Source organism: Methylophilus sp. 3sh_L (assembly GCF_046766015.1).
In the GTDB taxonomy this organism is placed as follows: domain Bacteria; phylum Pseudomonadota; class Gammaproteobacteria; order Burkholderiales; family Methylophilaceae; genus Methylophilus.
In genome coordinates this window covers 1-57,671 of the sequence record NZ_JBKOUF010000002.1, presented here as the reverse complement: position 1 = coordinate 57,671, position 57,671 = coordinate 1, and the positions used below count along the sequence as shown (strand labels likewise).

The window sequence follows — 57,671 nt, the reverse complement described above, 5'->3', positions numbered from 1 at the left end:
CATGCCGCGTGGGCTAGCGCCCCCGGCCAGCAAGCGGCTCATATCCACCTCGGGCAGGCTGATGCCTGCTGCCAATGGGTCTTTTAGCACCCGCCAGAGTTCTACCGCATATTCCTGTAAGGCCAGCTCGGCACGCACAGTGTTTTGCACCTGTGCAGCCAACGCATTTAGCTGATCGTAGGGTGTGAGGCCGGAGGGCAACTGGCCGACCAGTGCATCGACATCATAAAAGCGGGTATCAAACATCAGTGCCCGTTGCAGCTCACGTGCATCCGGCGCCTTCACCGAAATTTCCATCAGGAAACGGTCACGGGCCGCTGCCGGGATCTCGAATGTCTCTTCACGCTCCAGCCGGTTACGGTCGGCAAATACGGTCAGGTGCGGAAAATGATATTCACGGTTAAACGCATTGACCGAGCGCTCAGCCATCAGGCGCAGAAACAAGGCATGGGCTTGTGGTCGCGCACGGTTGATTTCGTTGAAAAAAAACACCGAAAGCGCGTCTTCATGCTGCAACAGGGGGCCGGGTTTCACCGCTGCCTGCCCCTGCTCGTTGATATAGGCATGGTACAAAAAGTCACTCGGCATGAGGTCAATCGCACCCTCAATGCGCTGATAGCCACCGCCCAGCAATTGTGCTGCCGCGCGTAACAGCGTGGTTTTACCGACGCCAACGTCGCCTTCGAGCAGCACATGGCCACGTGAAAAAATGGCAATGGTGAGCGCCCTGACTTGCTCAGGCATGCCAACCACCACACTGTTTAATGCTTGTTCAAACGCCAGCGCACCGTCACGCCACGCGGCCAAATCCATTTGTTTTTCCATACACCATCCATGATTCAGAATGAAACAGGCCACTATCGACTGCACGCAATCGACACCGGGTTGCCACATACACAGGAGGTGAAAACTGACACCGGAAACGATGTCAGCTTCCTAGGGGGGAATTTAAGATTACTTCACGTCAAATACGAAGTTGCCGCTGGATTTGGCGTTTGCAATGCGTTTTGCATTACGTGCATCCATGGCCTTGATGGCTTCCTCTTGCTTGTTAAGCTCTACCGGATCATGTTTCGGGTCGTATTTGGAACCCGCAATTTTTTCCGGATAGCCGGGTTTGGCTTCCCAGCAGTTACCTGGCTCTTTACAATTTTGACCATCGTAAGCCAGAGCCTGATTGGACACTGCCAACACACCAGCCACGGCCAGTAATGTCATTACGTGTTTCATCACTTTTCTCCTTAATCACAAATTAGCTGGTGTCTATTTTTCAATTATCAGAGGGCCACCAGCCTCACCCTCTGCTAAGCCGGTTAACTGTGAGGCGTTGCCGCGCCACCGTTTTTAAGGTTTTCTTCCTCCTGGTGACGGATCCAGGCAATGATATGAATAATCTCATCCACTTGCAGGCGGCCCTGTTGCGGCCCCATCATGCCGTTCGCCCCGCCATAAATGGTTTCAAAGATGCCTTTGTCGGTTTGATTTTTAGGATAGGTCCAGTATTCATCTGCCAGCGCAGGCCCTAACTTGCCTTCAGCCAGGTGGCCATGACAACCAGAACAGGCGGTAGAGAAAATCGTATAGCCTTTTTTGATCGCTTCAGGATCAGACCGGTAAGGGTTTTCACCGGTGGCTAAAAAATGCTTGGCCTCAGGCGTAAAGGTCTCACCGTCCATCGGTGCGATCTCCAGCACATCTCCCGAAATCGTGCCACGGAACTCCAATGGCGGACCATCTTTCAACGCCACATGCACGGCAGTGGCTGGGGTGGCAGGCGCCTCAGCTTTCGCCTCAGCTTTCGCCGCAGAAGGACTCGCAGCAGACTCGTCTTTGGCACAGGCCACCGTCAGGAAAGCAGCCATGACCAAGCCTGTCAGACCCAAAGCCATGGTCAGTGGTTGACGCAGGCGGCGTAAATGCGGTTGTTGAGATTCTTTCAATTCAAACTCCAAAACTTAATTAACAAAACAGTGTGGCTTATTGCAGACTCAATAGAGGAATACCTTCATCCTTAAGGATGGCAGTTATCTCTGCGCCATGCGCATCAATCACACGATTCAAAGCATCCACCAGCTCGGGGTGCTGCTTGCTGACACCCATGACCACGTTGTAGTGCATGGGGATTTTTTCACCGTTGGTTTTTTTGGCGGTATCTTCGACAATCACCATATTCAACGGCACTTCGGAAGCACGCACATACCGCGCAGCTTCTGGCGCCCACAACATCGCCATATGCAGGTGCATATTGGCCACATCATTCACCAGCCGTGACGGCTCGACGTGAATGTAACGGTTGCGGGTGGACTGGAAATTCTGGATTTCAGTAAAGTAGTCAAACATGTCGTCAAAACGGTTGATTTGCAGCAACATGTTTTTGCCAGGGCTATCCGGCATGACACCGATACGGAAGTTTTTCTCTTTCAGGTAGGGATGATCCCAGGAGGTCACATCAATTTCACGGTCTTTACGTGTGATAAACACATAGGCCGACCGATAATAAGGTTTGGTCGTCAGTACACGCGGATCATTCGGATCGGTGCCTATCAACACATCACATTTACCTGCTTCCATGTCTTTTTGCAGGGTGAGTGGATTGGTCCACCAGAAATAGTTGATTGGCAGATTCATGGCCTTGCCAATCACAGTTGCAATCTTGTTTTCAAAGCCCTCTTGCTTGTCATTTGAAAAAGGCAGCTCGGACTTACCAGCACAGACATTGAGCGCATTTGCAGCCACGGCAGGCAACGCCAACAGACTGAATGCCAAGGTGAGACAGGCGCTAACCCAGCCAGCACGGACTCGTTTTACATCAGGAAACATATTTGCTCTCTTCACTCTAGGGGCTGAGAACAGGGTGACCGGCCCGCCTTGCAGCTGACGGCCACCCTGCACACTACATCAACAGGTTCAGGACTTGAATTACAGGCTGAACACCATCAGGCCACCGCCCATTTGTGTGTGGTTTTGCAGTTCTTTGAACGCACCAACCGCACCCAAACCAGCACTTGGGTCTGTCAGGTCAAACACCAGACCAACACCAGGCCAGCCGCCAACACCGTACATGCTGCCGACGTATTGTTTACCCTTGAAGGAGTAAGTCATAGGAGATCCGATACCACCAGATGGCATCTTGAAGTTCCACAGTTCTTTACCGTCTTTGTTATCCAAGGCTTTCAGGTAACCGTCCAGTGTTGCGTACCAAACCAGGCCACCTTTGGTGTACAAAGTACCGCCCCAAGCTGCGAATTTCTCCCACTTGGTCCATTTGGCTTTACCAGTGGTCAAGTCAAATGCACGGATCTGACCCATTTCTTTCTTGGTTGGGCCATTCGGGCCAGGGTACATCGCCAGAGTTGCACCGACGAAGAACTGACCGGCACGGTATGGCAGCATGAACGGCTCCCAGTCCATACAAATGTGGTTCAGGCCTGCGTACAAGGTACGGCTTTCTGGGTCGTAAGAGTCAACCCCCTGGTTGTGGAAGCCCATCGCAGATGGACAAATGTTGGTGCCTTTGTGGTCCATACGGGTGGCAAACTCTGGATCACGCACTGGTGTGCCTGATTTCAGGTCCACTTTCTTGAACACGTTCACGGCTGGGTCGACTTTTTCAGCCACGATCAGCTTGCCGTTTTCACGGTTCAGCGTGTACAAGATACCGTTACGGTCAATGTGGCTCAGCAGCGGTGTCATCTTGCCGTCAACCGGTTGGTCAGTCAGTACCATCTGGTTCACACCAGCAAAGTCCCACTCGTCATGCGGGGTCTTTTGGTAACCCCATTTCGCCATCCCGGTGTCGAGGTCACGACCCCAGATAGTCATGGTCCATTTGTTGTCGCCAGGACGCATGGTTTCGTTCCATGGTGCCGGGTTGCCGGAACCGTAGTAGAACAGGTTCAACTTAGGATCGTAAGCATACCAACCCCAGTTAGTACCGCCACCGATTTTCCAGGCATCGCCTTCCCAGGTTTTGAGGCCCAGGCCAAATTGACCGTAGTGTGGGTTTTCTTTGTTGAAGTCTTTTGCCAAACGGATGGACTCGTCAGAACCGGTTGCGAACGCACGCCATTTCAGTTCACCTGTTTTCAGGTCCAAAGCGTTCACCGCACCACGCACACCCAGCTCAGCACCAGAGCAACCGATCAATACGGTGTCTTTGGCGACAAACGGTGCCTGTGTCAATGTCTGGCCGACTTTCGGATCACACATTTCCACTTCCCAGTTCACCTTACCGGTTTTTGCATCCAACGCCAGTACATGACCATTGGCTTGTTTCTTCACGATTTGACCCGCGCCGTAAGCCAGACCACGGTCTACCACGTCACAGCACATCACTGCTTTGGTAGAAGCGTCTTGCTTAGGTTTGTGTTGCCAAACAATTTTGCCTGGATCGTTCAGGTTCAAAGCATAAGTATTGTTTGGGAAGGCAGAGTGGATGTACATCATGTCACCGATGACCAATGGCGCACCTTCGTGACCATTGAGCACACCGGTGGAGAATGACCACGCTGCCTTAACGTTTTTAACGTTGGATTTGTTGATTTGCGCCAACGGGCTGTTGTGCTGGCTATAGTAGCCACCGGTCGCGACCGGCCAAGCGCCTGGGGTGTTCAATGCCTTGTCCAGGTCCGCATCCGCAAATGCCAGACCAGAAACGCTGGCAAACAAGCCTCCAACCAAAGCGCCTACCAAGGCACGTGTTGAATTGTTTTTCATACGATCTCCTAATCTCTCAAGAATGAGTTTGATGTGTTGTTGCAGTCACCCCCCCCGAATGCTGCACTTCACGACCGAAATTGTTAATAATTTGTAACATCGGCAACAGATGAAACATTCCCTATCATCTATTCAAGAATTCATCCGCGCATCACAACTGACAACGGGAATCTTTCACTACAGCCCGTATGGCGATGTGGTCTATAGTTGCGGACGTTGTTAGCTCACATTGGCCGCGCGCAGTCGCTTCGCGCAGATTGACGGTCATCCGAGTGAATGACGGGTGTCGTTCACACGGGCTAACTGAATCCTTCAAGTCATGCATTCATATCATTGGTCTATGCCATTCATTTCGGTCTTTCATCGACTTGGCCATCTCAGTCGGGCCAGTCGCGACACGCTCATCGTGATCGCAGGCGTGGCGGTCACGTTTGTCCTGTCCTCCAGCTTCGACCTGGCCGAACGCATCAATGCCTGGCTACTCACTTATGAATATGCACAACTGGACGAAATCCCGCTGACGCTGTTTGTCATGGTGTTGCTGAGCGTGTGGTTTAGCCAGCGCCGCTGGCGTGAGATTCATGCGGAAATCCAGCGCCGCAAGCTGACTGAAGCCCAACTGAGCAGCAGCCAGCAGTTGTATAAAACCTTGTTTGATGGCGACCTGACCGGCAATGTGGTGCTGGACCTGGAAGGCAATATCGGCATGCACAACCGTGCGTTTGCACGGATTTGCCGCCCGCTCAGCCACAACCGCAATACGCGGGAGCTGTTCAGTTTTGACTGGCTGCCTTTTATCGTGCAATTGCAACAAGCACAGGAAATCAACTTCACCAAACTGCAAATCCGCCGCCCGGATGGCCTGCCTTGCTATGTGAGTGCCCGCTTTGTTTACCTGGCACCCAGCGATAACCAGGCCGCACAAATTCATGGGTATCTGGTAGATATGACCGAGCAATGCTTGGTCGAGCAAGACCTGGAACGCACCTTGAAAGAAAACCGGGTGCTGGCGCGCCATGCCATGCAGGTGCAAGAGCATGAGCGCAAATACATCGCCAGCGAAATCCATGATGAAACCGGGCAATACCTGACCGCCATCCGCATGGATGCGCTTACCTTGCAAAAAAGCACGCCTGAGCAGGCGCATGTGATTGCCGTCAGAATCGCCTCCAATACCCAACATGTGCAGCAATCCATCCGAGCGTTGATCAAGCATCTGCGGCCTCCCGCGCTAGATTTGCTGGGTTTGGTCGGCGCCATCGAGCGACTGGTGAATGACTGGAAAAAACTCAATCCGTCTGTGGATTGCCATTTGATGCTGGATACCGGCGAGTATGCCTTGAGCGAAGATATCAATATCGTCGCCTTCCGCGTGACGCAAGAGGCACTGACCAATGTCGCACGCCATGCCCAGGCCACCGAGGTGTGGATCGATTTGCAGGTGATGCAGCGTCAGGACAAAGCCTGGTTACAGATTGAAATACGGGACAATGGCAAAGGCATGGACACGACCCTGGCAAGCGAAGGCGTCGGCCTGGTCGGTATGCGCGAACGCATCGAATCGCTGCACGGCAGCTTCAAATTGATGAGCGGCTTGCAAGCCGGTACCTTGATTACGGGCATGTTGCCCTTACCCATCCCCAAGCAGGCGGCGCCTGCCTCTTCCTTACCTAACAACCCGGGAGTCAATGACTATGCAACCTCTTAAATGGCCAGGCCTGATCGTCCTGCTGTTCCCTTTTTCGCTCGCAGCCAAAGACCTGAATACGCAAGAACAACCTTTTTTGCACGCTTATAGTGGCAAATCGCGCCAGTATGTCGAAGAGGAACTGGGCAAACCGGTGAAAAAAGAAGTGGCCGTTAAACCCCATAACGCCGACCAGATCCTGCAGGAAAAAGGGCAAGCGACCGCAGGCGAAAGTGACAACGTTGAAATGTGGTACTACCAGGGCAAGATTCAATATGCGCCAAACAAATACTTCAATACCGCCGAGCTCACCTTTGCCAATGACAAATGTGTGAACATCACCTTTGCCAACAAGAAGTAAGGAGTCAGACACGCCATGGCTAAAGTAATGATCGCAGATGATCACGCCATGCTCAGGCAAGGCTTGCGGACCATGCTGGAGCAGGCCAATCACCAGGTCACGCAGGATGCCTTGAGCGGCGAAGAAGCCTGCTTGCTGGTGGAAAAGAATCACCCTGATTTGCTGATTCTGGACCTGGACATGCCAGGCATAGGCGGGCTAGAAACGCTCAAACGCATTTTGCACCGCAAGCCGCAAATGCGCGTGCTGATTTTCAGCATGCATGACGACTGCATTTATGCCACACGCGCGATCCAGGCTGGGGCCCGCGGCTATGTGACCAAAACTGAGCCGCCAGAAGTAGTGCTGGAAGCGGTGCAGAAAATCCTCAAGGGTGGCCGCTACATTAATAACGAACTGGCGCAGAGTTTGTCCATGTACCACCTGGAAAGCCAGGAAAACCCGATCCAGAAACTCTCGCCACGCGAGTTTGAGGTGTTCAGGCGCATTGCCCAGGGTGAGGCACTGGCAGCGATTGCCAAAGCCATGCACATTGGCTACAAAACGGTGGCGAATATCCAGACCAGTGTGCGGCAAAAGCTAGGCGTCGAAACCACTGGCCAGCTGGTGCATATTGCCGTGCGTTTCGGCATCATCAAGGGACTATAAGCGCAGGGGGATTGCCATGATTCTGGTCATTGCACGCAAAGAATTACGCAGCCTGTTTGCCACGCCCATGGGCTGGCTGGTGCTGGCGATTTTCCAGGCCATTGTCGGCACTTATTACAGCCTGAGTTTTAACCAGTATTTTGAGATCATGCAAAGCGCACACTGGCAGGTGCAACGCATCGGCCTCACCCAGTTTATGGCAGAAGGGGTGTTTGGCGTGGCAGCAGTGCTGATGCTGTTTGTGGTGCCGTTGGTGAGCATGAAGCTGATCAGTGAGGAGCGCAAAAACCAGACCATGGCCTTGCTCATGAGCGCGCCGCTCAGCATGAGTGAGCTGATTCTGGGCAAGCTGCTCGGCATCATCAGCTACCTGAGCCTGCTCATTGTCAGCATGGTACTGATGATTGCTCTGCTGCTGCCCTGGGCCGAGATTGACCTGCCCTATCTGCTCACGCATGCCTTTGGACTGTGGTTGCTGATGCTGGCCAGCAGTGCGCTGGGTTTGTATATCTCTTGCCTGACCGCCAACCCTATCCTGGCCGCATTTTGCAGCTTGACCGTACTCACTTTTTGGCTCTTGCTGGACAAGTTTTTCAGCGACGATGCCCAGGCCCTGTTTCATGATTTTTCACTGATGCAGCATTACCGCCAGTTTGCGCTGGGCATCCTCAATAGCTACGACATCCTGTTTTTTGTCTTGTTTGCCGGCTTTTTTGTGCTGCTGGCGATCCGGCGTTTGCATGCGGACCGACTGTATGGCTAATTCATCCAAAGACACATCCACCGTTCCTCGTTTGCGCCAGCGCCTTGCCCACTGGTGGCAGCATCAACTGGCCGTGCCTGCGCTGCTCATGCTGGCCCTGGGATTGGGCTGGCTGGCCTGGCAGTTTCATGCCACGGCAGATACCACACACAATCATCGCAATACGCTCTCGGCTGCCAGCCAGCAAGTGCTGCACGCGCTGCCTGGGCGCATAGAAATTATCGCCTTTTGCAGCAACAGCCCGTTCAAAGGCCGCTATTTCCGCAAGTCGATTGTGGCGCTGGTACAGCGCTACCAGCAGCAACACCGCGGCATCCACCTGCAATTTATTGACCCGGGCAGCGCACCAACGCTGGCTAGAGAGTGGCAGATTAAAAAAGAAGGCGAAATGCTGATCCGTTATGCAGGCCAGCAGCAACGCCTGTACTTGCCCTACACCGAAGAAGCGTTTACCAATGCCTTGCTCAGCCTGCAGCACGGTGAACGCGCCCCCCTGCAATTCCTCACTGCCCATGCCTTGCATGACACACATGGCACTGGCTTGAGCCAATTGGCACAAGCGCTGCAAAACGCAGGCGTCCCCGTCCTGACCGGAGACCTGCCAGCCACGGCAGCGAAAACCTTACCAAGCTTGGTCCTGGCAGGCAGCGACCAGCCCTACGCCCCCGCACAAGTCGCGGCCATCCGCCAACATGTGCAGCAAGGCGGCAACCTGGTTTGGCTCACGGCAGACCCCGAGACTCAGGGCTTGCAGGCGCTGGCCCAAGACCTGCGCCTGACCATTAGCCCAGGCATAGTCATTGATCCCGTCAACCGCCAGTTTGATATTCCGCTACATGATTTGAGCACCCAGCGCTATGGCGCCCGCGGACCGACCCAGGAATTTGCCTTGCGCACCTTCTTCAACCAGGCGCACGCGGTAGCGCACCAGCGCATCCCAAATGACCCGTGGCAAAGCCTGCCGCTAGTGGCAGCCGCAGAGCAAGGCTGGGTGAGCGAGAGCTATCAGCCCGCCCATCCGGCGTCCACCATGACCTTCAATCCCACCAAAGATACGCCGGGCCCGGCCACGCTGATGCTGGCATTGGAAAAACCCCTAGCCTCGGGCAACAAACAACGCATTCTGGTGATTGCGAGCCCAGACTTTTTTTCTAACCAGCAAATCCAGCGCGGCGGCAACCTGGCACTCAGTCTGCAAAGCCTGCAATGGGTGGTGAATAACCAGCCTACCGTCAGTCTGCCGGTGACGCCGCTGCGCGATACCGTGATTGCATTACCAACGCAACGTACCTGGCTTATGCTGCTGTTTAACGGGTTTCAGTTTGGGCTGCCATTGGCCTTGCTGCTCGCTGGCGGCTGGGCCTGGCGCAGAAAACAGCGCGCTTAAGGAAGGTAAGTGCATACAGAAGATTGAGGGGGCGTTTGATAACCGCAAGATCTTCACTTAGATGGATGATTGAATCTATTTCATGCGGCGGACTGTAAACAGTCCGTCCTACACGAGCTGCACGATGATCAGGTCTACCATACGCTTAGAAAGACCCTAAAGATAAAAGCCCACTTTGTCACCCATCGGCCTTTATACAAATTCAGTGCGGTGTGGTGGTTAAGTCGTCATACCAATTCTAATCGTGGTCACTTTCAATTTCATTTTTAATTGCTTCTCTTGCCTCCTCAACTTTTATAGAGAACTGCTCTAGTGTGACGTCGATTTTTTCTCCCGCTTTTTCGACTTTATTATCTATTTGCCTGCCTATAACCTCAGCATTCTCATGCTTTTTACAGCTGGAGATCATGATCAATGTGACGATTAATAACACGCTTGTCTTAAGTGAACACAATGTCATCATCTGCTTCCTAACAAATAAAAATGCTGCGATTGGATAGCTAAGCAACCTTGAGCCAATCTGATAATTCATCGGCATGCTCTTCTTCTTGAGCGAGGATCTTTTCTAACATGACACGCGTTGTCGGGTCGCTATCGCCGATATAACTAATCAATGCATGATATGTATCGATTGCGATGCGCTCAGCCACTAAATTCTCCTTAATCATTTCTTTCAATGCCTGGCATGGTACATAATCGGCATGACTGCGACGTGTTAAGGTTTCTGGTGAAAAATCTGGCTCTCCGCCAAGTTGAACGATACGCTCAGCAATCAGATCTGCATGGGATAGCTCTTCTTGTGCATGTAAATTAAATTCACTCGCAATAGAATTGGAGTGGATGCCAGTTGCGGTGAAATAATGGCGTTTGTAACGAAGTGCACACACAATTTCTGTTGCTAACGAAGCGTTAAGTAATGCGATCACCTCATCAACGTTTCCTTTGTATGAAGAGGTCTTTGCGCCGTCTTCTACATGTTTTCTTGCATTCTCTTTGATTTTCTTAATGTCCAAATTCAATGAAGCACTAGTTTTTCTTGTATCTTTTTTCATTCACTTACACCTCAAAAATTAGTGGAAAAAGAAATAAATAATCAGCAATAAAAGTCCTGGTACTCCCAAAAGCCAAGCCAACACGTATTTACCCATTGCATTCTCCTTAGTGATTTAAGACGACTAAAATGATTTAGTGAAAATTGAGCGTTATATGCATGATGCTTTTTTTTGTGGATGCTTGTTATCGGCAAAAAGGTCAAAGTGCTGTCAGAATCCACTGTCATTTACCACCTGGATAACGCTCATAGCGTCTGTGTCTATGTGATCAACAGTGAAAAAGGTCAATTGACCCTTGTAGGAATGGCTTTATTGACTATAAAGGATGCCACCAATTGAAACGAGTGCTTCAATCTTTCGTTTTTGTGCATGGCTCCATGCGTAATGATTTAGACTAATGGCCTTTGTCTTAAAGGCAAGGAATAGTAGTCTGCAAGTTTCTTCAATTTCTCATATTGTTTGATGATCAATCGTTGACCATCAAACTCAAACAACTCCATTTTCTTAAGTTTTGCCAACGATTTGTTCGTATGAACCAATGACAATCCCATCGCGTCAGCGATGTGTTGTTGCGTCAGTGGAAAATCAAATCCTTTGGATTCGACTAATCCAAGTTGAGCTGCCCGTTTGTATAAACTAATGAATAAGAGAGATATCCTCTCGGTCGCATTTCGTTGTCCAACAGAAACTAAGTTTTCATCCACAATTAATTCATTGTGGGCAGCTAGCCAGGTTAAATCGTGAGCAAGATAAGGGAAGTTTTTGTAGAGACGCATTAAATGCTGTTTAGGAAAAACACAAACCGTGCAATCTGTGAGGGCTTCAACGCCATATTGCATGGGCTTATCCAGCTCTGCCTGCAACCCTGTAAAATCCCCAGGAAGCAAGATATTTAGAATTTGTCTTCTACCGTCTGATAAGGTGCTGTAGCGGAATGCCCATCCGCTCTTTATCGTATAAAGCTCATTTGAGGTCTCACCCTCAAGCGTTAATAACGCATGGCTGCTTAATGAAATTTCTCTGGTTTTAAATTGATTGATAAAGTTTAATGTTTTGCTGCTGACTGTTGTAAAACAATCCAAATTTCTAAGCTGACAAGTTTTGCAATCGTTAGTCTTCATATTAATTAATACAATAAATTAAAGTTATTTTAAAATAATTCACACGACTATGTCTTTTCACGTAGCAAATCTTGAATAACAACGTAGTATCAAACGCATCATAACGGCAACCACGGAAAACGACAAAAATGAGCCAATTTTTTCACTTCGCATATCTCAGCAAACTCAGTCCAGAATATGATGCCATGGTGATTTCAGACATCATCAAGCAGTCAAGAAAAAACAATCTCCGTGACAAGTTAACTGGCGTATTAATTTACGATGGAGAGCGTTTTTTTCAATATATTGAGGGTCCAAGAGCGTCTGCACTTGCCCTATTAAATCGTCTAAGAAATGATGTGCGTCATGTTGATATGTTGGTTTTATTCGAAAGCGAACATTGCTCAAATCGCTTTTATGATGATTGGCATTTAGCTTATACCTACGACGACCAAAATAAATCGATTGATGCGCTTATTACGGATAATTATGACGAAGCACTCAGTAAGATTCAAAGTTTAAAAAAGGAAATGGATTTTGCGCCTGAATAAATGATTGAGCGCTTGGATAAGCGCCAGATCATCCTTTATCACGCTGCATGCTAATGATCATGCTCTCGGGATGGGCTTAGCGCAGGAAGCAGCGCTCTTCAGACCAGGTAGTGGCTTTCAGAGAGTTGAGGGAACGCTTTATAAGCGCAAAATCATCTCTTAACTTAAGCTGATGATTGAGTCTATTTCATACGGCGAGTCCTCCCTACACGGACTAAAGTTGCTATCTTATTTATCCTTTTTAACATTTAAAAAGCTATAAAACCGTGGGTAGCAAATTGCAAGCAACCCTAATATGAAAAAAACTATTGAAAGAGGATGAAAATTAATCAACCATAAATCTTGGTAATGTTTAAGGACTTCATTTTTTGAATAGCAGTCAACTGTCTGACCATTATGTTTAACTTCAACGACCATATAATCTTTGGCAAATATGCCACCAATATTCCTAGCAAATAAAACTTGTACAGGGACTTGCTCACTGATAAGCGCAAGAGTTTCACGCGTTTCACAAAAGGACGCGTTGTTGACACCAAATTGACCGTAGCTGTAAGAAAACCAGGGATATATGTACACATCATGATCAAAAACGGTTTTATTTTTATGAGGATTTGGAACTCTAATTACATATTTGCCACCTCTGACGTGTCTTTTTTCTATTACCCCTGAAATTGTGAAAGTGTCATCCATATCCAAGCTTATTTTTGGCATATACCAAAACGTTGCCCAAATAAGCGTTAGCACTAACTTTAGAAGAGTTTTTTTGTTCACATCAATAGCCTTCTAGTGTGGACTCGTCTACAGTCCGCCGTATGTTTTGACTTCGTCAACTGATCAATCTTCATAACGCAAACGCCCTTCCATGTCGATTAAACACCGGCATCTACATGCCTCGTATAGCGTATAAAAAAGCCCCGCAATTGCAGGGCTTTTGTTGATGCGACAGGTCTGCCGCCCGATTGGCGAGTCTATGCTTACAAACCAGACAGGCCTTTTTCAATCGCCTGATTGTGTGCAGGCTCTGTTGGCGAAGCGGGTGCAACGGCTGCCGGCTCTGGTTTGGCTGCTGGGACTGCAGGGGCAGGGGTGTCAGCGTTCAGAGTCATTTTGGAGAAATCGCCATAAAACTCGACTTTGGCTTCTTTGCGCAAACTGGCAACTTCGTTTTTAATCAGGGTTTGCTGACCGGAGTTGACCAGGAACTGTTGGATCACCGGTTTGGCATTGTCAAAATTGACTGGCTGGCGGTCAACTTTGGCCAGATACAGCAACACCAGCGCTTGTGGGCTTTTAACCACCAAGGTATCGCCGGCTTTCAATGCGTTAAGCTGCTTGAGCAACTCGAGTGGCAACTGTTCGGCGGCTTTGCGGCTGGCATTTACGTTAAAGACGTATTTATTGTCTTGCAGCCATTTAGCAATATCTTCCGGCGTTTTGGCGGCATTAATGCCTGCTTCAATTTCGCTAACGTGTTGCGTGCCATCTTTCACGGCAAATTCCTGGATCACATACACATTACGCTCACTGAATAATTCTGGATGCGTGTCATAAAACTTTTGAATCTCATCGGCAGAAGGCGTGGCCTGCTTGGATGCCACTTTTTGCATATAAGCTTGCGCTAACACTTGCTGCTTGGTGGCCTCAAGCACTTGTAACACGTTAGGATCACGGTCCAGTTTTTCATCTACAGACTTTTGCTTGAGCAATTCCATGTCTACCATTTGCTGCAACACTTTTTCAGACGCGGCTTTCACTTGCGACTGGTCCAGCTTGCCCAATTTGGACAAGGCAAAATTCAGCTGGTGAACGGTAATTTCACTACCATTCACCTTAGCAACCACCTGGGAGCCGCCTTTGCTGGCTTCATCATGTTTGCTGCAACCAGCCATTACCAGCATCAGTGCTGGTACGATCAATGCGATTTTCTTCATCATCACCCTTTAATATTCGCTATTTTTAACTTCTGTTGCGATCACTCGCAACCTGATAACGGTTTTTAATCCGCCGTCTTGAGCAAGACGCGCTGTTCAAGACAAACACTTACACACTCGGTTCACCAATATTGCCAATGGTCTCCAAACACTACCCACGCCCCTAAGAGCGCATTGGTGGTGACATGCGCAATGATAGCGACCCAGAGCACCTGGAAATGACGGTATAACCAGGAATATACCAATCCTGCCAACAACCCTGCAAACCAGAGCTGATGCTCCACAGCGAATAATACGCTACTTAGCAGGATTGCATAAGTCGTGACTGCGGCAGGTGACACAGTCATAAAATCGTTCGCATCCAGCCTGCGCATCAGATACGAACGCCAGAAAAGCTCTTCTATCACCGGCACAACAAATGCCGAGCCTGCCCAACGGCAACCCAACCAGAACCAGTCAGCGCTGGTCTGCATAGGCATCGCTGCAGCATTCTGGGTTTCGCTGCCACCCAGCCAGCCAGGATAAGGCGCAATCCACAGCACAAACACCAGCACGCCCGCCAGCAAAGCAACCCCGATCTGCGTGCCCGCAGGCTTGTCGCTCAACTCGCGATAATCGGTTTTAAAGTAGAACAGGAGCCACAAAGCTAGCAAGCAGCGACACAAATACGACGCTTGGGCCGCCACCCCCAGCGCGGTGAAGAGCTCCACCAACCATGGCTGCAAGGCCAATAGCAGAATAAAGCCGATAAACGGAAAGATACGTGCGCATTCTGCACGCGTGAACCAGTGATCAATTAAACGCATCATGCAGGCAAGCCTATCATCAAACCGTCTACCTGCCTATGCTGGAAGCCACTTAAGGCGTTGCAACTTTGTCGGCCTTGTTTTCAAGCAACTGACTGTGCTTTTCTTGCAGGATGTTTTCCAGCTCAACCCGCTTGAGTTGAAAAAACGGTTCTGAACGCATGACTTTTTGATAAAAACTGGCATTGTCATACAAATCCACCAACTCGTGCCCATAAGCATACAAGCGGCTGTTTTTTTCTTCACAGCTGGTCAGCTTCTGGTGGCTGTCACTCACTTTGGAGAGCAACTGTTTACGTTGCTGCTCATTGCTCTCTTGCGTCGCATGTGCAAGCTTGAGCTGTTGCTCGGCGGCTTCAAGTTGCTGCATTTTTTCGGCAAGTTGGGTTTGCAACTGTTTGAGTTGTGTGGATAACGCATCTTTCTCCTGCATCAGTTTCTGGTTGTCAGACTGCAGATGCTGATTGCGTTTGACCTCGCCTTGCAATTTGGCTGAATGTGAACGCTGAGCAGATTGTGCCTGGTCCAGCGCTTGCGCCAAGCCCTTTTTCTCTTGCTCAAACTGCGATTGCAAAGCAGATTTTTCCGCCTCCATATCCTGCTTCATTTTTTGCATCAGGATGGCGGCACGTTTGGCCGATTTATCCTGCTTTTCGGCGGCAGCGGTTGGTTCGGCATGGAATCCAAGCAAGCTCAGGCTAAGCAGGAGTGACAAGATGAGTTTCATACAATCCCTTTAGAACCGGCCATTAAAGTCGAGGAAGAAGGTATCCACTGAAAATGGCAAGCCTGAAATTTCATCAGCACTGACGTATCTTGAAGATAACCAGGCATTTTTACCCAAGCCGTATTGACCGCCCACAAAAAAGCCTTTGGCATCGGTGCCGCCAAGCCGGAAGTTAGAGTCTGTGAACCCATCAATCATGGCGTCTCGCTCCAGGCGACGGTAGCCACCAAATACTTGCCAGTCATGCAGCTTTTTAATCAGAGGATTACCCACCATAAGTGAGAGTTCATAGCCCTCATTTTCTTTTTTATACAGGTTGCCGGTACGGCGCAAAATCTCCTGTTGATCAAAGCCGATGTTTTGCACATAAGCCCCATGCAAGATGACATGGACCGGGTCAAATGTTGCCAGGTCAACCTCGCCAGTGAAGTTGATCAACTGAAACTTGGAAGCCAGTCCACAAGGCCCTGTGTCACCACAAAGGTTGCCATTCAGACCATCAATACTGAATGTGCTATTGCCTTTTTGGCGCCACAGCGGCGCGGTACCGGCATACTTGAGACTGTCATTGACCGGGTTACGCTCGCCTTCTATGTTTTTAAAATCATAGTAGGCCACACCTAATTTAACCTTGGTGTCATTGCTGGCAGTCCACTCGATGCCGCCCTGCGCAGCATAAAGCCATTTGTCTCTGGCTTTGTTCGTGTCCGAGGACTCGATCTCTTCGATTGGGAAAGCACCAACGGTAGAGAATACACGCCAGTGATTGTTGATCGCTGGGTTAGCTCGCGCTGTAAAACCATCAAAAGCGAGATCAGGATCCCAGAGCAAGTCAGTATTGAATGTCGGGTTACCGGTAAAGAATGGGTTGGCAAAACGCCCGCCAGTCAATGTTAGCCAGTCATAAGGTTTGCCTTCAAGAAAAGCGCGATCCAGGCCAAATACAAACTTGCCTTGCGAAAACCCTTCCGTCTGGTTAGGTGTGACTGGTGTTTGCAGCATGCCGGTGGTAAAGCGGATGCCGCCGTTCAACCACTCATTGATCTTTAAATTAGCGCCGAATAAAGCCCGGATACGCTGGCGATCACGGTCTTCAGTGGTATTGTTCACGCTGCTCATGTTTTGGACTTCACTCGTACGCAAAAACACAGGCGGCGTGTTGAACTCATTGAACATATCTTCCTGATAGCGCAAACGCAGAGCGCCGGTCCATTCGACGCGGTCAATCCACTCAGGAATCCCTAACCGCTCGCCGGCCTTGTAATTGAGCTTTTTCATCACCTCTTGCTCAATCTCAGCCCGCATTTCGTTTTTGACATGTTCAGGCACATATTGCACGCGGATCGCTTTCGACTGCGTCGCTACAGGGGGCGCCTCTGGTGCCGCAGCTTCGGCAACACTGGCCGCTTCTTCCTGCGCTTTTTGTTTGGCGGCTTGCGCTTGCTTGAGCAGAGCATCCGCTTTTTCTTTAGAAAGTACACCCTCTTGTACCAGCAACTCGATCAAATTCATGGTGGTGGCACGCACCTCTTCCAGTGATTCACGTTCACCGGCGAGTACACCCTGCGCTTGCGTGCCAAACAGGCCGGCCACCAGCCATGGAATCATCCAGTTCTTTGCTTTTATCTTCATATCTTTCCCTAGTTACTTTCGCTCTTTACCAAGAGGCTCTTTACTGCGAGGCTTGCGATCAATCTTGATTAACGCTGTTGTGTGTTCCGTACTTCATGACATGTTTTTTGAGGCCATTCTGACGATGACCTTTCTTGGCATATCCTCTGGCGCCGACTCTTTCAACGGCGGAATCCGGCTCAATACTTTGCGGATCAAGGCATCGGTTTCAGCATCGCCACTGGAGTCAATCAATTCCGCATGGTCAATGTCGCCCTGGGCGTTTAAAAACACCCTGACATCGACCTGATACTTCACTTTGCTCAGTCCACTTTCGGCATCCAGCGCTTTTTTGATTTGCGCATCCACCTTGTTGGTAAACCAGGCAAATGCGGCCATATTCTTTTTGCCGCCAATTTTGGGGCCAGTGGTGACGTCGCCCCCCTTGTACTCATTATTCACGGCACCGGACTGGAAAGGACTTGGGCCATCTCCAGCCGCGCCCTCCATCTTGAGGTTCTCTGCCGGTGGTGCTTCAACGGGCTTCGGTTCAGGTTCCTTGGGCGCTTCTTTTGGCTGCTCTTTCGGCGTTTCCTTGGGCGGCTCCTTAGGGGGTGGCGGCGGGGGCGGAGGCGGCGTATCCGGCAGCAACTTCACAGTAGTGATTTGTTTTTTCTGTGTCGGCCCACCCGAGAACAATTTCTTGATGCCATAGGCGATACCGGCCAACACCGCCAACACCAGCACCAAGATCAGGATGCGGGTTGCCCACAGGCGTGCAGGTTGCACCTGGGTGTCCGTGGAAAGGTTATCTTCCATCTCCATCCCCTAGGTCCCGATCTTGCCGGTGACCAGGCCGACGTTTTCAATTTGCAGGCGGTTGACCAGGTCAATCACGCCAATCACGCCGGCATAAGGCGCTTGCGGCTGGCCTTTGATCATGACGTTGAATTTCGGGTCCATGGCCTTGGCCTGATTCAGCTGGGTTTCCAGCTCGGCCATGGTCACGCCAACCCCATTGATGGTTAGCGTGCCGCCCTGCTGCACCTGCACGATTTTGATGTCGTGTTTTTCGGTGCTGGGCTTGTTAGACGGTTTGGGCAGATTCATGGTCAGGCCTTGCACGCCCGCCGTGGTCATCAGGATAAAAATCACCAGCAGCACATAGGCCAGGTCCAACATAGGCGTGATGTTGATGGTGTCGTATGGTTGAGCGTCGTTCTGGACTTGCATGGCTTACTCCACCACTTTCTTGGTCACCAGGCCGACTTCAGTAATGTCCAGCCGCTTGCAGATTTCCAGCACTTCAGAGACCTTTTCATAATGCGCGGCGGCATCGCCTTTGAGCACCACCGGCAACTCGGGATTGCTGCTTTTATATTGCGCCAGGCGTTGCTCGAGCTGCGCCATGTCGACCGGGAACGCATCGAGATAAACACTGCCGTCACTGGTGACCGTAATCGCGCGCATTTGCGGCTTGGCCAAGGCAGCAGAGTTCACGGTGTGTGGCATATCGACCTTGACGCCTTGCACAGAGGCGGTCGTCATGATGATAAAAATCACCAGCAGTACGTACGCCAGATCCAGCATGGGCGTAATGTTGATCTCGTCGTAGAGCTGGTTCTCTTCTTTGACGCCTTCTGACATCGCTTATGCCTTATTCCTTGCCGTAAAGCTCAGCAGTACGGGTAATGAATTCATCGACAAAAATCTGCATGGCGATGGTGATGTTTTTCACACGGCTAGCCAGATAGTTGTAACCAAACAAGGCCGGAATCGCCACGCCCAGACCAGCCACAGTCGCCAGCAATGCGGCCGCAATACCAGGCGCAATCGCGTTCACGTTGACGTCACCCGCAGCAGCAATGGCAGCAAAGGTGATCATCACACCCACCACCGTCCCCAACAGTCCCAGGAAGGGTCCGCCGGAAATTGCAATCGTCAACAACACCATCATGCTGTTCATGCGCTGGGTTTCACGCACCAGGTCAGCATCTACAGCCGCCTTGATCGCATCAATCGAAGCACCACCAAGCGCCACTTTGCCATCCACTTCACGTTTTTTGATTTCACGTAAGCCGGCTTTGTACAAGCCAAACAGGCTGGAATGGGTATAGCTGCCGGTTTTGTCCAGTGCCAGCAAGTCGGCTGCGTTAGATTGTTGAAAACGCTTCAGGAACAAGTCATTGTCTTTGTCCGTCCGGCTGACCAGGCGGGCCTTGCTAAACATCACCCAGGCACTGATGGCAAACATCACTGCCAGAATCGCGATCACCACTTTGGCGTCCACGGTCAGGCTGTTGATCAGAATGCCCATGTAGTTGGTTTCGCCGCCTTCGCCCTCTTCTTCCTCACCGGCAGCCGCTACTTTCACCATGCTGGCATCCGCGCCTTGTGATTGGGCAACCAAGGTCAACCAGGCGGCACTGCGAGCCGTATTGGCCAGCTGCAGCTCATCCACTTCAGCATTCAGGTTTTCGCCCATCGTGAATGTCGCGGCCGCTTGCGCATCGGTCACTGCGACTTGGCCAGCGACTTGGCCATTCAGGTAAATCAAAGCTTGGCCAGCCTGAAACACCAACGCCACATGCTGCCATTGACCGGCCTTTAACTCGCCCGCTTTGGTCGTTGCGCTTCCAGCCTGCAAGGACAAGGCGCTGCCCTCCAGCTGCAGGCTGACATTCCCGCTTTTGAACAGTACCGCGGTTTGCGGCAAGCTGGCAGGCTTGAGCCAGACCGACCAGGTGCTGCCATTCGCCAACACTGGCACAGCTGGCAAAGACAATGCCAATGGGCTGTTATTCAGTACGGCGCTTTCTGCAATCAACCCGGCTTTTTGTACAGTCGCGTTGCCGCTGGCCGTGAGTTGGCTCGGGCCGCTATCCTTGAGCAATGCAGTTTCAGAAAAGGCAAAACGGGCTAACAATGCAGGATCATTTAGCGCCTGCGCATCACTGGCTGCAGTGGCAGACTCATTACCTGCTGCCACGCTGATAAACAATTCTTTATTGGCAGAAGAAACTTGTGGCAACACCACCCAAGCCACGGCCAATTCGTTCACGGCATCATATTTTTCGAGTAAAAATTTAAGTTCAGTTTTGTCATCTGCGGCAATAAAACGCAAATCGGCACCATCAACATTGGCGCTGGTGAAATCAAAATTGCCAGAATGCAGACGCACCAGCACCGGCGCCTGATTGACTGCCTCTTTGATATTGGCGGTGTCTATGCTGATTTTTTGCTGAGTAGCCCAGTCTTTGTTCCATGCGGCCACGCCAGAAACAGAGAATGTGAGCCCTAAAATTGCAACCAATAAACCAAGTGTGTTCTTCATAGTTTTGCTGACAAGTGAATTTGAGCAGCAAGTCTAAAGAGGGAATGTTGCAGTCACATTAAGACAGGACTAGTCGGACTAGTTTTTTCTGACATATAGCCAGAATGCAAAAAAGCCCGGCGAACCGGGCTTGTTTGGTGTCAGAACAGCGTTATGACTGACGGCGGGTAGCGATCCAGCCAATCACGCCCAAACCCAGCAACATCAGGCCAGACTGAGTGGGCTCTGGCACCGCGGCGGCGTAAGTCAGGCTGCCGGTACCGGACAAGCCCAATTTGGTGTCATAAGCAAAGAAAGCATCGGAGGCATCGGCACTGCCCGCGATAAAGCTAAAGCCTATCGCCGGGCTGTTGGAATCCACAGACCACTCAATGCCAGTAAATACGCCATCTTGAAACACAGCCGTCGCACTGGATAATGCAGGCGTGCCCAAGTCAAACAGGCTGCTGCCAAATTTGAAGTTCAAGCTGCTCAGGTTAATTAACTCAGTGCCGCTGGACAGCAGACCAGCGTCATCAAAGCTAAATAAGCCTTGGTAGCTGGTGCCATTGTAATAACCGGAATCCACCAGGCCATTAAACTGCAGGGATTGAATGGCCGCTTGCGCAGGCATCACCACTCCCAGCAAGGCCACCAAGGTGAGTTTTTTGATCATATTCATTGCAATATTCCTCTAGAAAACTTTGAAATCGTAAAAGTATGCATTAGTAAAACTGTGAAAACTTGAGCATTAAAGTGTGAAATCACGCGCAGGGATCACTTGTTTTGCCGTCAGGCCTTTGAGCGTCACCAACGGTTTTGCGGCCGCAGGGCCTGCAGCACCGTCACTGTCTACCCAAAGCTGCACACCGCCGGTCACATCCACCAGGCGCAGATAGCCACCAGTCAATGCAGTATTGGCAGACACGCCCAGTGAAGCCAGCAAAGCGGTCAACTGCACTTTGTCTGCATAAGGGGTAAAGTCAGTGATGGTGTCGCCAGCTTCACGTAGGCTGCTGTAAACAAACACGTCGTTGCCGGCGCCACCTGTCAGCGTATCCACGCCCAGGCCACCATTCATGATGTCGTCACCCGCAGTGCCTACCAGCACATCACGGCCAGCTGTACCCATGCGGGTCACACCAGCAGTCGAGCTGGCAATCGCCAGGTCAATCAAACGACCGCCTTTGTCGTACTGGTTTTCCAAGCCATACAGGTTGGTGGTAATTTCATCGCCATCGGCATTGTTCAAGCGACCCAGGCCACCTTCAGACTTAGGCGTTTGGATGTAATTGGCTAATGCCTCTTGATAGGTGATCGTGAATGGGCTGTTTTCAAACACCACACCATTGGCTGCAAACGGGTAACCATCGCCACCAGCGGCAGTAAAGTCTATGGTGGTGAAGGAGAAGGTGCGGCTATTGTTGACGACCACACCGTTATCAATCAGCACGGTGCCGTCATCCAGCACCACACGTTGAATGCGGCTCCCCGTGCCTTGCGTGGTTCTGGCCGGATTGCGGCTGTCGTAGATCACTTGCATGCCAGAAATCTGGGCATAGCGGCCATTGGCACGACCGGTCGGGCTGGTGTCGCCATAACCGTGTTCCAGCAAGTCTTTCAGCTGGGTCGCGTTCATAGAAGGCGCACGTTTAACCAGGTTGGTAAATGGCAGGATATTAAAGGTGTCACCGACAGAGACATTGCCAGCCGCCGCGATATTGGTACGTATACCGCCACCGTTCTGAATCGCCACATCAGTTTTACCGGCAAAACGCATCGCGTCAGCCACCAAATCGCCCAAGCCGGTTTCAGCATTACGCACACCCGCAACAAACGTACACGGCAACGCAGAACAGGACGTATGTGTGGGGCCGTTTAATTTCACCGCGGTGGTGCCGATGATTTGTGCATTGAGCGCATTGATATAGTTTTGCACAGGCGTCACCACCTTGCTTTGCAACGTCGCATCGCCAGTCACGCGGTCAGCATCCGCGGCAGCACCAGACACACGCATCATCTTGCTCGACTCCACCCCGGTAAACGTGCCTTTGGCATCATCAATGCTAAAGTTTAGCTGGCCCACATAGCGGTTACCAAAATGGCTGGTCATCACTGGTACATTTCGTCCATTGGCATCAACCGCATAGACCGGATCAGAGTTATAGGTTGCTGCCACACCGCCGTTGATCAGCAGGTCATCTGGATCCACCATGAGTTCATGGCCGCCACCAGACAATACCAGGTCTACCCCTGTCAATGCCGGGATCACGATATCGATCTCATTCGCTGCATTTTGCAGATGGCTCATCATGATGACGGTCGTCACCCCTTGCTCGTTACGCAGCCGATTGACTTCAGCCTGAATTAGGGGAATCAAGGCTTGCAGGTTTTGTGCCTCGGTGTGGTTGGCATCGTAGCCAATCACGCTGACTGCACCCGGTGAAGAAATGGTAGGCAACAGAGGAGTAGTCGCCCCGACCAGGCCAATTTTATGCCCGGCTGCGGTGGTGATCACTTTAGAAGGTGCCACTTGACCACTGGCTTTTAAAGCACTGAATTCAGCGGTGGCGTTAAAGTCCAGGTTGCTAGAAAGATAGGTGCTGCCTGTCACTTTAGCAAAACGCGCCGCCATTTGTGGGCCCAGATCAAACTCGTGGTTGCCAAACACCATGGCATCAAAGCCAATCTGGCGCAAGGCAATCGCGTCATAAAAATCCTGGCCGCCATCACTGTAGCTGGTAGACAGGTTGTTCAGGCTGGCCGTGAAACGTGGACCAGGCAAAAAGGCATCGCCCGCATTGAGCTTAAGCACGGTGCGGCCTTGCGCAATCGCTGCCGTTTCGGCATTTTTGATCACGGTCGCCAGGCGGTCCACACCACCATAAAATGAAATTGCCTGGGCACTGGTGTCGCGCAGGTTGCCCTGGGCAGACAGCAACCAGCTCTCCTGATCCCCTACATGCAACAGGGTCACGCCCTCAGCCCACACGCTGCTGGCGCTCATGGCCAAAGCCACACACGCCGCTAATTGTTTCAGTTTAAACATGCTTTTCTCCAAAAAGTGCCATGCGTTTGCATGACACTTTTGATAAATAGTTGATAGACGTTTGAGCGATTAACGGGCTTGACGGCGGCGGACCAGTGCCAACACACCTAAACCGGCCAGCAACATACCTACGCTGTCAGCTTCGGGTACAGGGGTGACGGCTGCCACGGTAAAGGCCGTTGTATCAGGGACCACTGCTGCAGACGCACTATTGTTTACGCTGTCTACGTTCCAGTTGTTGACGTTAGCCACTTGCGCCTTGTAATCCGCAAAATTGCTCAGGCCGCTACGTACACCGTTGTATTCAGCGTAGTCTGGCTCGCTAGAAGCCCCTGCTTTGGCCGTCAATTCAATGGCGTTCACGCCTGCAGTCAAACCAGTGTTGTTCAACGGGCCATTAGCATCAAACGTCCCGTTAGTAATTGCGCTCAAGAATGTGGTTGGTGCAGTCGCAGCAGTCCCCAGATAGGCGTAGACAGTTTCGCCAGAATTGGAGATGCCCCAATTGCTGTTACCGCTGACAGTCACGCGGGACAACACGCCGGTAGACGCTGACAGGCTGGTTTTATCGTAGGCGGAGAAACGCACCACTGTGCCTGCAGCAACGACGTCGCTGGACACCCACTGGTTGTAGCTTTCGCCACTGTTGAAAGCACTGCCGGTCCATTCGTTATCACTGAAGTAAATAGTGGTGTTGGCTGCCAGATCGACAAAGGTCACAAATGACAAACCATCTTCATCGGCATTAAACGCAGTGAACATGATGTCACCGGCATTCAGTGCCGCATTGGCTTGGCTAGACAGCAATAAAGCTGCCATTAAACTGATTTTTTTCATCTTAAATATCCTCTCACTCGGTTTGTTAAAAACAACTTATTGATTTGTTATGGTTGATTACCAGCGCACATCGCGTTGTGCATCCAGTTGATTCATGGCTAATCCTTTCAGTGTGACCAGTGGTCTGGCGGTGGCCGTCCCTCCTGTGCCATCGGCATCGATTTGCAATTGCACGCCGCCTGATACGCTCACCCAGCGGGCGAAGCCATCGGCAAACGGCTGGCTGCCGCTATAACCCAGGCTTTGCAGCAATTCGCTGATCTGCAACTGGTCTTCACCTGGCGTAAAGTCGGTAATGGTGTCAGTAGCATCACGCATGCTCTGGTAAACAAAGGTATCGCGCCCGGCAAGACCAGTGAGGGTGTCTGCACCCAAGCCGCCGGTGAGCACGTCATCGCCTGCGGTGCCGGTCAGCGTATCGCGCTGATTCGTGCCATTGACTGTTTTCACCAATTGCACGCCGACAATCACCGGGTCATGGTCTGATGAGCGGTATGGACTATCGCTATACAGGTCTTGTGGTTTGAATTCGGTGTTGTAATCAATCACCATGGGCTCGTCGGCATTGATGTGCCAGTGGGTGGTACCAGTCACTTGTGCCGCCATGCTGTTGCTGGCCAAGGCGTGGTCGATATAGCCAGACTCGCCATCAAACACGTAGGAGTAATCACTGTCGCCACTAAAGCGGGCAATCTGGTCCTGCAAGCCGCCTGAGGTCAGGGTGAGGATAGGATCTTCTTTGCCATAGCTATTCAGGTCGCCAATCACTACCACATCCTGATCACCTGCTTGCGCTTGTACGGTATTGATAAATTGCAACAGACGATCGGCCTGGGCCACACGGCGCGTGTTGTAACAACCCTGGCCATCGCCCTGATCGGCGTTGCTACCGGAGGCATCCGAACAGCTCTTGGATTTAAAGTGGTTGACCAACACTGTGAATTTTTCGCCATTGGCCGCCTTGAAGGTTTGTGCCAAGGTTGGACGGTTGTTGATGCTGTCGTTATCAGACAAGGCCGCCGCAGCCGGGGTCAGCTTGGCAGGCTTGTAGATCATCGCCACTTTGATCGCGTCAGTCCCTGTGCCAGTGACTGGATCAGCAATCGCCGCATAAGTATTGGCGCCAACCGCGGCATTCAAGCCATCGACCAGATTTTGGACAGCGGTGCTGCCGTTATTCTGGATTTCCATCAGGCCCACCACGTCCGCATTCATTGCACTTAATGCGCGGATGATTTTGTTACGCTGGCGGTTAAACTCGGCCAGGTTGTTGGCACCGCGGCAGTTAGAGGCAGAAACACTGCCGCCCAGGCTGCAGCCCTGGCCAGTTTGGCCGCTCGCTGTGGCGCCATTGGCAAAGGTGGTGAAGTAATTCAGCACGTTAAAGCTGGCAATCTTGAGATTGCCCGGCACGCTGGCAGGCGTTGCCGTACGTGGGTTTTCACGCTGGAACTGCACAGGCTCGGTAGGATTCAACTTGTAATCGCGTGGACCGGTGCTGGAGGCCGTGATCAGGCCATAATCAATCACCCCTGTCAGGTTTTGTACTATATCGCCGGCGCGCAGCGTATTGTCTTCACCGATAAACGGAATCGGGTTAGGATTTTGCGCACTGCTGCCGTCATCCAGCACCAAACGGCGGCGGGCATTCTCATCAGCTAACTGGGCTGCTGCCGCAGAGTTGGCTGGGAAAAGATTGCTAGGCTTGAGCATGCGGCCATCCGCAGACAGCGTGACTTGACCATAACGGCCCAAAAAGTAATTCTGTGAGGCGGTCATTGGGGTGGTGATACGCACCAGCATGCCCTCGTAGGCTTCCAGATCGCCCTCGGTCACTTCAGGCAGGCTGATGTCGGTCGGCAAGATGACATTGTTGCTGCTTAATACTTGCAAACCACTCACATTCACCAGCTCAGTGATGGTATTGAACTCGGTCACATTGGCGGTCAGGCGGATTTTTTGGCCTTTGCTGACGGTGGGTGTCACGCCTGAACCCAGATATACAAAGACACCATCTGACGTTTGTGGATTACCATCGCCAGTCGCATCTTGCAGGTAAAACCCATTCAAGCCTGGGAACACAGCTGTGACCACACCTTCAGTGGTGACGGTTTGCCCATTTAGTGGACTGACGGAGGCGGTGCCCAATGCGCTGCCCTGAATCTGGTAAATACGCGTGATATTGCTGTTTTTGATCGTGATATTGACGGTACAAGTCGCGGTCTGCGCTTCGTTATTGGCAAACTGGATATCGGCCGTATATTGTCCGGCAGGCAGGCTACCATCCAACTGTAAAGAAGCGCTGGCAGACTGGCCATCATTGCTGGCTGCGGCAAAATTAACCAGGCTGACACCATTGGGCGCATTAGAAGCCAGGGTCGCGGCATTCACTACACTGTCAGCATCCGACGCCTGCACCTGACCTGCACCAGCCTCGCCCACTTGCAGCGTAATCGCCGGGCAGGAAGTCACAATCGGTTGATTACCTGTGCTGCCGCCACCACTATTGCCGCCACCGCACACATTCACGGCCGTGCTGCTATTGCGTGGCGCAGGCGTACCAGCGACAAAATCGCTGCTGTTCTGGTTGGTATCCTGACAACCGTCGCCTTTGCGCAACAAGGCCTTGCTGCTGCTAATCGCCGGCGCTGCTGAACCCTCAGCAAAATTGGCCGTGCCATAGCCCACCAGATCGGCAATCTGCGCCAGCTGGCTGCTGCTACATGGGTTAGAGCTACCATTACAAGTCAGGCCAGTACTGCTCTTAACCAGCACCACCTTGCCATTGGTGCCACTCATATCAGTGCCATTATTGCTGGCATCAGGCGTTGGCAAGGCTGAACCGTTAGCTGCGCTACGCAAACCCACTAGGTAATATTGACCAGCTTGCAACAAGCCAGAAAGAGCAGTCACCCCATTGGCAGAAAAATTCCCCGTCCCTGTCGCGCTGGCATACTGCACAGACCAGCCACTGATATCAACCGCAGCGCTACCGTTGTTGAATAACTCAACGTAGTCCTGGTTATAAACACTGCCTTGACCACCATAAATCTGGCTAATCACCACCTCGGCATGTAAAGGAAGACTTAAAGAAGACCAGCCCAGACAAGCCAGCAACCAATGCATTTTTTTTAGTTTCATTCAGAACTCCGTCGTTATCCGCTCACGTAAAATCCTGAATACTTTAGCAACTTAGATTGCTGCCAATATTAATTTTCGCGCCATAACACTAGGTAGCTCGGACTATGAGAACTGCTAAAAATAGGGCTCGATTTGTACTTTTTTAGTCTTGCTTGACTATGGGGCTGCTAGTCCGGTGGTGGTCAAAATAGACCATAGAAAAGACGATGTTTCATGACTGAACCGAGGTGGGAAGCACAAATAAAAACGCCCACCAAAAGGCGGGCATAAAAGTGTGAAACGTCACCGGCTAATCTTCGAGGCGGATGGTTTTAACCGTGACAATTGGTGGCAAGTCACGTGGAACAGTATTCTGGCTACTCATCTGACTAGCCAGGTTTTCTGTCAGCGCATTGCTGGCACCTGCTGATGTGTTGGTTGAGTTCGCCAATGACCCGGCCAAGCTACCTGTATCTGCTGCAGGAACACCAGCCGAACTACCGGACACTGAAATATTGGAGGCATTCAAAATGACGGGGGCCCCAATCAACAAGTTACCCGCCTCAATCCCCGCCTCACCTGCATCAAGTAATCCGCGCGGCGCGAATAATGCGACTGAGCCTTTATCAGGTGCAACAATGCTGCCGCTTGGGCCATCAGGATCATAACTCTGGGCACGAATACCCGAACCTGAAGCGACCCCTTTCACCTCAACAGTAATATCGCCATATGCATTGGGGGTAACCACTCGCTCAGGCACTGATATCGCGGTTTTTGAACCCCGACCAGCATCAATATCGCCATGATTAGACCAGATCAAAATGTCACTACCGTACTGTGTAATCACTTTAGACTGGTTCACCATAAAACTGCCATCAGAATAAGAATTAATGCTACCGCCTTTTTCAGTCACAATACCGATGCGATCACCCACAGAACTATTACCCGCGATACCCGCATTCACCAAACCGCCAGGCGCAAACAAGCTGATATTGCCATTTCTTGAGGTTTTGATCTGACTTTGATACATCAAGATGTCACCGCTGTAGTCTTTGGCCGGGAACAGTGAGGCAATCACATTATCACTTCTTACCGTGCTCTTATTCTTCACGTACTCTTTACCAGCAGCCAACAACTCTACCTGGAACTCACGCAAGGCAAACACCTTTTGCTGGGTTTTATCCAGACTTAAAAAGCCTGCCATTGCTTCTTGCTGCGTATAGGGTTGACCCGTCACCGGATTTTTACTACCAGTGATTTCGTTCATATACGCCTGCACCCGCGTTGCCGTGCCCTGACGATATTCCGCCAATGCCTCTGCATTGCCTTGTAGAGAGGCAGGGCCGGCGCCAGTTGGATTAATATAAGTCCCTACAAAACTATCTATATCTGCGCCAGATTGACCCATGCCAGCCAGCAAGGTGACATTCGCACTTTTATCGGAAAGATTGGGATTCACAGTATTTGCGAGCGAGAGAATGCCGCTGGTATTGCCCAGATCAATATTGCGACCAGCTTCAATCAGTACCTCACCAGGTCCATTAATATCGACACGCGAACCTAGTTCGCCGTTATCCATCACAAAGTCTTTACCCGCATGGATTTCAGACACATCACCAACATTATTGTGCTGAATAGAGGCATGTAAGGTCACGTTATTACCCGCGCTGATGTAAACCGGTTTTGATGATTTGATACCGTAAACATTGTCGACATCACTTGAAGGCGAACCGGTCAGTCTCACATCACCATCACGGGCGATGATTGTAGCTTGCGTTGAATCATTTTGATGCACAGGCACTGCAGAAACACCGGTTTTGATACTGGCCAGAATGCTGGTAATGGTACCATTGCTCGGGCTACCTATGGTCGGGTTAAACACATTCAACACTGTGCTTAAATCGGCATCCGAAATAAGAATGTTCGCTGTAGACTTTGTCCCTGCAATTAATCCAGCTCCAGCAAGGACGTTACCCGCGGCCATCAAATTCAAATTACCGAGCTTACTAGGTGCAAGAATCATTCTATAGGCTGTGATATCGCCATTGAAAGCTGTTGCATTTACTGTACCAGGATGAATAGCTGACATTTCAAGACCGGTTACAGTACCATACGCTTGCGAACTAAACCCTGTACTCGAAATAGATGTCCTGTTACTTTGGCCAACCTCGACATTGCCAGACAAAGAAGTCACGTTTAAAGCAGAGTCTTCAGCATAAGTATTGAAGAAAGTACTATTTGTAATTTGACTCGCCGCTGTTAAAACGCCTTGCATCCAAAGCGTTGGGTTAAAAGCCGTTTGTACTTTGATATTGTTTTTGGCTGTAACTGTTGCACTGGCATCCTGCAGAGCAATCACAACGCCATTGGCACCGGGTACCTGGGCTGCATCTGCTGGTCCTGGAATGCTATCCCCCGCTTGTAAATCAAGCTGCCCACGACCGGCATAGTAGACACCATTCACAAGATTGCCCCCAGCTGACACTGACACATCACCGCCACCGTTTACCAAGCTTGTACGGACTTCATTGCCTTGCGCATCAAGCGTTTTGACAAATTGAGCATTGGTTGCTGAGGAGGCGGAAACGTTAGTGATATTACCTCCAGCCTGAATGCTGACATTGCCGCCACCCAGTGCAGCAATCCCCTGCTGGAACAAGTCTGGACGAACCCACCAGCTGGTATCTGCACCATTACCCCCCTGACGTAACAACCACTGGTTGACGCTTTGTGTCGTGGCTACACCAGTAATGTTTCCGGCAACCTGAATGGCAATATCCCCGCCATTATTGACATAGCTTGCTGCCGTTGGCACATTGGTTCCAGTAGAAGCTGGCGTAAAACCATTAAGATTAGGCACCTGTTTGCCAGCGGTGTAAATCACGGAGCCTGTATTTCCAAGTGACATATTGCCACCCGCAGCAATGGTGATATTGCCCTCACCCGTACGGATGAGTTTGTTATTTTCGAGCTTGATATCACCTGTCCCTGCCTGAGTCTCGGTGATATTTGCAGCGCTATAGTCGGCCCCGGCAATCAAATTAAAATTAAATGTGCTGGTATTTGACTGCAATAACCCCGCAGTCGTAGCGGTACTGAAGCCATCACTTAAAGATCCGGTCAAATTAAGATTACCATTTGAGCGCAAGGTCAATGACCCGCCACGCCCTGCCAACAAACTGCCAAACGAACGCAAGTTTATATCAGCAGGCCCAACCGTCATTGCGGTTGGAGAGCTACCCGCCGTACTGCGAACCTCTATGTGCGGCAATACTTTTGCAGCCACACCATCCTGAGTCACGCTATAAGCACTCGCCCCGTTATTGGCATTGTAAAAACTGTTCGTGTCCGTAATCATGCCAGCCATGGCTGCAGCAGTGAATGTATTCGAGGTGTAGGTACGGCTACCTTCAACCACCACCTCGTTAGCGCCTTTGATCGCCGAAGTAGTATTGAATGCAACATTCACAGTATTGGCCGTGCCATTGTTGCCACGACGGCCACGCAAGGTCACTGAACCACCTGCGCCATCCACTCCGACATTGTTATTTGCGGCTTTGTCGTAGCCACTCACATCAATGAGTGCACCAGAATCTGCAGAAACGGCATTTTGAGTAGCCAGACTGTCAGAGGACAATAACACGGTCCCACCTGAACCCGTTTGCAAATCTCCCGTTGACTGGTTCGCTTGTGTACCACGCGCGGTGATTTGGGCGTTATTCGTCAACGTCACTACTCCATTGGCATAAATCGCTACATCGCCACCTTTATCACCATCTGCATTGATATGACCCGCCACGGTAGCATTGCCATTATCAACACCGAGTGTAAATGTATGTGTCGTCACCGTATCGCTATTCGCGATAATGACATCGCCATTACGTACCCGGATATCCCGGCTTTCGTTAAACTTGCCGGTTTCTAACGCCATGTTCATATCGCTGAAATTATCCAGATTGGAGACATCGAGCTGGAGAGAGGCTGTTTTCTGTCCCTTGGCGGCTTGGCCTTGCAAGGTATTATCAGCCGTGATAAAGCGGCCATTTTTTGCATCTACCTGTAATTTACCGGCATTTCCTTTGGTAGCGCCCCCAGAAACGTCAAGTAAGCTATTACTATCCAGCTGCACATTACCTTGCTGGGCAGTCAGGTGAATATTGCCTGCATCAGTGGTTGCTGAATGTGTTTCATCAAACGCTACGGTTGCAGCGGACACGTCAATGCCGCCACCTGAGACGACTCTCACATCGCCAACTCGCGCAACTGCATTCACATCCCCCGCCTTCATGACCACTTTGCCGCCCAATTGCATATCATTGGCAGCCAAATTAAGCGTTGCGCCTGTACCAGAAGTGTCTGTGGCGGATTGGCCATTTGCCAGTGTCTGCAAGCTGCCAGTATTGGCAAATGTATAGTTACTGCCGGAATCTGCAGTGATCACCGCACTATTCACAGTCGTCTGACCAGCGTTTACATTGAGCGTACCCGCCCCTGAAAAGCGCACGTCTTTGTTTGCATTGAGGGCGACAGTATCAAAGCCATCAATATTGCTTGAAACCTTGCCGGTATCTGCAAATGAAATCTGATTGGCATTAACAGTCAACTGACCCGTTGAAGCGCCAGGCGCTGTAAACACGCTGTTATTGGTATTTTTGAGGTTAAAGCTGTTCGCAAAAATACTCACATCGCCTGCATCATGATGTGCAATGCCTGCAGTATTAAAGGTAATGTTCAGGTTGCTGTTGCCAAAGTTCACCGCGCCAAAAATATCAATGTTTTTATAGCTGTTGAAGGTGATCGCAGACAGGCGGCCAAAATCATCCAAAGTAGCCGAGCTGATACGCGTAGTGCCTGCGACAGCCTTGTCACCAATTGAATATTGATTTGAGCCCAGCGTGACGGTACCCCCCTCTTCCACCTCAGTCGTGCCGGATAAATCAGCACTGCTGGTCGCATCCAGCACCAATGAACGTGCCGAATGTACACTGGCACCTTCTGCTACTGTTAAATTGCCGGCGGTTGGCGTAGCCGATACATCGGTTCTAGAAAAATCAAAATCATTTTTGGCAGATACAGCCAGAACTGAACCATCTCCACTTGTGACCAGTGTCGTTTTACCTGTTGTATCAGCTCTTACACCTGTGCGGATGACTGCCCCTTGATTCACGGTAATCGTATCTTTAGACGCTACGATTAATTCATCTGATTGCACCGCATGATTACTATCGTTAGTGAAACTGACATTAGAGGCTGTGGTGGTGATGGTCTGTTTATTACCAGTCACTGAGCGGCTACCGCCAAGCAGAATAGAATCCGCGCTAATATTGTTGAGCTGATTTGCGGCAATCTGCAACACCCCTGTCAGTTGTGGATCGACACTTGAAACAACACGAATATCATTCGAAGAAATATCGACCAGTGCCCCTTTACCGCCTGCAGCGGCATTGGTATTGATCGCCCCATCAATATTCAGGCTATTGCCAGCTGCCAGCACAAGTTGACCAGCATCTTTTGTCAGCCTCGGAATATCCTTGCCATCCCTCAATGCGTTTTTGGTCAATAAAGTATTGCCGGAGGTCAGCAGATAGTCTGCAACCCCTTTATAGTTTTTGCTGCCATAATCCTTGTAAAAAGTATCGCCATTAATGATATTAAAGCTGGTGTATTGACCTCGGCTGGTGCCATCCAACTTGGTCAAATAGCCTGAAGACAATCCATTACCGTCTGACTGTGTTAACTGCGTGTTGAGTTGCAGATTGGTGCCGTTGGCGCTAATCAAGAAAGCACCAGGTAAAAGTGCATAATGTGCAGGCAGTAGTGTGTATTTTCCTGCCGCCAGACCATTGCCGCCGGACAGATAGATCGCCTGCCCAATGCCGACATCAGAACCGGCGCTCATTAAATAATCATAGGGGGCATATTGATTCCCCAATGATGGCAATACAGCGTAATAGCCTGATTGGGATAAGGTATCCAATGAGCCGCCAATGCCTTGAATCCATTCATACGCCAGCGTATCGCCATTCCCAGAGATATCAATCCGAGAACCCGCTTGCAAATTCATGTTATTGGCATTGAGCGTGACTTTCTTCTTGTCAATAGCTGTCATGAATGTGTCGGTTGCACGAGGCCTATCAGCAAGTTCAGTTCCGCCAAGCGCTGTGACGGCATAAGGAATCAAACTCCCCTCTGCAGAGACTGAGGTCAAGCTGCCAGAGGCCAATGTGAGATTTTGAGCAGCATTGAGGGTGATTTGGCCTAATGGCGCACGCAATACCCCTGCTTGGGTAATGTTGTCAGCATTTAAGGTTAGGGTCCCAACCGCAGATAAAGGCATAGCGCTTGACGTGTTTGACTGGTTAGTGACCTCAATGGTGCTACCTGCGCCTGTTGCTGTTACGACAAAGTCTGTCGCCGTTGAAGGATAAACTTGTCCGGCATCTAATTGAATCAAACCAGGGGCAGAAAGTGACGCAGAACCCCCTAACCTAGAATCAATCGCGCGGGCCCGAATATCAGTTTTACTTTGTAGGCGACTAGAAGCCACTTGATTGATGGCAATATTGCCCTGAATATCGATGAAGTTTGCCTGCGCCTTAAACGTATCACTACCCGCTGTCAGTTGAGTGCTTGGCATAGACACACTGCTATTGGCTAATATCAATGTAGAGGCCGTCAAGTTTGCCGAACCTGAGTATGAGCTGGCATCTAAGGTTAACAGCGATGGCACACTCAATGTGGTATTGTCGAAGTGGATTTCGTCTCCGGCTGTGGTACTGACGTTAGCCACTTTCAAAGCCACATTATCAAACCCACCCTGGCGAATTTGTTCAGCTGAAATTTGGCCAACCCCTTTTGCGGTAGTCAAAGGCAGAGCGGAATTTGAAGTGTCGATAAGGTTGCTATTATTTCCACCAGCGGTGTTATTCGCAGCCATGATTACTTTGCTATTGGTCACATTTAATACACGTTGACCATTTGCAAAATACAATGGCGGGGCACCCCCCTCTGTACCGAGACCGGACGCACCACCAAGGGTGATATTCAGCGTTCCCGCCTCTCCCACTCCTGAAGCAGCACCGACTAAGGTACCATCCAGTGCTATACCGTCACGGCCAGTGAGCGAAATCGTCCCCGCACTCCCCGCAACAGACTGCCTTGAGTATCCCCCAACCACTCTCAAGTCAACGTTACCGCTGGTTCCAGAAACATCAATCCGAGAACCTTCCTTAGCTATCAGTACACCATTACCAGCAGTTAAAGAGATATTCCCCGCCTTGGTAACAAACGCTGAACGCAAATTACCGTCACTGGCTGGAGGCCTCACATATTGTGCTTTAGCAACCAGAGAAGCCGTCTCGCCCAAATACAAACTCAGTGTAGGGTCAAAACTGTAATTGGGCCTTGTGAAATCACCTTCATTTGGAATATTACTAATGGAAAGATTAATATCCGCCCCTGGCGCAGCAATGTCACCCAGAATCGTCATCTGACCGTTGGAAGTCAGCGTCACATTGCCGCGTGGGCCAGTCTTGCTGGTGGGTGCATCGGTCACGATGCTTGAATTGGACTGCATGATCAGATCATCACCAGCCTTCACCTCAAGACTCGTTGGTGAGCGCAAGCGCCCAGCCATGGATGTTGTATTCACCAAGCCACTCAACTCACTACCACTTTGTGCAACTTTGGCAGCGGCGGTCAAGGTCCTTGCATGTTGCTCAGGGGCAATAGTGACTGCACTATTCGCTTGATCACCAATTAAAACATCCCCGTTCCACCGCTGGGCATTACTCACGCTGAATTGAGAAAAGCCCCCTTGTTTAAAGAAGTTTTCAGAAAGCCAGAGTGTGTCATTTTTCTGTGGGTTGGCTCCTCCCAGCTGGATATTCTCTACCAGCCCGGTTGATTGCTGCCCCTGTAAATTGACAGTTAAATGCCCGCCCAACGTCTGCTGTCCATTGATAAACATGCCGTAACTACTGAAAGTTTTATCAGTGATCTGGTTGTCAGCGAGCGTGACGGTAATATCACCGCCGTTCCCAGCGGCCGCCTTACCAAGACTGTTTAACCAGGCACCTGCTGAAGCATCCAGCGTGGCACCTTGGCCCATCCGCAGGCCACTGTATAGCGTAGTCACTTTATCGGCATCAATGATAATGTCATCTGTGAGGATTTCAGCAGTGTCCTTATTAAGGCGTATGCTACCAAGATTTATTTTGCCGCCATTGAGCGCAACCTTACCCTGCATTGCACCACTGATCCCTGGCAAATCATTGGTATACAGGCCAGCAACATTGATATTCACATTGTTAGCCAATTCCACATCGGCAGTTTGACTAGCTGACAGGGTCACTGTACCAGAAGGTAAACGAATATCGTTGTTGACATTGATTCCGCCAGAGCCTTGCACATACAAGCTACCATTCGCCTGCATATTGATGTCGGTATCGATATTGACCTTGCCAGTGGCTTTGATAACTACACGATTGACACCATTCGCTAACATTTCTGAGCTGAGCTCTGAAGTTTGCGTTTGCTCTGTACTCAGCTGGCTGTCTTCGTTAAAGTCATCAGCAAGCTTTTTGGTTGAAGAAACAATATTCAAGCTACCTGAGTTGTTATAAACCAGTTTAAACTGGCCGCCCTGTGGGCTCGCATGATCAACCGTCTCACCGCGTTGATATAACCCTGCAACCGTGCTAGCCTGCACTGCTCCTTGCAAAGCCATATTGGTGGCGGTCAGACTCAAACTACCGGCATTGCCTCCCTCTTGGTAACTGGGCTGCCAATAGCCGCCAGCAGATATATCTGTCGCAATACCTGCTGAAGACCGCCCATTCAAGCCATTGGCGGTCAACGCCCATGTTCTGGTTTGCCCTGAGCGCAAGCTAGAGAGGGAGTAATAATCTTGAATACTTTGATAATTCACATTTGGCAAAGCGTCTGACGCCAATACCCACTTGCCATTAATCAGCAAACTGCTCTCACGGATAGTCCCTTCATCATAAGTGATGCTGCCCGCCGAAAGATCAATTTTAGAGTCGGCTTTGCTAACAAAATTAACCGCTGAAAAATTGACCTGGCCACCGTCTGTAGAACGTTCTGCAATGGTTCTGGTAATACCCGCCTTCGCCTCATCAAGCACACTCTGACTTAATAGCTTGGTGCCTTTGCGTGCATCAAGAAATAACATCTTACTAAACAAGTTACCGCCTCTTAGCACAGGCGAATCCCGTAACTGATCAGAGTAAAGTTGTATTGCCAACTGATTACGGCTCATAGGGGCGGTGGCATTGACCCCTGAAACATCAATCACAGCGTTATCGCCAAGATAAATACTGCTATTGTTATTTTGCACATCTGTTCCAGTTACAAACACATGTCCACTCTTAGCCGCGACAAGCCCATCAATATTGATATCTTTACCCTGTATATTGATCACAGAGCCATCAATTAAAGTGGTCGTTGTTTGCGTACCATTCAGCCTATATAGAGATTGTGGCAGGGGCTGCTTATCAGTAATTTCTTCTTTATCATCAACGTCAATAGTCACCGATGTTTGACTATTTTTGCCTAACGTCACTTTGCCATATACTGGATTGATATTAACAGAATCACTCTTGCTGCCAATTTGCTCAGCTTTTAGAAAAATGGAGCCATTAGCACGTACAGAAGTCGAAGCCGAAATGGTACCTTGCTGGTTGACAGCCAACCCAATCAAGCTCGCATTACCATGATCAGCAACAATCTGGCCCAGGTTAGTCGCAGTACCCCCTGAGCTCACTTCGACCAGCAATCCGGCAAATTTGTCTAGTGTGCTGAGATAAATGGTTTTGCCTGCAGCGAGAATGGTTTGACCCTCAGGCGTTTTAATAATACCGCTATTGGTGACATCCGGGGCGAGCAGCATGACACGACCACCGGATTTCGCGGTAATCTTTGCCTCGTCTTTGACCACATTGCCATCTTTGTCGTACTCTTTACCTGCGACTTCAATCACACCAACTGCGTCAGCAAAAGAAAACACTGGCTCATTTTTATTAGACAAAATACCATTTTTATAAATGGTCTCAATATTATTGCCATCCAGTGTTGTTGCCGTTAATGAGCCGACATTCACCTGCGAGCCTGCCCCAAAATAGATGCCGTTTTGGTTAACAATATAAACATGGCCATTGGAATTCAGTATGCCGTTAATATAGCTGGCAGAATTACCTGTGATGCGGTTAAGCACACTGGATTGTGCATCAGGCATATTGAAATTGACAGTCGCGTTTGAGCCGATATTAAAACTATTCCAGCGAATAATCGCATTACGGATCGCTGTATTAATGTTCATGATGTTATTGGCAGGGGTGTTAATTTGGACCCCACTCGGCAGTGTGTAGTTTGCGTCTTTTACTGGCAATGCGTTGACATCAATCGCCAACACCGGAGCAGATAAAATACTCAAGCAACCGGCCAACAACAATGCCACGGTGCCACTTGAAACTTTCCAAAAAGTTAGTGGAATACCAGTCTCACTGTCGCAAGCATTGCCTTCGGAACAGACTGAAGTCACTGATTTTTGATGTGTACGCGCGATCTCGGCGATTGGCACCAGCATGCCAAGGCGTTTACTAAATACCAATTTAAATCGTAACTTGTTCATACGCTCACCTCAGAAACTTCAATTAACTACTCTGCTACTACCAATCAAAACCGACTTTAAAATGCAATCGTGTGTCGCCACTCTCAGCCATGCCAGCAGGCTTGGTTGGTGCAGTACGTCCGTTATCCAATATCCAGCTGGACTGCAAAACACGGGCAAAATCCAGACGCATGAATATGCCTTGAGCCGCCTTCATATCCAGCCCAAAACCATAAGAAGACAAAATGTAGCGCTCGATTTGGGAGAACCTGTCATCTGGCTGGACATCAGGATTGCGTGTTCTGGCCAGACCGTAATCATAAAAAGCCAGCAAACGCATTTCTTTAACCCAGGAACCGGCATATTTTTGCAAAGGGGGCGACCTCAGCTCAGTCGTGAAATTGGCACCGACATCGCCCAGAGCACTGGACTCTTGAAATCCGCGTACCGTATCCAGACCACCGATGAAATATTGCTCATTTGAAATCAACGCATCGCCTGTTACCTGTCCGCCTAAAGAGCCATACCACTGCCACTGCTGCGGCAAAGTTTGCGTGTGCTCAAACTGGCCTCGCAAGTAAGAATAATTTGGGCGCGCGAAGGATCGTCTGGCGAAAAACTCTCTATCATCACTCACCAATCCTTTAGTCGCGAAGATAAAGTTCAGATCAAGCTTGGTAGTACTCTCTGGCGTAATCAGGCTACCTGTGTAACCAATCAAGAATGGTAAATAAGTGATAGGGTTGCTATCTAAGTCTGCGCCTAATCGACGGGTATTTTGTTTAAAGTCCTTGTAGTCCACACCAAGGGTCAAATTATGGTTGTATGACTTAACGGGACTCGTCATAGGATGGATGTAGCGCAAACCATAAATGTTACCGTTACCAATCACATTCAGGTCGCCCACGGCACTGATATCACTTTCTGACATCACGGCGTATGCTGCCCAATAGTCTCCAGCGTAAGGGATCACATAAGTGCCTGAAAACACTTTGACTTCATTGGTATCTTCTGGCGTCACCTGAAAGCCAAAGCTCACACTATGATCGCTTTGCCATAGGTTGTCGTATCTGAGATTGCCCGCTAAGCGGGTTTTGGTGGTGTTAGGCGTGTAGCGGTTGTTGTATTCAAGGCTGGCGTGCAGTGGAAATTTATCATCCACTTTTAAATCGACTTCAACCATGCCAGGGGACTTGCCCGGACGCAGCACCGGTGCGACCACGCGATCAGGATTAATATTGACCGAAGCAATTTGCTTTTGCACCGTGGGGAAGTGCGGCACAGTCCCTTCTTTAAACTCGGTCACACGCTGCTTGATTTTACCCAGTGAGTAATACTTGGAACCAACCACACTCAAGCGCTCCACCTTGCCCTCAAGTACATCAAGCTTGACGACGCCAGCATTGACCTCTTGCTCGGGGATGGTCACAAATACCGTCAAGTAGCCCGCCTCATGAAAGCTCTGCTCAAGCGCACTACGCGCCTTCTCGACATCCTCAATCGAACGATGCTCACCCAGATAGGGGTAAACCGCTTTTTCTACCTCAGTGACACTGAGTACGGTATTGCCATTGACGACATATTCGAAAATATCAAACTGATCCTTGGCTGCCGTCTCTTCTACTTTTGTTTTATCACTGACCTCTGCCCCCCAGGCATTGACGGGCTGTGGCGCAGATGACTCGGCCTCCTCTGCACAGACTGCAAAAGACCACAAGACACACACACAACTCATCACACGAAGCAACAATTGCAACACCTTTCTACTTTTAATCGCCAGAGGCACTTATTGAGGCTTGCCATTTTGAAAGCACTGCGTGTCACAAAGATGAAATACGGACTAGTCCATGACCTATTTTCATTAGTCCTTATGGGTCATTGCAGCGAGACTTTCAAGGCACAAATTGTGTTGCTGTTTGTGTGTTAAAAAAAAAGCACACCCGGTTAGGGTGTGCTTTTAATCAGAACTTGCAGCTTTTGGCTGCTATATACTGAAATTAGAACAATTGTTGTGCTTGGCAGTTGTTACCGTTGCGTGAACCTTTAGCAACAATTTGACCCACTGTGCAAGAAGAACCTGCGAATGGGTTAACTGTCAGGCCACGTGGAACATCAGCACAATCCAAACCTGTAAATGCACCAATAATCTCGTTGATTACAGTCTCGCCAAATGAACCGGCAGCTGAGTTAGCCACAAAAGATTTCATCTCCATGTGGAAGTCATACAAACCTTGAGCCGCTGTGTAACGCGCATTTGGATCAACAGTTTGACCAGAACCAGCGATAGGCGCTTCTGGGTGTACGTTATCTAACTTGATATAACGGTAACCGTTAGAAGACGTATCTGTACGCCAGTTGTTTTCCAGAGACAATACACCGATAGCAAAACCGGAGGTAGACAACGCTGTTTTAGCGTTACCAGTACCTGAACCCTCAGTGATGATCAATGTAGCTGTAGAGTCATCTTTACCTACTGGAGCCAAAGCACCCAGAATGGATGGGTCACCATTACATGGGTTACGCAAGAAAGTAGCATTTGAAGAGGCTTGCGTACCAGAGGTTGCAACACGACGTGCGAGATTCAAGGCTGCTGTTGAACCAGGAACCAAAATGCTGGCGTCAGCTGCGGTACCACTGACGATAGATGCATATTGTGCGTGGGAAATGCTTGGGGCATTCGCTGGCAGATAGTCAGGATCAGCTGTGTTTGCCGCACCAACGCTTGCGTAAATCCCTTGTGCAACTTGCATTGCGCGATACAGGGAAGTAGAGGTAGCAACACCGAATACTTGACCAACGTTCGCATTGGCTTCAGTACCGTAACCATCGGTTGAAATACCGAACAGTGCGGCTTCAACATCAGAGAAACCACCTGCCGGCAAAGCAATCGCGCCATCTGGAGAAGTGGCTGGTGTCACGATAGCGCAAGAACGGTAGGAAGGAATCGCAGTTTGGTTAGGCAAAGACAATGTGCCAGTTTGTGCAACACAAGCAGAGTTTGCACCTAACTTACCAATACGACGCAGGTTAGTCGTACCGAATACGCCATCACCGTCTACATCGTTTGGAATATGTGGTGCGTATGCATTGAATGAACCACCGTCGATGGTGTGGTAAACCACTGAAACATTGCCACCGCGCACGCAGGCATAAGCCAAGAAGTTGCTGGCTGCTGAAGCACCAGGTCTTACGACTGTTGCTGAAGAGCCGTTGTTGAACACAGCCAGCGTGTTTGCATCACAGCCTGCTGCAAAGCCTTGAAACACGTTGTAAGTTGGGGCGGAGTTACCGGAAATCCAGGTTTCTTTCAATGTATTTGCATTGCGTGCAGTATTGATTTGCGCCTGAGTCACAGGTGCTGCCAAAGCTTGACCAGCAAACAGGGTTGCAGCCACGGCCAGAAATACTTTGTTAAACTTAAACATTTTCGCTTCCTTAGATAAAAGTTTGAATGACGGCCAGCGATCACACCAGCCGTTTTTTCATGGCTTTTGTTTAGATATTGTTAAGCCTTACGACGACGGGCAACCAAACCGATCACACCCAAACCTGCCAGCAACATTGCGTAGCTATCAGCTTCTGGTACTGGGATCACGAACTCCAACAAACCAGTTGAAGTCATTTTGAACTTGTAATCACCATCTGGACCGCTCAAAACGTTAGTTGTCACTGGTGAACCAGCTGTTGCACCTGTCAGCTGTTGAACGACAGTCATGCTTGTTTCCAGGTTGTTCATTGAGACATGGCCTTGGCCATTGACACGACCTGTGGAACCATAAGCTTGGCCGCCTGCATATGCTTTTGACAAGTTAGATGTCACAACGCTAGCACCATTATCAACGCTGTTGTGGTTATCCAAAGCATTGTTTTGCGTCATGTAGCCGTTGTAATTAGAAATCATAGTTTGCAACTGGTTAGAGTTAGTTAGTGGGGTACCAGCTGAAGCGTATGTAGAAATAATGCCGCGTGCACCTGCGCCACTGCCTGTACCATCAGCAGCGTAAATTGCCCATTTGGTTGTCGATGTAGAAGCTACGCTCCAGAATGAACTCCAGGCATTTGCGTAATCACCACCAGCCAAATCAAATGACATGGTCTTAGTCAAACCGTCGGCTGACAACACACCAGTTTTGTGTGTATCAGTCACCATGGTTTGGAAAGTGTCATAGCTATAACCCAGATCAAATGTCGCTGACACGTTGCTGTTGAAGTCCAGCAAAGTCAGAATCATGCTTGAGCTGCCGCTTGTTGCAAATGTCATTGCAGCTTGTGCTGGAATAGTAGCTGCAGATAATGCCAGGGCAGCAACCAATGCTTTGTATTGAAATTTCATAAACCTCTCCTAAAAATTATTTAAAACAGCTGAAAGAACAAACCACTAAATGGCGATTCAAAACAAACACAAAAATGGTGACAGGCGGGTATGACAAGGATGCGATAACTCAGTAGTCCATCAAGACTAGTCGCAATCAACGCTACAAATGCCAATCAAATCATCCTAAAAATTTTAAGAGAGGCAGATGACAAGGATTGAACAAGGACTAGTCCTATCGGACTATGAAATAAGAGTATTAGAAGTAAAGAATAGAGAAGAGAGATTTATTGCTTGCGGTTAATCAAGCCCAGCTTAAGCGCCTTACTGGCGGCCTGACTGCGGTTTTCGACATCGAGCTTACGCAAGATGTTCTGAACGTGGTTTTTGATAGTGAGCGGGCTGACTTGCATAATATTGCCGATTTCCCAATTGGTCTTACCGGCCTGCAACCACTCCAACACCTCCACCTCGCGCTTACTGAGCGGTTTGACCCGACCATGCTTGCTGGTTGACATGATGGCTGGAGACTTGTTCGAGGTGACTTTGACAATTGCACAATGCAAATGCGGCATGAGCAACTCCAGTAAATGTGCAGTTCGGGCGCTTACCGGTGAGCTTAAACGACCAAACATCACCATGGTGGCAATCCTGCTATGCTCATTACCAAATCCATGCACAACAAATCGTTTGAGCTCTGATTGCAGCATAGGCTCGGCAGCAATTTGCTCTACCGCATAGTGTGTATGCACCTGCGAGGCATGCTCAGTGGAATAAAACAAGGGCATCCCTAACTTTGCCCATTCCGTAAAAGCCTGATTCACCAGACCTTCCTGTTCGTGCAATACAAGGTCAAACTGCGCATCGCCAAAATAACGGCTAGAGGTGAGATACTCGTAATCGTAATTGGCACGTTCCATGCCACGAACGCCAATAATAACAACCTCATGTGCAAGCAGGCATTGAAACCCGCGTTGCAGCCAATTAAATAAATGTGCACGATTTTGCAGGCGAAGCGACTCTTCGATCACCTCCATAAATAAGACGCGCTGCTCTTCGTTCAGCGCCAATGTCCATTGATCATTGGCCTGATCGTTCCCTGTGATTGCTGTGTCCATGTGTTGTGCACATTGATATTAATGTGCAGCAAGTGTGCTCAAAATTTGTGACAAAAAAATGATTGCGCAGCGTCAGTTTGTTGATGAATTAATGACAACGGATTAATGCATGGACTATTAGTTAAGAAATGAAATATTCATTTAATTAGTCTTTAAGCCAGTGTCGGCGCTGGTTAATACTTGTACACCTAGAAACGACCCTCGTCTGAATACCACCAGTCCGGCTGTCTTGGCAGTGTCATCTCTCTATGCGACCATAGCGGCATGGTAATGAATACTCGCAAATTGCATGTATTTCTGCTGCTATCCTTAGTGGTTTGCAGCCATCTATGCTATGCCGGAAGCATTGAAACGATGCCTGACCACGTTGTGCTTGACCCATCCGATGAGTCTGAAATCGTGATCAGCAATACAGCGTTTGATGACACAGAAACAGAGCGGACAATTCAAGAGGCTGGACGCAATACTCGCGCAGAGTCTCGCTGGTCATCAGAGAACTTGCCTTATCAGGCAGAAGTACAAGCGGCTGCGCAAGTCACGCAATTGGAACCTGCGCTCATTCACGCCGTGATCGCCACTGAGTCTGGCTACAATGCCAAAGCCACTTCACCTAAGGGGGCTTACGGCTTGATGCAGGTGATGCCTGCCACCGCAAAAAAACTGACGCCTACTCCGGTTCGGGCCTGGTCGGCCTCGCAGCAAATTTTATGGGGATCGCGCTATTTGAAGCAACTCATGGACTTGTTTGAAGGCGATGTGGTGCTGGCGCTCGCTGCTTACAATGCCGGCCCGCAAGCGGTCAAATCGCATCAGCGGACGGTACCGCCGTATGCAGAGACACAACAATATGTGCCTAAAGTATTGCGCTACTATCAAGTATTCAAGACCAGACTCATCCCGCCTCTGCATTAGCGATTGGCCCAAGCCTCTTCCAGCCCGGCGAGGCTGTTCGGCTCGTAGATAAACTTCCAGTCACTGTACTGTTTGGCCGCCTGAAAGTCGGCTTGCGCATCCTGAAAACCATTATGACGGATGGGCGCAAGCGTAGATGGGCTATAGACGCCGATGATGCGACCATCCTTGAGGATCAGGCGCATGCCCTGCTTTACCGCAAAAGGGTCTGAATACACTTTGCGCAGATGCCTTTTCGGCACAGGAAACCGCTTGTCTTCAAGTAACTCCTCCAGATTGGCAGGATATTGTTTGGCTGCCAGTGGTGTAGATTCATAATAGCGGCCGATTGCCAGCCGGTAAGCTTCCCCCACCTCAAGCAAGAGGGCTTCGTTACTGCGTTGGGACTGCTGCTGCCAAAGGCTGGCCGCCCCTTGCATGGCAATGGCGGCAATCGCCAGGGTGACCATGATGCCCAGATACGAAAATCCATAGAGGTTGCGTTTATCATGCCTCATGTCAGACCCTGCTACCAGTCTGCATAGGCACTGCCATCCGTGGCCTGTCCCGGGGCGCTGCTATGTAAAGTGTACACGCCGCCTTGTAAGGGCAGCTCTGGCGGTGTAATCACCCAGGTATCGTTATGCTCCACAATCGGGTCCCAGGGCAACTTGTCCAGATAGCGCTTATCCACCAACTCCTGCAAAGTTTCTGGGTATTGGCCCTGATCGGCATAAAACTCATCCAGCGCTTTGCGCGTGGTCAGTAACTGTTGTTTGAGCGCCTGTTCCTTTGCGCGCTGCACCCCGGAAAAATAGCGGGGAACGGCCAGCGAAAGCAATAAAGCCAGGATAGACAACACGACCAGTAATTCAACCAGCGTGAAGCCGCAGAGACGAAAACGGCGGTTACCATTGCGCATAAGGAACTCCATTGAGGCCTGTGCGCGGACTCAGCGAATACACATCGTAGACATCCTGATTATAGCGAGGCTGGTCGGGAGGGCTGTCATAACTACGCAACCCCCAACCCGCTACGGGCGCAGTGTCATCGCGCTTATTGAGCATGGGATCGAAAGGGATGCGCCGTAAAAAACGTAATTTTTTGTGCTTGGGATCTTTGATATCTTCTACGCCTTCGACCAGAATTTGCAAGTTAGGGGGATAGCCGCTGGCATCTGAATTTTTCTTCACCCGGCCATCCTCGGCCGCTTTTTTATAAGCGTCAATCGCACGGCGGATATCGTGCAGATGCTCACGCAATTGCTGTTCTTTTTGCCGCTGTACCGCCACTTGTATCATGGGGGTGGCAATGCTGGCCATGATGGCGATAATCGCCAGCGAGACCATCAATTCGATCAAAGTAAATCCCCAGGTTGGGCGCGTTTGAGACTGCAAACACGCGCATTTGCTCATCAGGGAATCTCCTTGGGCGCCGGCAAACTGGTCGTGCCCTGTTCGGGCAAGTCCCTAATATTGCTTGAAAGGCCATCGTCTGAGGGCGACGCTTGTGGCGCGGCGGTTGCATTCGCCGGTGCCGTGTCTGGTGCGGGCAGGGCCGGTTCGGGCGGCGGCGCAGCGTCAGGCGTGTCATTAGCGGGGGCATCATTAGCGACGGGCTCATTCACAGGTGGCGTACTGCCCTCATTCAACTCATTTTGCCGCTGCAACTGCAGTTCACGGATTTGCTGGTTGCGCGTGAGCGCCGGTGCAGTTGGCATGCTGTTCAACAGCGGCTTGTCTGAAATGACACTATCGGTACCACTCCAGTACTCTGAGAATGTGGCTTCTGGCAAGGTCACGTTACTGATAACCTTAGGCGTGATCGCCAGCACAATCTCGGTTTTACTCTTGTCATCCGTGTTGTTGGAGAACAAGCGTCCCAAGATCGGGATTTCACCCAACCCAGGTAATTTGGTTGCGTTTTTGCGCTCGGAATCCTGGATCAACCCGGCCAGAATCTGCGTTTCGCCATGTTTGAGCCGCAGCATGGTACTGGCGTTGCGCGTACCAATATTGTAGACCTTGGAGTTATTACTTAAGGTCACCGCTTCGCCCAGTGAACTGACTTCAAGATTGACCTTAATGCTGACAAAATCGTCCAGCATGATGCGCGGTTCGACTTCCAGCTTGAGGCCGACATCGACATAAGACACACTTTCTGAGGTCCCTACATTGGCGGTGGTATTGGTGGTGATGACCGGCACCTTGTTACCCACCAGCACCTTGGCTTTTTCGTTATTTTTGACGCGGATCCGTGGATTGGATAACAGATTCAAATCACTGTCTGTGGTTTTAAATTGAACGCCCGGATTCGGGCTCACGCCTATATCGCTGGATTTGATACTTTTGAGTGCTTCCAGCGTCAGGGGGCTATTAAGCACGGTGAGTGAAGTCGGATAGCTAATGCCCAGCTGTTGCAGCTTGCCACGGGTCACTTCCATCACTTCAATTTCCAGCATGACCTCAGGGTCAGCGATATCCTGCGCCTTGATCATTTTTTCTGCCAGCGCCAGCACTTCGGGTTTGTCGCGTAGCACCAGCATGTTCAGGCGTTCATCCACATACACATCACGGATTTTGAGGATGGTCCGCAACATATCTGCGCATTGCTTGGCACTGGTGTTGGCAAAATAAAAGTTACGGATCAACAGGTCTTGGTAATCCTTGTTTTTTTGCTGGGTGGCCGGATAGACCAAAACGCTGGTTGGGGAGAGCACTTTTTTCTGCAAGCCGTTACTGGCAAGCACCATCTCTACCGCTTCTTCAATCGGCATTTTTTTGACAAACACCGATGCCTTGGTCTCGGCTTTAATGTCTTTATCCAGCACAAAATTAATCCCGGTAGCTTTGGATAATGCCTCAAACACCACCTTGATATTGGCATCCCGCAACTCCAGCGTCACCGGTTTGTTGATGGCAGTTTGCAGTTGCGGCAAGCTGGCGCGTGCACGTGGCTCCATGGCAATCAGCTGTTTTTCCAGTGCCTGCGCTTCGGCATTGGTCGGTTGCTCGAGCAAAATATCCCGCACCTCTTTGAGCGCCTGCTTGGGCTGGTTGATATGCTGTTTAGCCAGCGCTAACTGCTTGCGCAATACGATTTCACGCTCGCTGGCACGTGCATAATCCAGCGCTTTCGGTTGATAAGGATCCAGCGTCAAGATACGTGCATACGCCTGTTTTGCACTGGCAATATCCCCCCTGGCATCCGCCTCTGCTGCTTCTGCCAGCAAGGCATTGATGGCTAACTCACGCTCGCGGAACCAGCGGTTGCGCAAAGTCACATCCGCAGGATGCTCTGCCACCTGTTGCGCCAGTTCATGTACCTTGCCCTCTGGCGTTGTTGCGGTCGATTTGGGTGGGAATAGCCCACATGCAGATAACAGCATGGCGCAAACCGCCGATAGCAGCCAACCGGGCACATTTGATAATAAGCGCAAACTGGGCCCCCGGCGCACTTTAGGCGATAGGCGCGGAATCGTGTTTAAAACTCTCATTGGTTTAATATTTCTTCTGTTGGATTATTGTCGGGCTCAACCTGGCGCGAGACTGCACTGGCTGCCGTTTTGCTTTTACTCAACACCACCCCTTTGTTTAATGGCATATAAGTGAAATACACGGCTTGCGTATCCTCGCGGTCCAGGCGCCATTGCGTGTCCACCTGCGACCCCAACTTGGGCATTAACATCTTTTTTTGCTGCATCAAAATGACCAGATCGCCACCAGGTATTTCTTTGAGACTGCCAACATAGCTATAAGGCAAAGGGGGGGCTTGCGGCGGAGGTGGCGGTGGCGGCTTGACCGGGGGCGGTAACCACTCATGCGCGGCAAACAGCACATGCCTGGGCTTGCCCGCAGGTAACTGGCGCTTGAAATAATCCGCCTCAGCGAGAGTGGCCGTATCGACTTGAATATTACCGGCTGGCGTATTCACTGACTGATGATCGTGATCGATTGCGCGAACAGGCTGGCTGGCGCTTTCCTGCACGGGGCGAGTCACCGCCAATGCTTTGGCGGGCCTGGCCGCAACCAGATCGACATCGGTATCCGGTTCTGCCGACCATTGCCAATAAACCAAGCCTAGCGTCAGCACTAAGGCCAGCCAGATCACGGGGGAAGTCGAAGATTTAGCGCTCATTGCCATGCGTGCGCCCTCCCCGAATAAACACCGAGAACGTTAAAGTCGTATCCAGCACTGGCAGACCAGTCTCGTTTTTACGCAATTCAAGCCCGGTCAATGCCATGGCAGGATATTGCCGCAACACATCGATAATAAACTGGCGGCAAGTGACGTAATCGGCTTGCAGGCTAAAGCGCATGTCATACTGCTGGATTTCTTGCGTCGCCACGCTGGCAGGATGCAATTGCCATTGGTAATCCCCCACATTCAAGGCAATCTGTCGTTTTTGCGCCATGCGGGCGATCTGCATCATGCGTGGTGACAAATCATCAAACCCAGGCAATTGCTGCCACAATGTGGCGAGGGATTCCGGCTCGGTTTCAGTGGTGACAGATTTGGCGACCTCATTCGTGACAGTCGCTGCAACCGCCACCGGTTGCGCCTCAAGCTGGCGGATGCTTTGCGTCAAAATCTCAATTTCTCCGCTACGAACTGACTGCTGATGAGAGATCATCACCCATACCAACAACAAAATGAGACTGATCAGCATAGGTAGCCAGCCTAGATACCAGGCAGCACGGCGCAAGAGCCAGACCAAGGTCTGGGCCGAGAAGAGACGGGCAGGCGTCATGGTAGCCAGCCTCCCTGAATTTCGAAACTGACCGGACGCTGGGGATGGCTATCATTGACCTGGTGTTTTTGTAAATGCACCTCTTGCAGTGCTGGCAAGGCTTGCAACTGGCTCACATACTTGAGTAAAGCGGCGTAGTTTTTTGCTTCACCCGACAGGACAAATTGGCCGCGATTGGCATCGGGGCTTAATTGCAACAAGGCGATATCGGCAACCTGGCTCGTTTCTAGCGCCTGCAATAAGTCAAACCAGCGCACATTGAGTTGCTGGACAATTTTTTGTGCAGCTTTTTGTTGTGGCTGGCTTAATACCGCCAGCGGCTTGCTATTGGCCTGACTCACTGGCTGTGGCTTATTCTGCGGTGCATCGGGATGCATCACGGCCTGCTGCTCGGTCAGTTGCTGCTGCCGTTCTTTAAGCGACTGCAGCTGTGCGGCCTGCCCAGCGTCCTCAGAATAGGCAAACCACACCGTCATCAATAATACCGACACCAGTGCCAGTCCAGGCCAACGCACGCGCTGCCAGGCAAATAACGGGCGCGCAAAATCCATTTGATACTCAGGCTGCGGCCACATGGCGGACCTCCTGGCGCATGTGAGTGCGTGGGCTTGCAGACTGCAACAGCTGCCAGGACACTTGTCCGGCCAAAGCTTGTTTTAGACGGTGACCCGCTTTTAGTACTTCTGGGCTGCCGGGCTCAGTTAACCAGTGACAGGCTGACGCCTGTACACCGAGCAACGTGCGTTCGCGCAACACCCAGTCTGCGATGTCCTCTATCGCATCCAAACTGGCCGCTAGCCCGGCGACATGCATAATGCGGCCTTGCTCCAGTTGTAATAACCTCAGCATCTGTGGCTCTGCGGTCAACACGGTACCGGTTTTGGGCAGCCGCGTATTGGCCCACAAAGCGCAGGCATACGCTTGCACTTGCCACTGTATGGCATGCGGGCTGAGCAGGGCTTGCCAATCCAGTGACTGCAACACAGGGATCGCCACCAACAGGCTGTCTTGTGGCTGGCAAACATCTTGCAGCCGGAACGGCCAGTTGCGTGCCACCTCACCATAGGTTTGCATGAGCATGGCGCGCGCATAGGCTTGCTGGTCTTGCCCGGTCCAGTCAAACGGTTGTAAGCCTTGTGTCATGGCTGGCAAACGCAACAAATGCACATGCTGGTCAGCGAGATATAGCTCGATCTTCTGCCAGCGCGTGGCGGGTAACTGTGCCAGCAATGCGAGCAATGCCTGCTGTAAGGCTGGCGCATCTGCGCCTGACCAGTCGGCGGAGGCCATTACGCGGCGCGGACGGATACCCGCCGGAATATATTCGGCCTGTAACTGGTCAGACGAGACCAGTATCCGCGTCAGGCCCAACATGCTGAACTCAGGCCACAAACGTGACACGGTTAATCTCCTGTAAACTGGTCATGCCTTCGCCCACGGCGCTGATCGCCGCCTCGCGGATGGTGCGCATGCCGTTTCGGGCAGCGGCCTCTTTTAACTGCCGGATTGGCTGGCGGGCAATAATCATCTCGCGCAACTCATCATTGAGCACCAGCATTTCGGCCACTGCTTTGCGGCCTTTGTAACCGGTGCCGCGACAATGACCACAGCCCTTGGCATGCATAAACTGCATATTGGCGGCTTGTTCTGCGCTTAAGCCAGAGGCACTGAGTAAATCAGCATCCGGCACAAACGGTTCGGCACAATGCGGGCACAAGGCGCGCACCAGGCGCTGGGCAATGATGCCGTTGACGGCCGAGACAAAATGGTAAGGGTCGACGCCCATATGCATGAAGCGGCCAATCACATCCAGCACGCTGTTGGCATGCACGGTAGAAAATACCAGGTGACCTGTAAGCGCCGCTTGCACGGCAATTTGTGCGGTCTCGGCATCACGGATTTCACCCACCATAATCTTGTCGGGGTCATGCCGTAAGATCGAGCGTAGGCCTCGCGCAAAAGTGAGGCCTTTTTTCTCATTGACCGGGATTTGCAGCACGCCAGGCAACTGGTACTCGACTGGGTCCTCAATGGTGATGATTTTGTCAAAACCCGTATTCACCTCTGAAATGGCCGCATATAAAGAGGTGGTTTTACCGCTACCGGTGGGGCCAGTAACCAGCACCATGCCATAGGGCTCACTGGCGAGTTTCCTGAATCTGGCAATCACCTCGGCATCAAAACCGAGCGCTTTCAAACTCAAGCCTTGCGCTTGCTCGGTGAGGGCTTTGCGGTCCAGCACACGGAGTACGGCATCCTCACCAAACGCACTGGGCATAATAGAGACACGGAAATCAATCAGCCGACCCATGGCATGCACTTTGAAGCGGCCATCTTGCGGAATCCGGCGTTCGGCAATATCCAGCTGTGCCATCACTTTGATCCGTGAAATGGCCTGCTCGGCGCTGTCCAGACCGGGACTGTTGGCGATGCTGGCCATGACGCCATCAATACGGTATTTCACCGCCAAACCGCCTGCATGCGTCTCCAGGTGAATGTCACTGGCGCCTGTTTTCAGGGCGTCATATAAGGTGGAGTTAATCAGTTTGACGATGGGGTTAGCATCTTCGTGGATGGACTTGAGCGAAAGCTGCATGACCAGCTCATCTTCGCCCTCTGGCGCTTGCTCGCTGGGCAGGCCCACGCCGTCCATGGCGCGCATGGTTTCTTCTTCGCCCGCCAGGTAGGCGCTGATTTCCAGCCGGTGTGCCAACCGCCATTCAAATGGCTGTTTAACCGCATGCTGTACCCACAACGGCAATTGGCGGTTAAACGGGTCAGCAAACACCAGAATGAGTGTTTTTTGCGCATCATAAAACGCCAGGCACTCTTTCTGCTGCGCTTCGTTATAGCCAATCACATCAAAAGCCACCTGCCATTCACGCATCTCGCGCATGGTAGCGACCTGGTAGTGCAACAGGTCCGCCAGTTGGCTGACCAACACCTCAGTCTCCACTGGCAGCAGGTCTTCCAGTACTTCAACCACGCGACGTTTCTGTTGCAAAGCTTGTGTTTGCGCCTGCGACAACAACTCATGAGATAGCAGTAACAATGGCTGGTTAGGCATAGGCTGATTCATTGGATCTGCCCTGCCAGTTCAAAAATAGGCATATAGAGCAACAGCACCACTACACCAATCACCAGACCAATAAACAGCATGAGCAAGGGCTCAAACAGACGGGTAAACCAGTCTATCCAGCGTGCCAGTTCTTCATCATAAAAGTTGGCGATGCGGTCCATCATTTGCGCCACATTGCCCCCACGCTCGCCAACCAGCAACATCCGTTCGCCGATCGGGGTTGTCATCCCGGTTACCTGAAACGCTTGCGACAAGGGCTGGCCCTGGCTAATCATGGTTTGTGCGCGCTTGAGGCTTAGCGCCAGACTGCTATCGAGTAATCCTTCCAGCGAATCGAGCGCCACCATCACCGGGGTGCCGCCCGCCAGCAACATGCCTAGCGTGCGGTAAAACCGGGCCAGTTGATACAGTTGCAATTTTTCACCGATGGCAGGAATGCGCCATAAAGAGCGTAACATCCACTGCCGCATGGCAGGATGTTTGAACAAGACTACCAATAGAAGCAACAGGCTGACGAGTAGCGTCAGCATCAGCTCGCCATGCTGGGCAATCAGGCTACCCCATTGCAGCATCAGCTGCGACATCCAGGGCAAATCTGCCCCGGTGCCTTCATAGACACTACTGAATTTGGGCACCACAAAGCCCATCAAGAACGCAATCACCAAGCCGCCCACGACAATCAGCAACAGCGGGTAAATGGATGCACTGACAATTTTCTTTTTGAGGAGTGATACCTGATTGTCATACGCAATATAGCGCGACAAGGCATTACCCAAGTCCCCAGTCCGCTCGGCGGCTTTGACTGTGGCAATATATAACGGTGGGAATACACTGGATTGACGTTCTAACGCAGCTGAAAAAGACTTGCCTTGCTGCAGCGATTGCAAGATGCCTTGTAATACCGCGCGTGTATGATCCTGACGCAAAGCCAGCGCATCAATGGCCTCAACGAGATTCAAGCCTGAATCGAGCAAAGCCAATAACTCCTGACTGAACAAGGCGAGTGGAAACGCCTGGCGCTTGCTCGTTCTGCCATGTTTTTGCGCCTGCAGCGAAACCAGCAACAATCCTTTTGCCTTTAACTGGGCGTAAGCATCCTGCTCATCATCGGCTTGCAACTCCACCATGGTCAAGGTGGCGCCATTTAACACTTTTGCCTGATATTGCATGGCGTTTACCAGTTGCTGATATCCTGCGCTTCGTCATTGCCCCCTACCTGGCCATCTTTACCCAGGCTGTAGAGGTCATACTCACCGTGCTGGCCGGGCATACGGTATTGGTAAGCTTTGCCCCAAGGGTCGTTGGGGACTTCTTTTTTCAAATAAGGACCAGCCCAATTTGGCTGGTTATCCGGATTATTCATCAAGGCTGCCAACCCTTGCTCGGTACTTGGATAATGGCCAACATCCAGGCGGAATTGATCCAGGGCCTGCTCAAGCGCGGCGATCTGTGCCTTGGCTGTCTTGACTTCGGACTTGCCAATCTGCTGAAAATACTTAGGGCCCACATAGCCAGCCAACAAGCCAATAATGACCATGACGACCAATAACTCCAGCAAGGTAAACCCGCGATTGTGACGGACAGCACGATTAGCCATCGAAAATACTCCATGAAAATTTGATGACAATACTAAGCAGATTAGATTGCAGAAAAGTGGCGGTAATATGACAAACTGTCACAATTGCCTGTAGGCCGCAGCAAGGCGAAACCATAAAAAAATCAGGCCAAAGGCCTGATTTAAAAAGAAATAAAAGTGGGATAAATAAAGAAGGGGCTATTCACCCAGGAAGCCACCACTTTGATGTGTCCATAATTTGGCGTAAATACCATCCTTGGCAAGGAGTGCCTGGTGGGTGCCGGTTTCGACCACACGCCCCTGGTCTAACACGATTAAGCGGTCCATGGCGGCAATCGTAGACAAGCGATGTGCAATCGCAATCACGGTTTTGCCTTCCATCAATTGTGATAAATGATGCTGAATCGCAACCTCAACTTCAGAATCCAGTGCACTGGTGGCTTCATCCAACACTAGAATGGGTGCGTTCTTAAGCATCACGCGCGCAATCGCAATCCGCTGACGCTGCCCCCCGGAGAGTTTGACGCCTCGCTCGCCGACATGCGCATCATAGCCGGTACGGCCTTTGGCATCGCGCAAAGTCAGGATGAACTCATGCGCTTCGGCCCGTTTGGCAGCTGCCACCATCTCTTCATCACTGGCATCCGGACGCCCATATAAAATATTTTCCCTAACCGAGCGGTGCAATAAAGAGGTATCTTGAGTCACCATGCCAATCTGCTGGCGCAAGGAGTCTTGTTTCACGGCGGCGATGGACTGCCCATCAATGCGGATCTGCCCGGCTTGAATGTCATAAAACCGCATCAGTAAGTTCACAATGGATGACTTACCGGCACCCGATCGACCGACCAGGCCCACGCGTTCGCCGGGGCGGATATGCAAATCAAACTGCTTGAGCAAGGGCGGCTGTTTGTCATAGGCAAAATCTACCTGATCAAACACAACCTCCCCCTGTGGGACACGCAATGGCACCGCATCCGGCTGGTCCAGTACACGGTTCTCGATCGAAAGTGTATTCATGCCATCTTGTACGGTACCAATTTGCTCATACAGTGAGGTGAGCTCCCACATGACCCAGTGCGAAATCCCGTTTAAGCGCAAGCTCATCGCCATCACCGCCGCAACTGCACCCGCAGCGACCAAGCCCTGCGACCACAGCCAAAGCACCATGCTGCCGCTGGCAATGATTAAACACATATTTAAAAAGTGATTGATGCTCTCAACACAGCTGACCATGCGCATTTGTCCGTGCACTGTATCCAGAAACTCCTGCATGGCTGATTGCGCATAGCTGGCTTCACGCCCAGCATGTGAAAACAATTTCACCGTGGAGATATTGGTATAAGCATCTGTAATCCGGCCGGTCATCAGGGCCCGTGCATCTGCCTGATGCTGAGAGACTTTAGCCAGGCGTGGAATAAAATAGACCAGTGCACAACCATACAGGCTTAACCAGCCTAAAAATGGAAACACCATCCAGGGATGAAAGCTGCCAACGACCGTTACAATGGTGGTGAAATACAACAAGACATACACCATGATGTCGGCGAGGATGAACCATACCTCACGCACTGCCAGTGCAGTCTGCATGACTTTCGCCGATACGCGCCCGGCAAATTCATCCTGATAAAACCCCATGCTTTGGTTGAGCATGTGCTGATGGAACTGCCAGCGCAGGCGCATCGGAAAATTACCAGCCAAGGTCTGATGCTTGAGCAAGGTCTGGAACAGGATGACCAGGGTGCTGCCAATCAACACTGCAGCCACTAACCATAATGTGGACTGATGCGTCGTCCATAACTGTGCAGGATGAATGGCGGTCAACTTATCGACCACCTTGCCCATCAAGGCAAACAGCAATGCCTCAAAAGAGCCGATACAGGCGGTGAGCAGCGTCATGATCAAAATATAACGCCGCATCCCGTACGAACAAGCCCACATGAAGGGCCAGAAACGGGTAGGCAACCGCGTCAGGATTTCTGCAGGAAACGGTGAAACCAGCGCTTCAAAACGGCTAAACAATCGCATGGTCAACTACTTTGGATAAACAGTACAAACAGCTTCTGCCGCAATACCTTCACTGCGGCCGGTAAAGCCAAGCTTTTCTGTCGTCGTCGCCTTGACATTGACTTGCTCAATCGCGACGCCGCAATCATTGGCAATGTTGGTGCACATCTGAGCCGTATGCTTACTGAGTCTCGGTGCTTCACAGATCACTGTCGCGTCAATGTTTCCCACTTGATAGCCTTTAGCATGCAATAACTGCACCACATGACGTAATAGTTCGCGCGAATCTATGCCTTTGAAACGCATATCAGTAGGAGGAAAATGTTTACCGATATCCCCTAACGCTACAGCGCCTAATAGAGCATCACAAATAGCGTGCAACAAGACATCGGCATCGGAATGCCCGTCCAGTCCGTGGCTATGCGGGATATTCACGCCACCAATAATACAATCACACCCAGTGACTAAGGCATGCACGTCAAAACCATGTCCAATTCTTACAGGAATCATATGCTACTTTCTATTATCGGGTCGACTGCATCAAGGCAGCAACCACTTGCAAGTCATCCGGATAAGTGACCTTCATATTCTTAAGACTGCCTAATACCAACTTGGGCCGTTTACCCATCCACTCCATTGCCTGTGCCTCATCGGTAGGGTGGCATGCTAAATAAGTATTAAGCGCATTGTGTAAATCGGTATAGCGGAACATTTGTGGTGTCTGCGCCTGCCACAAATGCTCACGCGGAATGGTTTCAGTAATATGTCCCTGCTCATCAGCACGTTTGAGCGTATCTGCTAAGGGCAAGGCCAGAATGCCTCCAGTATCCGATGCACCAACAGTATTAATTAAACGTTGCAACATCACGTGATCAATTCCAGGCCTGGCCGCATCATGCACCAGAATCCAGTCGGCTGGCTGTACCATGTCACGCAGCGCATTCAATCCATTTAAAACACTCTCGGCGCGCGTTTTACCACCATAAGGTATCACCTGCGTTTTTTGACAGCCATCCAGTAAAGATGGTTGCCAGTCTTGATCATCCGTTGCAATGACAATCGTAATACTCGCAATGTCTTCGCAAGACTCAAACTGCTGAATAACATGCCTCAGCAAAGGCTCCCCAAGTAAGGATAAATACTGTTTTGGCAGCGCCGATTGCATCCGTGTGCCACGCCCAGCAGAAGGGATTAAGACATGATATTGAGACATCCCACTATTTTAACATGCCTCTTGGTAGGCCCTGATGACCATATATTTAACCAAGCACAAACTCATTTCGGTGCCCAAATTTCTTGATAGCCCTAATGGGTCAATGACATGTTTGCTGTTATTTTTTAAGATGTGTTTAAAAGAGGGAGAAGCAGTAAACCAACAACCGCACAAGCGGTGGCAACGATTTTTCAGGCTGCACAGCAGCCGATACGCTTTCATGGCAGTCTATTTTGAGTTGATCTTAATAGACACTTCAACCCGGTGCTTGCACCGGGTTTTTTTCTGCCTTTTTTCAGCGAACGCTGCTCAGGTAACAGGCAATAAAAAACCCAGCACAGAGTGCTGGGTTTTTTGAGTAAGGAGCTTGGGGATGACCTACTTTCGCATACGAAGAGTACACTATCATTGGCGCAAGTTCGTTTCACGGCCCTGT

General features: G+C 50.6%; 47 protein-coding genes (1 of these 47 running past the window's edge). 7 read left to right on the top strand and 40 right to left on the bottom strand.

The genetic code is table 11. The features are described 5' to 3' along the window. From ACIDF8_RS05965 to ACIDF8_RS05945, 5 genes are all read right to left on the bottom strand, one after another. On the bottom strand, positions 1–825 hold the 5' portion of the coding sequence (locus ACIDF8_RS05965; protein ID WP_412009705.1) for an AAA family ATPase. 195 nt of this gene lie to the left of the window's left edge; the window shows 825 of its 1,020 coding nt (coding positions 1–825); its start codon is at positions 823–825; its stop codon lies beyond the left edge, outside the window. A gap of 129 nt (positions 826–954) precedes the next feature. Beyond that, positions 955–1,230, bottom strand: a complete 276-nt coding sequence (locus ACIDF8_RS05960) for a methanol dehydrogenase [cytochrome c] subunit (RefSeq protein WP_194747393.1) — start codon at positions 1,228–1,230, stop codon at positions 955–957. A gap of 83 nt (positions 1,231–1,313) precedes the next feature. Then, positions 1,314–1,940, bottom strand: coding sequence for a cytochrome c(L), periplasmic (gene moxG / locus ACIDF8_RS05955; RefSeq protein WP_412009704.1), 627 nt, complete (start codon positions 1,938–1,940; stop codon positions 1,314–1,316). Between the two features lie 37 nt (positions 1,941–1,977). After that, positions 1,978–2,820 (bottom strand): methanol oxidation system protein MoxJ, encoded by an 843-nt coding sequence (gene moxJ / locus ACIDF8_RS05950; protein WP_412009703.1) that lies wholly within the window; start codon positions 2,818–2,820, stop codon positions 1,978–1,980. A 99-nt stretch (positions 2,821–2,919) separates the two neighbouring features. Next, the gene (locus tag ACIDF8_RS05945) at positions 2,920–4,716 is read right to left on the bottom strand and encodes a methanol/ethanol family PQQ-dependent dehydrogenase (protein WP_412009702.1); all 1,797 of its coding nucleotides are present in this window, start codon (positions 4,714–4,716) and stop codon (positions 2,920–2,922) included. 340 nt (positions 4,717–5,056) lie between these two features. On the opposite strand from ACIDF8_RS05945, the gene ACIDF8_RS05940 reads away from it, so the two are divergent. Genes ACIDF8_RS05940 through ACIDF8_RS05920 form a run of 5 tightly spaced genes read left to right on the top strand, consistent with a single transcriptional unit; the run spans position 5,057 to position 9,562 of the window. Beyond that, positions 5,057–6,424 carry a histidine kinase gene (locus ACIDF8_RS05940; RefSeq protein WP_412009701.1) on the top strand — a complete coding sequence of 456 codons (1,368 nt, stop codon included), beginning with the start codon at positions 5,057–5,059 and terminating at the stop codon, positions 6,422–6,424. Further along, a complete protein-coding gene (locus tag ACIDF8_RS05935) occupies positions 6,411–6,764 on the top strand; it encodes a hypothetical protein (protein WP_412009700.1) in 354 nt (117 codons plus the stop codon). The genes ACIDF8_RS05940 and ACIDF8_RS05935 overlap by 14 nt, the downstream gene beginning before the upstream one ends. A gap of 15 nt (positions 6,765–6,779) precedes the next feature. Beyond that, on the top strand, positions 6,780–7,412 hold the full coding sequence (locus ACIDF8_RS05930; protein ID WP_194747401.1) for a response regulator transcription factor: 633 nt from the start codon (positions 6,780–6,782) through the stop codon (positions 7,410–7,412). 16 nt (positions 7,413–7,428) lie between these two features. Then, the gene (locus tag ACIDF8_RS05925) at positions 7,429–8,175 is read left to right on the top strand and encodes an ABC transporter permease (RefSeq protein WP_412009699.1); all 747 of its coding nucleotides are present in this window, start codon (positions 7,429–7,431) and stop codon (positions 8,173–8,175) included. Next, positions 8,168–9,562 carry a DUF4350 domain-containing protein gene (locus ACIDF8_RS05920; RefSeq protein ID WP_412009698.1) on the top strand — a complete coding sequence of 465 codons (1,395 nt, stop codon included), beginning with the start codon at positions 8,168–8,170 and terminating at the stop codon, positions 9,560–9,562. The genes ACIDF8_RS05925 and ACIDF8_RS05920 overlap by 8 nt, the downstream gene beginning before the upstream one ends. A gap of 238 nt (positions 9,563–9,800) precedes the next feature. On the opposite strand, the gene ACIDF8_RS05915 is transcribed toward ACIDF8_RS05920, so the two are convergent. From ACIDF8_RS05915 to ACIDF8_RS05905, 3 genes are all read right to left on the bottom strand, one after another. After that, the gene (locus ACIDF8_RS05915; protein ID WP_412009697.1) at positions 9,801–10,094 is read right to left on the bottom strand and encodes a hypothetical protein; all 294 of its coding nucleotides are present in this window, start codon (positions 10,092–10,094) and stop codon (positions 9,801–9,803) included. Continuing rightward, complete coding sequence (locus ACIDF8_RS05910) at positions 10,063–10,614, bottom strand: ferritin-like domain-containing protein (RefSeq protein WP_412009696.1); 552 nt, start codon at positions 10,612–10,614, stop codon at positions 10,063–10,065. Before ACIDF8_RS05910 ends, ACIDF8_RS05915 begins: the two co-directional genes overlap by 32 nt. A 389-nt stretch (positions 10,615–11,003) precedes the next feature. Then, entirely contained in the window at positions 11,004–11,735 is a 732-nt protein-coding gene (locus tag ACIDF8_RS05905; RefSeq protein ID WP_412009695.1) for a Crp/Fnr family transcriptional regulator, read from the bottom strand. A 128-nt stretch (positions 11,736–11,863) separates the two neighbouring features. Here ACIDF8_RS05905 and ACIDF8_RS05900 point away from each other — a divergent pair, with 128 nt between their 5' ends. Next, entirely contained in the window at positions 11,864–12,265 is a 402-nt protein-coding gene (locus tag ACIDF8_RS05900) for a BLUF domain-containing protein (protein WP_412009694.1), read from the top strand. Positions 12,266–12,493: 228 nt separating this feature from the next. On the opposite strand, the gene ACIDF8_RS05895 is transcribed toward ACIDF8_RS05900, so the two are convergent. From ACIDF8_RS05895 to epsA, 18 genes are all read right to left on the bottom strand, one after another. Next, positions 12,494–13,036 carry a hypothetical protein gene (locus ACIDF8_RS05895; protein WP_412009693.1) on the bottom strand — a complete coding sequence of 181 codons (543 nt, stop codon included), beginning with the start codon at positions 13,034–13,036 and terminating at the stop codon, positions 12,494–12,496. A 203-nt stretch (positions 13,037–13,239) separates the two neighbouring features. Next, complete coding sequence (locus tag ACIDF8_RS05890) at positions 13,240–14,199, bottom strand: EpsD family peptidyl-prolyl cis-trans isomerase (RefSeq protein WP_412009692.1); 960 nt, start codon at positions 14,197–14,199, stop codon at positions 13,240–13,242. Positions 14,200–14,318: 119 nt separating this feature from the next. Further along, complete coding sequence (locus tag ACIDF8_RS05885) at positions 14,319–15,005, bottom strand: CAAX prenyl protease-related protein (protein WP_412009691.1); 687 nt, start codon at positions 15,003–15,005, stop codon at positions 14,319–14,321. Between the two features lie 49 nt (positions 15,006–15,054). Continuing rightward, on the bottom strand, positions 15,055–15,729 hold the full coding sequence (locus ACIDF8_RS05880; RefSeq protein ID WP_412009690.1) for a hypothetical protein: 675 nt from the start codon (positions 15,727–15,729) through the stop codon (positions 15,055–15,057). A 9-nt stretch (positions 15,730–15,738) separates the two neighbouring features. Continuing rightward, a complete protein-coding gene (locus tag ACIDF8_RS05875) occupies positions 15,739–17,361 on the bottom strand; it encodes a putative porin (RefSeq protein ID WP_412009689.1) in 1,623 nt (540 codons plus the stop codon). 93 nt (positions 17,362–17,454) lie between these two features. Next, on the bottom strand, positions 17,455–18,159 hold the full coding sequence (locus tag ACIDF8_RS05870) for a TonB C-terminal domain-containing protein (protein WP_412009688.1): 705 nt from the start codon (positions 18,157–18,159) through the stop codon (positions 17,455–17,457). A 9-nt stretch (positions 18,160–18,168) separates the two neighbouring features. Continuing rightward, positions 18,169–18,573, bottom strand: a complete 405-nt coding sequence (locus ACIDF8_RS05865; RefSeq protein WP_194747416.1) for an ExbD/TolR family protein — start codon at positions 18,571–18,573, stop codon at positions 18,169–18,171. A 3-nt stretch (positions 18,574–18,576) separates the two neighbouring features. After that, on the bottom strand, positions 18,577–18,987 hold the full coding sequence (locus tag ACIDF8_RS05860) for an ExbD/TolR family protein (protein WP_018986307.1): 411 nt from the start codon (positions 18,985–18,987) through the stop codon (positions 18,577–18,579). 10 nt (positions 18,988–18,997) lie between these two features. Further along, positions 18,998–20,674, bottom strand: coding sequence for a DUF2341 domain-containing protein (locus tag ACIDF8_RS05855; protein ID WP_412009687.1), 1,677 nt, complete (start codon positions 20,672–20,674; stop codon positions 18,998–19,000). 151 nt (positions 20,675–20,825) lie between these two features. Further along, positions 20,826–21,335: a PEP-CTERM sorting domain-containing protein gene (locus ACIDF8_RS05850; protein WP_412009686.1), complete on the bottom strand. Its 510-nt coding sequence runs from the start codon at positions 21,333–21,335 to the stop codon at positions 20,826–20,828. Between the two features lie 69 nt (positions 21,336–21,404). Next, entirely contained in the window at positions 21,405–23,702 is a 2,298-nt protein-coding gene (locus tag ACIDF8_RS05845; RefSeq protein ID WP_412009685.1) for a 5'-nucleotidase C-terminal domain-containing protein, read from the bottom strand. Between the two features lie 69 nt (positions 23,703–23,771). Further along, the gene (locus tag ACIDF8_RS05840) at positions 23,772–24,539 is read right to left on the bottom strand and encodes a PEP-CTERM sorting domain-containing protein (protein ID WP_412009684.1); all 768 of its coding nucleotides are present in this window, start codon (positions 24,537–24,539) and stop codon (positions 23,772–23,774) included. A gap of 57 nt (positions 24,540–24,596) precedes the next feature. Then, positions 24,597–27,680: an ExeM/NucH family extracellular endonuclease gene (locus tag ACIDF8_RS05835; RefSeq protein ID WP_412009683.1), complete on the bottom strand. Its 3,084-nt coding sequence runs from the start codon at positions 27,678–27,680 to the stop codon at positions 24,597–24,599. A gap of 289 nt (positions 27,681–27,969) precedes the next feature. After that, positions 27,970–38,310, bottom strand: coding sequence for a filamentous haemagglutinin family protein (locus tag ACIDF8_RS05830; protein ID WP_412009682.1), 10,341 nt, complete (start codon positions 38,308–38,310; stop codon positions 27,970–27,972). Between the two features lie 37 nt (positions 38,311–38,347). Beyond that, complete coding sequence (locus ACIDF8_RS05825; RefSeq protein ID WP_412009681.1) at positions 38,348–40,048, bottom strand: ShlB/FhaC/HecB family hemolysin secretion/activation protein; 1,701 nt, start codon at positions 40,046–40,048, stop codon at positions 38,348–38,350. A 238-nt stretch (positions 40,049–40,286) separates the two neighbouring features. Continuing rightward, entirely contained in the window at positions 40,287–41,714 is a 1,428-nt protein-coding gene (locus ACIDF8_RS05820) for a hypothetical protein (RefSeq protein ID WP_412009680.1), read from the bottom strand. An 80-nt stretch (positions 41,715–41,794) separates the two neighbouring features. Beyond that, the gene (locus ACIDF8_RS05815) at positions 41,795–42,622 is read right to left on the bottom strand and encodes a PEP-CTERM sorting domain-containing protein (RefSeq protein ID WP_412009679.1); all 828 of its coding nucleotides are present in this window, start codon (positions 42,620–42,622) and stop codon (positions 41,795–41,797) included. A gap of 266 nt (positions 42,623–42,888) precedes the next feature. Then, positions 42,889–43,719: an XrtB/PEP-CTERM-associated transcriptional regulator EpsA gene (gene epsA / locus ACIDF8_RS05810; protein ID WP_412009678.1), complete on the bottom strand. Its 831-nt coding sequence runs from the start codon at positions 43,717–43,719 to the stop codon at positions 42,889–42,891. Positions 43,720–44,073: 354 nt separating this feature from the next. Here epsA and ACIDF8_RS05805 point away from each other — a divergent pair, with 354 nt between their 5' ends. Further along, positions 44,074–44,631, top strand: coding sequence for a lytic transglycosylase domain-containing protein (locus ACIDF8_RS05805; RefSeq protein WP_412009677.1), 558 nt, complete (start codon positions 44,074–44,076; stop codon positions 44,629–44,631). On the opposite strand, the gene ACIDF8_RS05800 is transcribed toward ACIDF8_RS05805, so the two are convergent. The 14 genes from ACIDF8_RS05800 to ispD all read right to left on the bottom strand — a co-directional run bounded on the left by ACIDF8_RS05800 (position 44,628) and on the right by ispD (position 57,235). Continuing rightward, entirely contained in the window at positions 44,628–45,128 is a 501-nt protein-coding gene (locus tag ACIDF8_RS05800; protein WP_412009676.1) for a type II secretion system protein, read from the bottom strand. The genes ACIDF8_RS05805 and ACIDF8_RS05800 overlap by 4 nt on opposite strands. An 11-nt stretch (positions 45,129–45,139) precedes the next feature. Next, positions 45,140–45,532, bottom strand: coding sequence for a type II secretion system protein (locus ACIDF8_RS05795; RefSeq protein ID WP_412009675.1), 393 nt, complete (start codon positions 45,530–45,532; stop codon positions 45,140–45,142). Next, positions 45,519–46,025 carry a type II secretion system protein gene (locus tag ACIDF8_RS05790; RefSeq protein ID WP_412009674.1) on the bottom strand — a complete coding sequence of 169 codons (507 nt, stop codon included), beginning with the start codon at positions 46,023–46,025 and terminating at the stop codon, positions 45,519–45,521. The genes ACIDF8_RS05795 and ACIDF8_RS05790 overlap by 14 nt, the downstream gene beginning before the upstream one ends. After that, positions 46,025–47,998 carry a secretin and TonB N-terminal domain-containing protein gene (locus tag ACIDF8_RS05785; protein ID WP_412010047.1) on the bottom strand — a complete coding sequence of 658 codons (1,974 nt, stop codon included), beginning with the start codon at positions 47,996–47,998 and terminating at the stop codon, positions 46,025–46,027. Before ACIDF8_RS05785 ends, ACIDF8_RS05790 begins: the two co-directional genes overlap by 1 nt. Before the next feature lie 104 nt (positions 47,999–48,102). Continuing rightward, positions 48,103–48,753: a hypothetical protein gene (locus ACIDF8_RS05780; RefSeq protein ID WP_412009673.1), complete on the bottom strand. Its 651-nt coding sequence runs from the start codon at positions 48,751–48,753 to the stop codon at positions 48,103–48,105. Continuing rightward, positions 48,737–49,360 (bottom strand): hypothetical protein, encoded by a 624-nt coding sequence (locus tag ACIDF8_RS05775; RefSeq protein WP_412009672.1) that lies wholly within the window; start codon positions 49,358–49,360, stop codon positions 48,737–48,739. The genes ACIDF8_RS05780 and ACIDF8_RS05775 overlap by 17 nt, the downstream gene beginning before the upstream one ends. Further along, entirely contained in the window at positions 49,357–49,935 is a 579-nt protein-coding gene (locus ACIDF8_RS05770) for a PilN domain-containing protein (RefSeq protein ID WP_412009671.1), read from the bottom strand. The genes ACIDF8_RS05775 and ACIDF8_RS05770 overlap by 4 nt, the downstream gene beginning before the upstream one ends. Next, entirely contained in the window at positions 49,919–50,761 is an 843-nt protein-coding gene (locus tag ACIDF8_RS05765) for a hypothetical protein (protein ID WP_412009670.1), read from the bottom strand. The genes ACIDF8_RS05770 and ACIDF8_RS05765 overlap by 17 nt, the downstream gene beginning before the upstream one ends. Then, the gene (locus tag ACIDF8_RS05760) at positions 50,742–52,439 is read right to left on the bottom strand and encodes a GspE/PulE family protein (protein WP_412009669.1); all 1,698 of its coding nucleotides are present in this window, start codon (positions 52,437–52,439) and stop codon (positions 50,742–50,744) included. Before ACIDF8_RS05760 ends, ACIDF8_RS05765 begins: the two co-directional genes overlap by 20 nt. Beyond that, positions 52,436–53,608 (bottom strand): type II secretion system F family protein, encoded by a 1,173-nt coding sequence (locus ACIDF8_RS05755; RefSeq protein ID WP_412009668.1) that lies wholly within the window; start codon positions 53,606–53,608, stop codon positions 52,436–52,438. Before ACIDF8_RS05755 ends, ACIDF8_RS05760 begins: the two co-directional genes overlap by 4 nt. 5 nt (positions 53,609–53,613) lie before the next feature. Further along, entirely contained in the window at positions 53,614–54,036 is a 423-nt protein-coding gene (gspG, locus tag ACIDF8_RS05750; protein WP_412009667.1) for a type II secretion system major pseudopilin GspG, read from the bottom strand. Positions 54,037–54,213: 177 nt separating this feature from the next. Continuing rightward, positions 54,214–56,043: an ABC transporter ATP-binding protein gene (locus ACIDF8_RS05745; RefSeq protein ID WP_412009666.1), complete on the bottom strand. Its 1,830-nt coding sequence runs from the start codon at positions 56,041–56,043 to the stop codon at positions 54,214–54,216. A gap of 6 nt (positions 56,044–56,049) precedes the next feature. Continuing rightward, complete coding sequence (gene ispF / locus ACIDF8_RS05740) at positions 56,050–56,532, bottom strand: 2-C-methyl-D-erythritol 2,4-cyclodiphosphate synthase (protein ID WP_412009665.1); 483 nt, start codon at positions 56,530–56,532, stop codon at positions 56,050–56,052. 13 nt (positions 56,533–56,545) lie between these two features. After that, positions 56,546–57,235: a 2-C-methyl-D-erythritol 4-phosphate cytidylyltransferase gene (gene ispD / locus ACIDF8_RS05735; RefSeq protein ID WP_412009664.1), complete on the bottom strand. Its 690-nt coding sequence runs from the start codon at positions 57,233–57,235 to the stop codon at positions 56,546–56,548. Positions 57,236–57,671 lie beyond the last annotated feature (436 nt).

What these genes read in the sequence shown, in the direction of transcription:
- ACIDF8_RS05865 (WP_194747416.1), bottom strand. Translation starts at nt 18,573, where the DNA reads ATGCAAGTCCAGAACGACGCTCAACCATACGACACCATCAACATCACG.
- ACIDF8_RS05760 (WP_412009669.1), bottom strand. Translation starts at nt 52,439, where the DNA reads ATGAATCAGCCTATGCCTAACCAGCCATTGTTACTGCTATCTCATGAG.
- ACIDF8_RS05925 (WP_412009699.1), top strand. Translation starts at nt 7,429, where the DNA reads ATGATTCTGGTCATTGCACGCAAAGAATTACGCAGCCTGTTTGCCACG.
- ACIDF8_RS05860 (WP_018986307.1), bottom strand. Translation starts at nt 18,987, where the DNA reads ATGTCAGAAGGCGTCAAAGAAGAGAACCAGCTCTACGACGAGATCAAC.
- ACIDF8_RS05910 (WP_412009696.1), bottom strand. Translation starts at nt 10,614, where the DNA reads ATGAAAAAAGATACAAGAAAAACTAGTGCTTCATTGAATTTGGACATT.
- ACIDF8_RS05845 (WP_412009685.1), bottom strand. Translation starts at nt 23,702, where the DNA reads ATGTTTAAACTGAAACAATTAGCGGCGTGTGTGGCTTTGGCCATGAGC.
- ACIDF8_RS05820 (WP_412009680.1), bottom strand. Translation starts at nt 41,714, where the DNA reads ATGTTTAAGTTTAACAAAGTATTTCTGGCCGTGGCTGCAACCCTGTTT.
- ACIDF8_RS05770 (WP_412009671.1), bottom strand. Translation starts at nt 49,935, where the DNA reads ATGTGGCCGCAGCCTGAGTATCAAATGGATTTTGCGCGCCCGTTATTT.
- ACIDF8_RS05960 (WP_194747393.1), bottom strand. Translation starts at nt 1,230, where the DNA reads ATGAAACACGTAATGACATTACTGGCCGTGGCTGGTGTGTTGGCAGTG.
- ispF (WP_412009665.1), bottom strand. Translation starts at nt 56,532, where the DNA reads ATGATTCCTGTAAGAATTGGACATGGTTTTGACGTGCATGCCTTAGTC.
- ACIDF8_RS05835 (WP_412009683.1), bottom strand. Translation starts at nt 27,680, where the DNA reads ATGAAACTAAAAAAAATGCATTGGTTGCTGGCTTGTCTGGGCTGGTCT.
- ACIDF8_RS05915 (WP_412009697.1), bottom strand. Translation starts at nt 10,094, where the DNA reads ATGAATTATCAGATTGGCTCAAGGTTGCTTAGCTATCCAATCGCAGCA.
- ACIDF8_RS05900 (WP_412009694.1), top strand. Translation starts at nt 11,864, where the DNA reads ATGAGCCAATTTTTTCACTTCGCATATCTCAGCAAACTCAGTCCAGAA.
- ACIDF8_RS05870 (WP_412009688.1), bottom strand. Translation starts at nt 18,159, where the DNA reads ATGGAAGATAACCTTTCCACGGACACCCAGGTGCAACCTGCACGCCTG.
- moxJ (WP_412009703.1), bottom strand. Translation starts at nt 2,820, where the DNA reads ATGTTTCCTGATGTAAAACGAGTCCGTGCTGGCTGGGTTAGCGCCTGT.
- ACIDF8_RS05920 (WP_412009698.1), top strand. Translation starts at nt 8,168, where the DNA reads ATGGCTAATTCATCCAAAGACACATCCACCGTTCCTCGTTTGCGCCAG.
- ACIDF8_RS05930 (WP_194747401.1), top strand. Translation starts at nt 6,780, where the DNA reads ATGGCTAAAGTAATGATCGCAGATGATCACGCCATGCTCAGGCAAGGC.
- ACIDF8_RS05875 (WP_412009689.1), bottom strand. Translation starts at nt 17,361, where the DNA reads ATGAAGATAAAAGCAAAGAACTGGATGATTCCATGGCTGGTGGCCGGC.
- ACIDF8_RS05745 (WP_412009666.1), bottom strand. Translation starts at nt 56,043, where the DNA reads ATGCGATTGTTTAGCCGTTTTGAAGCGCTGGTTTCACCGTTTCCTGCA.
- ACIDF8_RS05935 (WP_412009700.1), top strand. Translation starts at nt 6,411, where the DNA reads ATGCAACCTCTTAAATGGCCAGGCCTGATCGTCCTGCTGTTCCCTTTT.
- ACIDF8_RS05890 (WP_412009692.1), bottom strand. Translation starts at nt 14,199, where the DNA reads ATGATGAAGAAAATCGCATTGATCGTACCAGCACTGATGCTGGTAATG.
- ACIDF8_RS05855 (WP_412009687.1), bottom strand. Translation starts at nt 20,674, where the DNA reads ATGAAGAACACACTTGGTTTATTGGTTGCAATTTTAGGGCTCACATTC.
- ACIDF8_RS05940 (WP_412009701.1), top strand. Translation starts at nt 5,057, where the DNA reads ATGCCATTCATTTCGGTCTTTCATCGACTTGGCCATCTCAGTCGGGCC.
- ACIDF8_RS05785 (WP_412010047.1), bottom strand. Translation starts at nt 47,998, where the DNA reads ATGCTGTTATCTGCATGTGGGCTATTCCCACCCAAATCGACCGCAACA.
- gspG (WP_412009667.1), bottom strand. Translation starts at nt 54,036, where the DNA reads ATGGCTAATCGTGCTGTCCGTCACAATCGCGGGTTTACCTTGCTGGAG.
- ACIDF8_RS05880 (WP_412009690.1), bottom strand. Translation starts at nt 15,729, where the DNA reads ATGAAACTCATCTTGTCACTCCTGCTTAGCCTGAGCTTGCTTGGATTC.
- ispD (WP_412009664.1), bottom strand. Translation starts at nt 57,235, where the DNA reads ATGTCTCAATATCATGTCTTAATCCCTTCTGCTGGGCGTGGCACACGG.
- ACIDF8_RS05795 (WP_412009675.1), bottom strand. Translation starts at nt 45,532, where the DNA reads ATGCGCAATGGTAACCGCCGTTTTCGTCTCTGCGGCTTCACGCTGGTT.
- ACIDF8_RS05755 (WP_412009668.1), bottom strand. Translation starts at nt 53,608, where the DNA reads ATGCAATATCAGGCAAAAGTGTTAAATGGCGCCACCTTGACCATGGTG.
- ACIDF8_RS05805 (WP_412009677.1), top strand. Translation starts at nt 44,074, where the DNA reads ATGCCTGACCACGTTGTGCTTGACCCATCCGATGAGTCTGAAATCGTG.
- ACIDF8_RS05850 (WP_412009686.1), bottom strand. Translation starts at nt 21,335, where the DNA reads ATGAATATGATCAAAAAACTCACCTTGGTGGCCTTGCTGGGAGTGGTG.
- ACIDF8_RS05830 (WP_412009682.1), bottom strand. Translation starts at nt 38,310, where the DNA reads ATGAACAAGTTACGATTTAAATTGGTATTTAGTAAACGCCTTGGCATG.
- ACIDF8_RS05790 (WP_412009674.1), bottom strand. Translation starts at nt 46,025, where the DNA reads ATGAGCAAATGCGCGTGTTTGCAGTCTCAAACGCGCCCAACCTGGGGA.
- ACIDF8_RS05815 (WP_412009679.1), bottom strand. Translation starts at nt 42,622, where the DNA reads ATGAAATTTCAATACAAAGCATTGGTTGCTGCCCTGGCATTATCTGCA.
- ACIDF8_RS05800 (WP_412009676.1), bottom strand. Translation starts at nt 45,128, where the DNA reads ATGAGGCATGATAAACGCAACCTCTATGGATTTTCGTATCTGGGCATC.
- ACIDF8_RS05775 (WP_412009672.1), bottom strand. Translation starts at nt 49,360, where the DNA reads ATGACGCCTGCCCGTCTCTTCTCGGCCCAGACCTTGGTCTGGCTCTTG.
- ACIDF8_RS05885 (WP_412009691.1), bottom strand. Translation starts at nt 15,005, where the DNA reads ATGATGCGTTTAATTGATCACTGGTTCACGCGTGCAGAATGCGCACGT.
- ACIDF8_RS05840 (WP_412009684.1), bottom strand. Translation starts at nt 24,539, where the DNA reads ATGAAAAAAATCAGTTTAATGGCAGCTTTATTGCTGTCTAGCCAAGCC.
- epsA (WP_412009678.1), bottom strand. Translation starts at nt 43,719, where the DNA reads ATGGACACAGCAATCACAGGGAACGATCAGGCCAATGATCAATGGACA.
- ACIDF8_RS05905 (WP_412009695.1), bottom strand. Translation starts at nt 11,735, where the DNA reads ATGAAGACTAACGATTGCAAAACTTGTCAGCTTAGAAATTTGGATTGT.
- ACIDF8_RS05945 (WP_412009702.1), bottom strand. Translation starts at nt 4,716, where the DNA reads ATGAAAAACAATTCAACACGTGCCTTGGTAGGCGCTTTGGTTGGAGGC.
- ACIDF8_RS05780 (WP_412009673.1), bottom strand. Translation starts at nt 48,753, where the DNA reads ATGGCAATGAGCGCTAAATCTTCGACTTCCCCCGTGATCTGGCTGGCC.